Here is a 56,856-nt window from a genome sequence, read left to right as displayed (position 1 = left end):
CCGCGCAAACGGAGGGTTGCCCAGCGTGATCTGGTGGACCAACAGCACAAGACCAATGGCCGCCAGCCCTCCGGCCCCTAACTGCAGGTATCGCATGATCATCCGTGATCTGGACTGAACGTGGTCGCCCAGCAGGTCTGTGAACAGCAATGTCTGGATCTCATCCACCAGACCGATCACAAAAAATGCTGCAACAAAGGATATTGCCGTCAACGTGACGCTGCCCGTCGCCGCCGCTGCCAGAGCCATGACAAGGCACGCCCCGATCACAACCTCGGTCATCGCGATGCTGCGTTTCTTCCGTTCGCGCAGCGCAATCACCTGGGCCAGAAACACATCGGCGATCATGCTGCCGACCATACGGATCGAAACCAGCGCACCGGCGATGAACATCGGAAGTTCCAGCGAAACCGCAAGAAACGGCAAGACAATGGACGGGCTGCCAAGGGTCCAGGCGACCTGGGACAGAATGCTCTGCCCGGTCAGGACGGGCACATTACGTTTGGCCAATTCAGATTGGGGTTCGGTCATCTGCACTTTGACTCGCTGCTCCAGCTATTCGACCCAGCCTATGAGTTCGAACCTGATCGGCCAATAGCCCTATCCTCCAACCAACAAAAAAACCCGGCCTGAGGGCCGGGTTTCCAAATCTCAGGATGCGGGGCAGATCAAAGCTGCGCCATCACCTCATCCGATGCTTCGAAATTCGTTGTGACGCGCTGAACGTCATCATCATCTTCCAGCGCATCGACCAACTTCATCAGCTTTTGCATATCCTCAAGCCCCAGCTCGGTCGTGGTGCTTGGCTTCCAAACCAGTTTGGTGGATTCCGTTTCACCCAGCGCGGCCTCGAGCGCGTTCGAGACGTCGTTCAGATCGGTGTCGGCGCACCAGATGATATGACCCTCGTCCGAGCTTTCAACATCTTCCGCGCCTGCCTCAATGGCCGCTTCGAACACGGTGTCGGCATCACCAACCGTATCCGGATAGACCACTTCACCCTTGCGTTCGAACATAAAGCCGACGGAACCTGTCTCGCCAAGATTGCCGCCATTCTTGGAAAAGGTCGAGCGCACGGTCGATGCGGTCCGATTCCGGTTGTCGGTCATCGTTTCGACGATGACGGCCACGCCGTTGGGGCCATAGCCTTCATACCGGATTTCTTCGTATTCGTCGCCGTCGCCTGCCTGCGATTTCTTGATCGCCCGGTCGATCACGTCTTTGGGGACCGAGTTTGACTTGGCCTCTTTCACCGCCAGACGCAGACGCGGGTTCTTGTCGGGATCGGGGTCGCCCATCTTAGCGGCAACAGTGATCTCTTTTGACAGCTTGGAAAACAGTTTGGACCGCGCGGCGTCCTGACGTCCCTTGCGGTGCTGGATATTGGCCCATTTGGAGTGGCCTGCCATGGTGCGTCCTCGTGATAGTGATTGCGTATTTGGCGCCCATATAGACGTTTGCGGGCCATGGGATCAAGAGACCGGCTTGCGACGGCTTCTTCTGCGAGTATGTTGGCGGTATGACGACAGATCAGATCATACTTTTCGCTCTCTTTGCCACTGTATTCGGAATGCTGCTTTGGGGGCGGTTTCGCTATGATCTTGTTGCGTTTTCCGCGCTTCTGATCGGAGTGGTGTTGGGTGTCGTGCCCGTCGATGACGCTTTTGCCGGTTTTGGTCACTCGGCGACCATCATCGTCGCGCTGGTTCTGGTCGTTTCGGCCGGGCTGGTCCGGTCCGGTGCGGTATTCCTGATCACGCGATCCTTGGTTGACGCGTCACGCGGCCTTGGGGCCCATATCGCCTTGATGGGCGGTATCGGGGCGGTTCTGTCCGCCTTCATGAATAACGTCGCTGCCTTGGCCCTGTTGATGCCGGTCGACATTCAGACCGCACGAAAAGCCGGACGAGCCGTCGGCCTGACGCTAATGCCGCTCAGCTTTGCAACAATTCTGGGTGGGATGGCGACCCTGATTGGCACGCCACCGAACATCATCATCGCCTCAATCCGCGCAGAAACTCTGGGCGAGCCCTTTCGTATGTTCGATTTCGCCCCTGTGGGTGGCATTGCTGCGATTGCCGGGCTTGCCTTTGTCTCGTTGGTGGGCTGGCGATTGATCCCGAACCGGGGACCGCAAACCGAAACCTCTGAGGCGCTGGCCGAATATATCGCAGAACTGACCGTCCCACCGGAATCGCCGTTGATCGGCAAACGGGTCAGCGAGCTTTATGAAGATGCCGAGAAATCCGACGTCGCCATCATCGGCCTGATCCGCGACGGCAAGCGCCGCTATGGCCGGTCGGCCCATGCAACACTGAATCAGGGTGACGCGCTGGTGCTTGAGGCCCGCCCCGAGGCGCTGGATGAATTCCGCGCGGCGCTGAAGCTGGATTTTTCGGACACACGTCGACAGGAGCTTCTGACCGCTGAAGGCGACGGGCTGGAAGTCGTCGAGGTTGTCGTGACCGAAAACGCCCGCATCACCGGGCGTACGGCGCAGGGGTTGGGATTGGCATGGCGGCAGAGCACCGTTTTGATGGGCATTTCGCGCCAGGGCCGCAGCATCACCGAACAGGTCCGCAAAACCGAGGTTGAGGCTGGCGACATCCTGTTGTTGCTGTGCCCGCGTGATCGCAGCGCCGATGTGACCGAATGGCTGGGATGCCTACCGCTGGCCCAACGCGGTCTGAACGTCACCGCCAATGAAAAGGCGTGGCTTGCGATTGGCCTGTTTGCCACCGCGGTGCTGGCGGCCAGTGTTGGGCTGATCTACCTGCCGGTCGCATTGGGGCTTGTTGTGGTTGCCTATGTGCTGACCAAGATCATGCCAATCGCGGATCTCTATACTCACATCGAATGGCCAGTGGTCGTTTTGCTGGGCTCGATGATCCCACTGGGCAGTGCGCTGGAAACCTCGGGCGGCACCGAACTGATCGCCAATGCGCTGATCCAGTTAACTAACGGCCTGCCTGCATGGGCTATTCTGACCGTTCTGATGGTGGTCACCATGACCCTGTCGGACGTGTTGAACAACACCGCCACGGCGATTGTGGCGGCCCCGGTCGGCATTCAGATGGCCCGCACGCTTGAGGTTTCCCCCGACCCGTTTCTGATGACGGTCGCCGTTGCAGCCTCGGCTGCGTTCCTGACGCCTATCGGGCATAAGAACAACACGCTGGTTCTGGGTCCGGGTGGCTATCGGTTCGGAGACTACTGGCGCATGGGCCTGCCGCTGGAAATCCTGATCATTGCGGTTTCGATACCCGCCATCCTTGTGTTCTGGCCGTTGTGACGGGTAAGAGCCGTTTCATGAAACGATTTCTGATCCTGCAGTTACGCCCGGAAACCGATGCGTCCGATGCCGAATATGCCTCGATTCTGGACAAAACCGGCTTGAGCCCCGAACAGACCCACCGCATCCGGCTGGACTGCGAAGACCTGCCCGACGGTCTGGACGTGACCGACTATGCCGGGGTGATCGTCGGCGGTGGCCCCGGCTGTGTCAGCGATGATCCGGCGACAAAATCGCCGACGGATGCCCGCACCGAAGCCGCCATCATGGGCCTGATGCCGCAGATCACCGCGCGCGATCATCCGTTCATGGGGTGCTGCTATGGGCTGGGTATTCTGACCGCACATCTGGAGGGCGATGTCAGCAAGGACCAGTTCGGAGAGCCCGTCGGCCCCTCAACCTGCCACGTGACAGAGGACGGTGCGACCGATCCACTGATCTCGGGGCTGGGTCAGAGTTTTGATGCTTTTGTGGGCCATAAAGAGGCTGTGCAATCCCTGCCAGATGGGTGCGTGCATCTGCTTGCCTCGGACCCTTGCCCGTTCCAGATGATCCGCTGGGGTCAGAATGTCTATGCCACACAGTTCCACCCCGAGGCGGATGCCCGCGACTTTGAAGAGCGCATCACCATCTACAAACACCACGGCTATTTCCCGCCCGAAGATGCGCAGCGTCTGATCGACATTTGCCACGCCGCCAATGTCACTCTGCCCGGTGAAATCCTGCGCAGGTTCGCCCAACGCTACGGCTGACCCTACGGCGCGGTTGCCTGCGGCTTTGACCCTCGCTTACGCTGGTCCGAACGGCTTTGGGAGGAGTTGTAGTTGGATCTGCTTATTAATGTCGGCCTGCCACTATCGTTGGCCATAATCATGCTGTCCTTGGGTGTCGGGCTTGAGATCGCCGATTTCCGCCGGGTTGTCAGCAGACGATACCCTTTTGCGATAGGGGCGTTCTGCCAGGTGATCTTGCTTCCCATTGCGGCATTTACGACGGTCAAACTCTTTGCACTGCCACCGGAAATAGCAGTCGGTGTTATGCTCCTCAGCTTTTGCCCCGGCGGTGTTACCAGCAATATCCTGACTAAACTGGCCAAGGGTGATGTCGCTCTTTCCGTCAGCCTGACAGCCATCATCAGCTTGTTGTCGATGGTGACGGTACCCGTATTGGCCGCATGGTCGATCAATCACTTCATGGGCGAGGACGCACCCGAGGTTTCGATCACCGGGCTGGCCATAGCGATGTTCCTGATCACCACCCTGCCCGTCGCTATCGGCGTCAGTATACGGCATTTCGCAAAAGGATTCGCAGAGCGGGTCGATGCCCCATTGTCCAAACTGGCTTCGATTCTTTTCGTCCTGATCGTTCTCGCCGCGCTGGCCGGGAACTGGGAAATGTTCGTCGAAAATTTGGGGCTGATGGGGTCGGCGTTGATCACCCTGAACATTGCGCTGCTGCTGATCGGGCTGGGACTGGCCCGCGCTGTGAACCTGTCATGGAACGAGAGCAAGACGATCTCAATCGAAACTGGCATCCAAAACTCGACTCTTGGCATCACATTGGCAGCGCTGATTACCAGCACGGAAAACGGGCTAAGCCCTCTTGCTCTGCCATCGGCCGTCTATGGTATCTTGATGTATGTCGTCGCCCTGCCATTTATCGCCTGGCTGCGCCGCAGCTGAGAGGAAAGAACATGACCAATAACACCGCAGATGCCATTGTCGTTGGGGCTGGGCTGGCCGGGCTTGCGGCCGCGGCCGAGCTAGGCGACCGCGGAAAAAAGGTGATCATACTGGATCAGGAACCCGGTCATTTCCTCGGCGGTCAGGCATTCTGGAGCCTCGGTGGACTGTTCATGGTCGACACGCCAGAACAGCGCAGGATGGGCATCAGGGACAGCCACGAACTGGCCTTGCGTGACTGGCAGGGCAGCGCGCAGTTTGACCGCGAAGAAGACGCTTGGCCCCGCAAATGGGCCGAGGCCTATGTCGAATTCGCCGCCGGTGAAATGCGGCCCTGGCTGCACGATATGGGGCTGCGATGGTTTCCTGTGGTTGGATGGGCCGAACGTGGCGGTTCTTATGCCGATGGGCATGGCAATTCGGTACCTCGGTTCCACATCACATGGGGCACCGGCCCTGGTGTTCTGGAACATTTCATCCGTCGCGTGCGCGAACATGTCAGCACAGGCCTGATCCAGCTGAAGTTCCGCCACCAAGTCAGCCATATCATTATGCAAAACGGCTGTGCCAAAGGCGTCTCGGGAGAGGTCTTGGCTGAGGACGCAGCCGCGCATGGCGCCAAGACCAACCGAGAAGAGGTTGGGGAATTCGAGGTCTATGCTCCTTCGGTCATCGTCAGTTCGGGCGGTATTGGTGGCAATTTCGAAATGGTGCGCAAGAACTGGCCGCGCGACCGCCTGGGCGAACCACCCAAAGACATGATCGCGGGCGTGCCGTTCCACGTTGACGGCCGCATGATCCCCATCAGCGAAAAGGCCGGTGGACATGTGATCAACGGCGACCGGATGTGGCATTACACCGAGGGCGTCAAAAACTGGAACCCTATCTGGCCATCGCACGGAATTCGTATCCTGCCCGGCCCAAGCTCTATGTGGTTTGACGCGCGCGGCAATCGTCTGTTGCCCCCTTGTTTGCCGGGGTTCGACACGTTGGGCACGCTGAAAGAGATCCTAAAGACCGGTTATGAATACAGCTGGTTTGTACTGACGCAGAAAGTCATCAAAAAGGAATTTGCGCTCTCCGGGTCGGAACAGAACCCGGATTTCACCTCGGGCAGCTGGAAAGAGGTTATCCGTCAGCGCATTTTGTCAGGATCGCAAGCCACCGCGCCGGTCGAGGCCTTCAAACAACACGGGGAAGACTTCATCGTTGCCAACACTCTGACCGAACTGGTCAGCGGCATGAACCAATTGGGTGGCGATCTGATCAATGAGGCGCATTTGCGCGCCCAGATCGAAGCGCGGGACTCACAGGTCGACAACCCGTTTACCAAGGACGCGCAGATGGCGGCTATTCTGGCGGCCCGCAACTATCGGGGTGACAGGTTGATCCGCACCGCCAAACCACACAAGTTCCTTGATCCTGCCAATGGGCCGCTAATCGCGGTCAAACTTCACATGCTGACGCGCAAAACGCTGGGCGGTTTGCAGACCAACCTCGACAGTCAGATGATCGGTGCAAACGGTCAGGTCGTTCCCGGGCTGTTCGCCGCAGGAGAGGTCGCCGGTTTCGGCGGCGGCGGCTATCACGGATACAACGCGCTGGAAGGCACATTTCTGGGCGGCTGCATCTTTTCCGGGCGCAACGCAGGACGGTCGCGCGCTGTGGCCTGATTACTGCGTGCGTATGAATTTCAGAACCGGGTCGCCTGCGCTGTCCAGCAGCGCAAGGCTATTGCCTGCCACCGCATAAGTGGCCACGTTTTGCAGGGCGACAAAGAACTGATCCTCGACCTGCTCCATCTCGGGCGGGCAGGCCATCAAAGTGGCCGCAATATTGCCTGGAAACGTAAGCGAATTTCCGGAAATTTCGACCTGCCCTGTGAAACGGTTGCAACCGCCTGAGCCGCTAAAGGCACCGCCTTGCGCAAACTCAAGCTGCGGGGCGCGTTCGCTGTTCAGCACGGCCCCATCCACACCAATCGCCGTCCAGCTTGTGTTTTCCAGCCCCGCCGACGTGGGGCCGCCCGTCTTGACCAACAAAAGGTCGGCTGTATCCGGCGCACCATTGGTCAGGACCGGATACACCGTGTCGGTCGTAAACAGCAGTTGTGACCCACGATATATTGCCCCCCGCACCGCATAGGTCATCCCGTCACGGATCAGAGCATCATCATAGGTCAATTCAAACTCGGCAGGCACCCCGCTCAGCACGTAGCGCTGCGCAGCCAGCGTTACCGCTGGCGCATCCGCAAGCGATATATCCTGCAGCTCGATATATAGCGTCGCGTCTTCAGGCACGGCAATCCGTTCGCGGTAGGAGGCGGTACCGGTCACCGAACCAGCCGATACATCGCTGCCAATCAGCGCCACCATAATCGCACCCATTACGATCAACTGACCAAATTTTGGAAAAGGCATAATCCTGTCCTTTCGTCCAAGTTCTAGAGGAAAAGATTGTGTCTGGATCAGCCTTTACAAGACCGTCAGCGCAAAACCGGCGGGTTCGCGCCGGTGTCACAACGGCCAGATGATCGGAATAAGCAACGAAGCAAGCAGCCCGACCGTCAGGTTCAAGGGGATGCCAACCTTCATGAAATCGACAAACCGATATCCCCCCGGACCATAGACCATCATGTTGGTCTGATATCCGATTGGTGTCGCAAAGGATGCAGATGCCGCCAACATCACCGCAACTACCAGCGGCCTTGGGTCTACGCCGACGGCCTGCGCCAACCCGATTGCGATTGGCGTGACCACTACCGCAACGGCGTTGTTGGAGACGAGTTCGGTAAGCACCGAGGTCAAAACATAGATGGCCCAAACGATCAGGAACGGTGGCAGCGCACTAAGCCCAGGTGCGATTGCATCGACGATCAGGGAAACCGCCCCGGACTTATCAAGCGCGGCCCCGATGGCCAGCATCGAGAATATCAATGCCAGAAGTCGCCCTTCGATAAAGGAAAACGCCTCATCCGCGTCTATGCAGCGGGTGACCAGAACCAGAGCGACCGCAAGAATGGACAGCAGCAGAATTGGCGCCACACCTAAAGCAGCCAATACGACGATCCCGATAAGTGCGCCAATCGCCACCGGAGCGTGATTGCGGCGGAACGCCCGCGCCGAGGGCTGTGTCACGTCGACCATATCCATATCAGCGGCAAGCTTCTGGATATCGGCAGGCGATCCCTCCAACAGCAGAGTATCCCCGACTCGCACCACGAGGTCGTCTAGTTGACGACCGATATTCTGGTTCCGCCGATGTACCGCCAGAACGTAGACACCATAGCGGCGGCGCAGGCGCATCACGCCCAGCGTTCGCCCAACCATACGGCACCCCGGTGTGATCAGCACTTCGACCGTTTTGGTCTCGACCGCAGAAACCTGATCAACACGCTTTAACTCTTTGTTGCTTTGCAGGCTCAGCAACTCGGTCATCTCGGTCCGCAGAACCACGCGATCCCCAACTTCAAGCGTCACCCCTTTGAGGTTGCGCCGCAAAGACTCGTCCCCGCGGACCACGTCAATCAGGCGTACGCCGGGACGCTTGAACAGTTGCACTCCTGTCACTTCGCGCCCGATCAGGTTGCTGTCAGGCGGGATGACGGCCTCGGTGAAGAATTTCATCTTGGACCGGTCACTCAGAAGCGAGGCCATGCTATCGCGTTCAGGCAGCAGGCGCGGCGCAACAAAGCGCAAATAGATCATGCCGTAGATCACCACTGCGATGCCCAAGGGCGTGACTTCGAAAATCGTGAATGCAGCCAGACCCTGAGATCGCGCGACACCATCCACAAGCAGGTTGGTCGAGGTGCCGATCAGTGTCAGCGTCCCCCCCATGATGGCAGCATAGCTGAGCGGGATCAGCAGTTTCGAGGCCGGCACGTTCAACGTGCGGGCAATCTGTACAAAAACCGGGATCATCACGACGACCACGGGTGTGTTTGACACCACCGCCGAGGCCAGAACCACAAACCCCATCAGCATGGCAATCGCGATACGCGGGTTAACCTGCGCCTGTTTCTGCGCAGTTGCGGTAAAGGAATCCAATGCCCCGGTTCTGACCAGAGCCCCCATGACGATGAACATCGCCGCAATCGTCCATGGCGCAGGATTGGACAGAACTGCCAACGCACTTTGATAGGGCAGGATACCGGTCACCAGCATCAGGGCAACGCCCGCGATGGCGACAACCTCGGTCGGGTAAGCCTCGCGCAGGAACATGACAAACATGCCTGCGACAACCAATAGCGCCACGATCGCGCTGCCCGTTTCTGTCAGTTGAAGAAATTGCATTCGTGGTATTCAGTCCGAACCCTGGCCCAGCTTGCGCGCCCGTCGGGCAGTTTCCCGTATTGCGGGCAGCAGGGCAAGCCCAACGTCGCGCTATTGCGGCCCGGCTTGTTGCAAGCGACCCCCAACGCGCACCATTTGCACGGATTTTGCCTGACCATTGCGATCATCGGTTTCCACGAACACACCGCTTAGCGTTGCTTCGCCATTTGCAGGCGTAAACCGCGCCTTGGGCATGCCGGTGATGAACCGGCGCATCGGTTCCAGCTTTTCCATACCAATGACAGAATCGTAATCCCCGCACATCCCGGCATCGGTCAGATAGGCTGTTCCCCCGGGAAGGATCTGAGCATCTGCGGTCGGCACATGCGTATGCGTCCCGACCACCAGGCTGGCGCGCTTGTCGCAGTAATGCCCCATCGCCATCTTCTCGGATGTGGCTTCGCAATGCATGTCGACGATGATCGCCTGCGCCTGCCCACCGCGCGGGTGCGACTTCAGAATTGGCTCGATCGCCGAAAACGGATCATCGAAGGGCCGCTTCATAAAGACCTGCCCCAGCACCTGTACGACCAGAACCTTGCGCCCGCCAGGGGCGGTATAGAGACGATGCCCGCGCCCCGGAGCACCCTTGGCAAAGTTAACAGGGCGCACAATGCGCGGTTCGCTCTCGATGAATTGCAACATGTCCTTCTGGTCGAAAGCGTGGTCGCCCAGCGTCAGGCAATCCGCCCCTGCATCTAACAACAGCTTGGCATGATCCCCGGTCAAACCCATTCCGTTCGAGGCGTTCTCACCATTGATCACCACGAAATCCAGCCGCCATTCGTCGCGCAGACGTGGCAGATGTTGCTGAACAGCCGCGCGTCCAGCGCGGCCCATAACGTCACCCAGAAAAAGTATCCTCATAGAAACCGTCTAAGTGTGGCAATTCGCAAGTACAAGCCGTTAAGCTGACCCAATGAACGGCAAAACTCTTTATTTAGGAGATTCTTTATGTTTCGGATCGGTCTGACCTTTGGTGTCTGTGCCACCCTTGCTGCCTGCTCGGAAGAGCAAGCGGTCAACTCAAACCCACAGCTGCCAAACCCCTCGGCCATCTATTGCATCGACAGCGGTGGGCAGTATGAAATTCGGGACGGAGAGAATGGCCAGACCGGCGTGTGCATATTGCCTGATGGCACCGAAAAAAATGCCTGGGAATATTTTCGCGCTAAAAACTAGGGCTGATACCTTCGTTAAAAGGTCAACACACGGCTTTCAGTTACTACCATATCAAGCGGCTGATCCGTCGATTCCAGCGGCAGCCCGTCTGCTTCTTGCGCATCGAAGGCAAAACCGATGGCCAGAGTCGGGCGTTTCGCGCGCAGCCCTTCCAATGTCCGGTCATAGAACCCGCCCCCATAACCCAGACGCCCCCCATTTGCATCGAATGCCACCAGCGGAACGATCAGAATTTCGGGATCGAAATAGTCATCGACCTCGGGCACTTTGGCGCCAAACGGGCCATCCTTCAGCCTGCCTTCGGGCGTCCAACGAGAGAATTTCAGCGGCTGCCCGGCAGCCTGAATAACCGGTACGCCCACCGGGCCATAAGCGGACGCCTCGGCCATGGCGGGCAGCGGGTCACTCTCGGTCCGGATGGGCATATAACCCGACAGGGGTACTCCGCGGTGCCCGGCCAGAATTTCAGATAGTCGCCCGGCGGCACCGGGCGGATTTGCATCAAACGCAGATTTGCGCCGGGCAAAGGCCGCCTTGCGCGCGGCAGCTTTGATTTCGGTCAGATCGGTCACAATAGCACCACGCTGGCAAGCCCAAGAAAGATAAAGAATCCCATGACATCCGTCGTTGTCGTCACAAAGGTTCCTGACGCCAGCGCCGGGTCAATACCCATCCGGTCCAGCACGACCGGTACTACCGTACCTGCAAAGCCTGCGATCACCATGTTCACGACCAGAGCGGAGCCAATCACGACACCCAGCAACGGCGAGCCGAACCAATACATTCCCACCACGCCCAGAACGGTGGCAAAACACAGCCCGTTCAACATGCCCACCAGCAGTTCCCGTCGGATCACCCGCATTACGTTCGCACCTGTCAGGTCGCGCGTTGCCAGGGCTCGCACTGCGACGGTCAGCGATTGTGTCCCCGCATTGCCCCCCATCGAGGCCACAATCGGCATCAGAATGGCCAATGCCACCAACTGATCAATCGCCGCCTCGAACTGGGAAATCACCAGCGAGGCGCAGATCGAAGTACACAGGTTGACCGCCAACCACGGCAGGCGTCGCCTGCTGGTCGCGGCCACACTGTCGGACAGCGAGCTTTCGTTGCTGACGCCGGCAAGACGCAACATGTCCTCTTCGTATTCCTCATCCAGAACCACCATCGCGTCATCAATGGTGATCACCCCGACCAGCCGTCCGTCACCATCCACCACCGGGGCCGAGATCAGGTGATACTGATTGAACGCATAGGCCACGTCCTCTTCATCCTGATCGACGGGAATGGTATAGAACTCTTCTTCGGCAATTTCGTGCAGAGGCACCTCGCGCCGGGTGGCCATGAGTTTGCCCAGTGTTACCTGTGCTGTTGGCTTCAGCCGCGGATCAACAAGAACCAAATGGTAGAATTGTTCTGGCAGTCCGTCATTGGCACGCATAAAGTCAATGGCCTGCCCAACTGTCCAATGCTCGGGCGCCATGACGACTTCGCGTTGCATAAGCCGTCCGGCCGAGTTTTCCGGGTAGGATAACGCCTGTTCGGCCGCGATCCGTTCGGAATCCTCCAGCGCACCCAGGATGGCTTCTTGCTGCGGCTCTTCAAGGTCTTCCAGCAGATCGACGACATCGTCGCTTTCCATGTCGCGTACGGCATCCGCCAGAACATCGGGACGCAGGACTTCAATAACTTCTTCCCTGACACCTTCGTCCAGTTCAGACAGAATATCGCCGTCGAACTCTTTGTCATACAGACGGATCAACCGGGCGCGGTCATAGGGGTTGATCTGTTCCAGAAGGTCGGCGATGTCGGCAGCGTGCAGCGGGTCCATCAATTCGACCAGCTTGTCGCGGTCATCGACATCAACTGCATACAGAATGGAGGCTACCGTTCGACGATCCAGCGCATAGGCGTCATCATCAGAAGTCGGTTCACTTACGGGTTCGTTAATACCTGTTGTCATATCTGCCCCCGCTCTGTTCGCCCATTGGCCCCTAAATAGAAGAAGCAGCTACCGGAAAACAATGACAATGCGCCGATTTACCGACAACTTTCCTGCCCCTATGCTGTTTCGCAGTCCCAGACAGGCGGAGATGAATGAGTATGGCGCAAAAAACGCTGCTGAAAGGGCGTGTCCTGAGTTTCACTGGCACCCCGTTCGAGGGCGAACCGACCGAGGCTGTCAAAATCAGCGAAGCGGTTCTGATCGAAAACGGTCGGATTTCCAGCGTATCGGATGCCGACAGTCTGCACAATGCCCACCCCGAGGCAAAAGTCGTGGATCATGGTCAGCACGTGATCCTTGCAGGATTTGTTGATGCGCATGTGCATTATCCGCAGACCGCCATGATCGCTAGTTGGGGCAAACGCCTGATCGACTGGCTGAACACCTATACCTTTCCTGAAGAGATGAAATTCGGCGATGCAGCCTATGCCGCTGAGATTGCCAACAGGTATCTGGACCTGACAGCGGCACATGGCACCACCACGATGTGCAGCTATTGCACCATCCACTCCGAAAGCGTCGATGCCTTCTTTTCGGCGGCGCTGCAGCGCAACCAACGTGTGGTCGCGGGCAAAACCTGCATGGACCGCAACGCGCCTGATGGTCTGAGGGATACGGCGCAAACCGCCTATGACCAATCCCAAGCCTTGCTTGAGAAATGGCACGGTATTGATCGCCTGTCCTATGCCATAACGCCCCGCTTTTCCCCCACCTCGACGCCCGAACAGCTTGAGGCGATGGGCGCGCTTTGGGCCGAACATCCCCATTGCCTGATGCAAACCCACCTCAGCGAACAGACCGACGAAATCGCCTGGGTGCGCGAGCTGTTCCCCGAGGCACGCGATTATCTGGACACTTATGAGAAATTTGGCCTGCTGGGTCCCAACGGCCTCTATGGCCACGTCATCCACCTTGAGGCACGTGAACGCGACCGACTGCGTGAGGTCGACGCTGCTTTGATCCATTGTCCGACCTCTAACACCTTTATCGGGTCAGGCCTGTTCGACATGGCAGGGTTAATGCGCGACGGACACCGAGTTGGTCTGGCAACGGATACTGGTGGCGGTTCAAGTTTCTCGATGCTGCGCACGATGGCGTCGGCCTATGAGATCGGACAACTGCGCGGAACGCCGCTGCACGCCGCGCAACTGCTGTGGCTGGGCACCGTAGGGTCGGCCCGAACGCTGAGGCTGGATGACAGCATCGGCAATATCGCCCCGGGAATGGAGGCCGACCTGATCGTGCTCGATCTCGCCTCCACCCCGGCCATAGCTCAGCGCGAGGCCTGCGCCGATGACCTGTGGGAGGCCCTCTTTCCCACCATCATGATGGGCGATGACAGGGCGATTGCCGAGGTTTGGATCGCAGGTCAACCTGTCAGGACCTAGGATTGCAAGGCAAGGGCCAATCGGTTCTGCCGTTCAATCACCCGGGGCAGATCCAGCGTTGCGATCTGCCCGTCCCGCACGATCTGACGGCCTTCGACAAACAGGTGCTTTACCCTCGTCGGACCGGCAAGCAACAGGGCTGCCGGATCCCAACTGCCCGCGCTTTCAATACCGCGCGTATCCCAAATGGCTATATCGGCACGCTTACCGATAGCCAGACGGCCGCAATCAGGTCGGTTCAAGACATCCGCCCCGCCGCGCGTGGCAATCTCCAGCGCCTCGCGAGAGGACATGGCATCGGCACCGCTGGCGACGCGCTGCAACAACATGGCCTGCCGCGCCTCGAGGATCAGATTGCCGCTGTCATTACTGGCCGACCCATCGACGCCCAGACCCACAGGCACGCCGCGATCTCGCATCGACCGTACAGGGGCAATCCCCGAGCCCAACCGGCAGTTCGAACAGGGACAGTGCGCCACGCCAGTCCGGGACCGGGCAAATAGATCAATCTCTGCCCCGTCCAGTTTCACGCAATGGGCGTGCCAAACGTCTGACCCGGTCCATCCCAAATCCTCGGCATATTGACCAGGACGGCACCCGAATTGTTCCTGAGAATAGGCGATATCCTCGTCATTTTCGGCCAGATGGGTGTGCAGCATAACGCCTTTGTCACGGGCCAGAATGGCCGTGTCTCGCATCAAGTCACGACTGACAGAGAACGGTGAGCAAGGTGCCAGCCCGACCCGACACATTGCACCCTCTGACGGGTCATGAAAGGCGTCGACCACACGCATCATGTCTTCGAGAATAGCTGCTTCGGCTTCGACCAGTGAATCCGGCGGCAAGCCACCATCACTTTCACCAATACTCATGGCGCCGCGTGTTGGGTGGAACCGCAGGCCAACCTCGGCAGCCGCAGCAATAGTGTCATCCAGACGCGCACCGTTCGGATATAGATACAAGTGGTCGGAACTGAGCGTGCATCCCGTCAACGCCAGCTCGGCTAAACCGATCTGGGCGGATACGAACATCTCTTCGGGGCCAAATCGCGACCAGATCGGATAGAGCGTTTTCAGCCATCCGAACAAAAGCGCATCCTGCCCGCCAGGCACGGCGCGGGTCAGGGTCTGGTACAGATGGTGGTGCGTGTTCACGAGGCCGGGCGTCACCACACATCCGCTTGCATTATGGATCTCTGCGGTTGCCTGCAACCCGTGGCCGATCTGTTCGATCTGCCCATCTCGGATCAGAATATCCGCGCCAGAAAGCTCACGGCGCTGGTCATCCATGGTCAGGATCGTGTCTGCATTTTTGATGAGGATATCAGTCATCTTGCTCTCCTTGCATCGCCCGTTTCATGCATGGAGTGCAAAAGCTGGCGGAAAACGGGCACAAGAACCAGCCGGATTAAGGCTAATCGGCCTGCCAGTCCGCCGCAACAGTTTTTAGAATTTGCGCAGGATTTCCAGCGCCGCCGCGTGGATCTGCGGGTTTGCCGCCGCCAGAGCCCGACCGCCATTATGGGCGGGGCCGCCTTGCCAGTCTGTGACGATACCGCCAGCCGCATGAATCACGGCGATTGGCGCCTGAATGTCATAGGCGTTCAGACCTGCTTCGATCACCAAATCCACCTGACCCGCTGCAAGCAGAGCATAAGCATAGCAATCCATCCCATAGCGGGTCAGGCGTACGTGCTGTGACACAGCCTCAAACCCGGCACGATCTTCCGACGCGCCGACCTCGGGGAAGGTCGTGAACAGAATTGCCTGGTCCAGAGAAGGTGTTGAACGGGTCTTCAGGGACATATCGCCCGTAGGACCATGGCTTCGCGCGATATCCGCCGAGCCGATGAAGCGTTCCCCGATATACGGCTGGTCGATGATCCCCATGATTGGCCCGTCCTGCGTGCTAAGCGCAATCAGAACCCCCCATGTCGGTGTCCCGCTGATAAACCCTCGGGTGCCGTCGATCGGATCCAGAACCCAGGTTCGGCCACTTTGCCCCTCGTGCTGCCCATATTCCTCGCCAAAGATTCCATCTTGGGGCCGATGTCGGGCCAAAACCGCGCGCATAGCTTTTTCAGCTGCGCGGTCGGCGACAGTGACCGGATCAAATCCCTGATCCAGCTTATTCGAAGTCTCAAGATTAGACTGCCTGAAAAAAGGAAGAATGGCCGCACGCGCCGCGTCGGCCATTTCTTCAGCTACTTCAAGATCACTCAGCGACATCTTATCCATACGCTACCCGTGCGTTCCGTCAGGATCAGAGTCAACCCGCGAAATCAGGCAACATCACTCAGAACGCGCGCAAGCTCGAACAAGCGGCGACGCTGGTTTTCCGGTATGGCATAGTAAGAGCGGACGAGATCCAGGGCCTCTTTGTCGCCCATAAGGTCTGCAGGAACCGATTTCTTATCCGAGCTTCCTTTCTCGACTTCTTCCAGGCCTTCAAAGAAGAAACTGACGGGAACATCCAATGCCTCGGCAATGTCCCAAAGACGAGACGCGCTGATTCGATTGGCACCGGTTTCATATTTCTGGATTTGCTGAAACTTGATACCAACTTGCTGTGCCAACTGCTGTTGGGTCATGCCAATCAGCCAGCGGCGATGCCTGACGCGTTTGCCCACATGGACATCGACGTGATGGGTCATTGGTACTATCCTCCCTTACACACACAACTGAAACGGGTGCGCAACATGCTTTGTTACCGCAACATTAGCGAGCCCGACTTAACCACTCCCTAATTTGGAACATGCCCCCCAAATCAGCACCATAGCGCACTATTACGTTTTTTGGCGCTTTTTTCAAGAAGGTTGAATCTGATTCCACAAACAATGGTTTATAGTTGTGTTGTGAATACCGCGCACACGTTGATTCCGATCTGGAAACAATCACCTGATCAACACCGGATTAACAGGGTCTTCAGCAGGGTAACAGATTGACAAGACCACGACAGCACTGACCTATGCCCGAAAAGACGGAGCCAAATCATGCTGGCGTTTCATATCCAGACCAACGGGGCCAAGGCCCAGCTTTGCAATATTGACCCGCCAGAACCCGGCGACAGCCAGGTCTGCATTCAAATCAAAGCCTGCGGTTTGAATTTTGCGGATCTCCTTATGCAGAAGGGGACGTATCAGGACACCCCGGTGGCGCCCTTTTCCTTGGGCATGGAAGTCGCAGGGATTGTTCGCGAAATTGGAAACAATGTACGCCACCTGAACCCGGGTGACCGCGTCGCTGTCTATTCCGGCCAGGGTGGCCTCGCTGAATTCGGAGTGTTCGACGCCGATCGTGCAATCGCAATCCCTGACTCTATGAGCTTTGAAGACGCCGCCGCAATTCAGATCACATATGGCACCAGCCATATTGCTTTGGGTCATCGTGCGCGGCTCAGGCCCGGCGAAACCCTGCTGGTGACCGGTGCGGCAGGTGGCGTCGGCCTGACGGCGGTAGAGATCGGCAAGCTTATGGGCGCCACGGTTATTGCGCAGGCGCGCGGTAGTGAGAAACTCAAGGTGGCACAGAGGGCCGGGGCCGATCATCTGATCGACGCATCCGAAGATCTCCGCGCCCGTGTCCAGGCATTAGGAGGCGCGGATGTCGTATATGACGCGATCGGCGGCGATGTGTTTAAAGCCGCCTTTCGCGCGACCAACCCCGAAGGTCGCATCTTGCCCATTGGCTTTGCGGGCGGTGAGGTGCCGCAAATTCCGGCCAACCACCTACTGGTCAAGAACCTGACAGTCATCGGGCTCTACATCGGAGGCTACTTGAAGTTTCGACCTCAGATTGTGACGGACAGCTTTGAAACGCTGTTTCGCTGGCATAGCGAGGGCCGCATCAAACCCCATATCAGCCATGTTCTGCCCCTGTCCGAAGCCGAACGCGGACTGGCCATGCTGCGCGACAGGACGGCCACCGGGAAAGTCGTCATAACCCCCTGAGGGATGATCAACCGACAACGGCTTTGAGCGGCACCCCCCCAAGCAAACGAAAGTTCTGGCGCACCAGCGTCGCCAACGCCTCAACCACGGCTCCGCGGCCAGTTTCGCCGCCATACAGATTTATCATATGCGCAGGAAGCTCGGGCAGGACGCCACCCGAATCGATCTGGGCAAGATGTGCGGCCTCTGTCCCTTCGAGCATGGCATGAACCGCCAAATCGGCGCTGACGGTTGCCTCGATAGTACGGTCATTTTCGGTTTCCACCGAAAGCTCCCAGGGAATTCCAGCCGCGTCCAGCGCAGCAATGACCTGCGGCCTGAACAGACACCGACGCCCAAGCGCTAGCGGAATGGGGCGTTTTCGCCAGGCAGACCCGCCCGGCGCACCAATCCAGCGCAAAGGAAGCTCGGCAATCGTCTCGGCCCCTTGCCCCACTGTCGCCTCGGTCGTTAGGATCAAATCGCAGTCTCCGCGCTTAAACATATCCTTCAGTTGCAGCGAATAGGAGGAGATAAGCTGCACACGGACGCGTGGGAAATCCGCGTTGAATCGCTGCAGCACCCGGGGGATCGCCGGATAGACGATATCATGCGGCACACCAAGAACGACCTCGCCCTCATAGGCCTGATCCGTCAGCTTGGACATCACCTCGTCATTCAACGAGATCATGCGTCTGGCATAGGCCAAAAGCTGTTCGCCCGACGCTGTCAGCGCGATGGTTCTGCCACTTCGGTCCAGCAGCTCCAGACCTAAAAGCTCCTCCAACCGCTTTAGCTGCATCGATACGGCAGATTGTGTCAGGTGCAGGAAACCGGCTGCCCGCGTCACGCCACCCTGATCGGCAACTGCCACAAAGGAGCGGAGAGTGGTGATGTCCAAATTTCGCATCTTCACGATTCCTTATGGATGTGTTCAATAATATTCATTTTCAAAATGTGTCACAGCCCTCCATATAAATCAAGGAAGTTGATGCAATAGGCACAACACATCAGCAAAACCGAAAGGACAAGGCTATGACGCAAATCACAGCTTCAACATATTGCAAACCACGGCAGCGCTTTAAGCTCACTTCTGTTCTGGATGCACTATCGCTACGGCGCCAACGCTGTCAGCTCGCCAGATTGGACGACCGCGCCCTTCTCGATATCGGTATTTCCCGTGAAGAGGCCGAAGCCGAAGCAAAACGCCGCATATGGGATGCTCCGGAATTCTGGCAAAAATGAACCTAATCCACTACTTTTACCACTGAATGGCGGCTGACACCTCGAAGCCGCCATTTTTGTTGCGTGTTTTAGCCTGTTTCCCGCGTTAAACCCTTGAAACACAGCCCGCACTTGCCGATATTTGCGAGGAGCGCGGCCTGACATCAGGACGCAAAAAGAATATGTGGAGGGAGACCTTTTAATGGCACAATTTGACACGATCCGGACGGCGACCGGTACGCGCGCTGCCCAGATTGACGAGGGCCTGCGCGCCCATATGAACAAAGTCTACGGCACAATGTCCGTGGGCATGCTGATTACATTTGCAGCGGCCTGGGCCATAGCTGGCCTAGCGACCACAACCGACCCTTCGGCGGCTGCGGCACAGCTGAGCTCTGACAAATATCTGACGTCGCTTGGGTATTCGCTGTTCGCCTCGCCGTTGCGCTGGGTCATCATGTTTGCCCCGCTGGCCTTTGTCTTTGGCTTCAGCGCCAGCATCAACCGCCTGTCGGCTGCAACGGCACAAACAGTGTTCTACCTGTTTGCCGCAGTCATGGGCGTTTCGATCAGCTGGATATTCCTGGTCTTCACCGGCGAGTCGATCATTCAGGTCTTCCTGATCACCTCAATCGCTTTCGCGGGGCTTTCCCTGTACGGCTACACGACCAAGAAAGACCTGTCCGCAATGGGCACCTTCCTGATCATGGGTGTGATCGGGCTGATCGTTGCCTCGGTCGTGAACATCTTCCTGGCCTCGTCTGCAATGACGTTCGCGATTTCGGTTCTGGGTGTTCTGATCTTCGCCGGTCTGACCGCCTATGACACCCAGAAGATCAAAACCACCTACTTGCAGATGGCACATACCGGCGATCAGGAATGGCTGGGCAAAGCAGCCATCATGGGCGCGCTGAGCCTGTATCTGGACTTTATCAACATGTTCATGTTCCTGCTGCAGTTGTTTGGAAGCCGTGAATAGTCCGGACCACCAACCATTTTGAAAATGTCAAAGGCGGGCCGATTGGTCCGCCTTTGTTCTTTCTGGTTAGCGCACTGGCTTTAGGCTCAAATGCCGCAACAAAAAAGGCCTCTCATCCTGACGATGAGAGGCCCTTCAATTCCACAGTAATATGAATTTAACTGCAGTTCAACTGAACAGCAAATCCGGAACTGCGCTTTTCTGAACCTTTGCGATAAACGTCGCCGACAGGCAAGCAGCCAGTGAATTGTTCAGCGCCAGTACCAAAGTTTGCACCAATCGTATTTGGAACCCTGGTGCGGCTATTTTCGGTACGCACGACGCCGAAAAGCGTTCCGTTCACTTCAACAGTGCTCAGGAACAGGTTTGTATCTGAGCCGGAAACGACTACTGCGCTGGTATCGCTGCGCGCGCCATTTTCTATTGCAACACGTGCAATTTTACCCGGATCGGTCTCGTCCGTTGAAACTCTGACCGGGGGCAGCTCTGCCAACTCTGCCGGAACATTGGTGGACTCTGGAACAAACGCCGCCGCACCCGGCACTTCGCTGATGCTCCGCGGCTCACCATCAATGCCCGTAAAGCCAACACCCTCGCGGTTATAGGGGTCTTCACAGGCTGCGAGAGCCAGAATAGTTGCTGTGGATAACAAGATTTTTTTCATGACGGCCAACATTTTGGAACGGTTAGCTCAAGCGTAGTTGCAATACATTCCAAAAAGCAACCCAGCGGGCAAACGAATGCCTCGGCTGCTGATGCTTCGCTGCAACGGCCTCCAAGCGCGCTCCGGCTGCCTTGAGCCGATAGATTCAGGTATGAAACATCGTCGCGCAATCGAAAAAGGCCCTGTCGAAACAGGACCCTTGTCATTCTGTCCAAGCTGGACGGCAGATTACTTGATCTTGCCTTCCTTGTACTCGACATGCTTCCGAACGACCGGGTCGTATTTACGAACGGTCATTTTCTCGGTCATGGTGCGCGCGTTCTTTTTGGTCACATAGAAGTGGCCCGTGCCCGCGGTCGAGTTCAGACGGATCTTGATTGTCGTCGGCTTCGCCATGGTTATCTCCTGCGTCCGAAAAGGCAGGGGCCTTTCGGTTGAATTCCTATGAGCGTGCGCTTTTACCCGGTCATGCAGCCGAGTCAACCTGAATTCGGGTAGATCGGCGCAGATTTCATCAAAACACAAGATCGTCCCTGCACCCAGCTTATCGCAGACCTTAACGCGGCCATTTCGGCCACAAGGGATGCCAGCTCAGCAGCCACAGCAAGACCTGTATCAAAGGATGACTCCAGCCGTGACCCAGCTGCGGAACAACGCGATTCGTCTTAGCAATATTAACGCGCGGAGGGCCTGTAAGCCGGATCTTGTTCCAGGGTTGCCCCCTTCGATGACCATTCCTCTAGGCCGTGCATTGCTGCACGGCTCAAGCTGCCAACCCGGTCCCTCTCGGCCAAGACGCACTTAGCGGCGGTATCGGCGGACGCCGACCTGCCCGCGTGGGGACCCTATTTGGCATTGCTCCCGGTGGGGCTTGCCGTGCCACCCCTGTTGCCAGAGGCGCGGTGGGCTCTTACCCCACCGTTTCACCCTTACCATGCACGCATGGCGGTCTGATTTCTGTGGCGCTTTCCGTCGGGTTGCCCCGCCCGGGCGTTACCCGGCACCGTTGTCTTGTGGAGTCCGGACTTTCCTCTCGGGCTTACGCCCCAGCAGCCATCCGGCCCTCCGCGCAAAGACCCGACTAAACTTCCGCTCGGATACCGTCAAGATGTTCCATGAACCCTGCCAATCTTTCGATATCACCCATATCCTCCTTGGAAAGCGGGCCGCGCCGCACCGGAGAAAACCGGCTTCTGAACGCTTTCAGTAAATCCTCGGTGCTGGCCTCTGGATAGCCTACTCTCATCGCAATAAATGCGAAGTGTTTCTCATCTGGAGGCATTTGATCCAGGCAAATACCCTTGAGGACAGTAGGCCCTACGGCCAACCCAAGATGCGCAAGGCGATCCCAATCGAACTTGGAACCAGGATCAAGTTTTCGCTGGGGGGCCAAATCCGAATGGCCGATAACATTCCATGGTTGGATTCCCAGACGGTCTTGAATATCCGATAACAAGTTCTCCAAAGCAGCCATTTGCGGCTCCGAAAACGGAACCAGCCCTGAGTTATCCAGCTCTATCCCAATCGAACGCGAATTGATATCGGTTCGCCCGCGCCACTCCCCTGCTCCGGCGTGCCAGGCCCGGTCCTCTTCGCGCACCATTTGCCAAAGCGTGCCATCGGAACCGATCAGGTAATGCGCAGAGACTTCGAAAGCCGGGTCACACAAGCGATCCAGCGCAGCCTGTGCACTGTTCATTGCGGTGTAGTGGAGAACCACCAAAGACGGCGTCAGCCCATCCCGGCGATCTCCGAAATTGGGGGATGGGTGCCAGATGGGCTGAGGATCAGTTGTTGACGGCACTGCGGAACGGGCTGGGATCCCAGCCGCAAGCATATCCGTCGCCATCAGGGTCAAGCCCCTTGCGGTCCTTCTGGGGACCGCCATTTGACAGGAACTCGATCTGCGCCTGGTCCGCCGATGGGAATTTCGCGCAATTCCGCTGTGCCTTGGCCTGCAGGTTGAACCCCGCACGGCTGTAGAGCTGGGCACCGACCGGATTGGATGTGCTCAGCGCGTATTGGACGATGTTTGGCTGACCATCCGCTCCGCGTTGCGGAACCGCGGTTGGGGAGACAACCTCATAGGTTTGGCTGTTCTGTTCGATTCGAGCAGCATCGGTTTCGATACTACGACGTTCAGAAACCGCAGCAAAATCCTGTTCGTCAGAGATGCCGCTGTTGCTGGCAGTCGGCACCGATGCTGAAGTGGCGGTCGCCTGCGTCGAGGTGCTTGCAAGCGCTGCAGCAGTGGCCGTGGCCAGGTCAGCGCCATCCGCGCCCGATGTGGACGAGCCCAAGGGTTGCTGCGAGACCTCATAGGGTTCCGGCAGAGGGCTTCCAGTGCCGCCCTGCCCTGCCAGCTCAGCTTCTCTTTGCGCCTGATAAGTCGGGGTGTTGAACCCTGTACCCTGAACCGGAGCCACCGTGTTACAGGCGGCCATCAACCCGATTGCGGGGATCAGAATCGAAAAGCGCATCCAGCTGCTCCGTTCTACGTTGTCTTGTTGATCAGAGGATTACCACCATTTCCCCGGCTTGGCCACAAAGCCCGCAGCGCTTTCCAGCGCATAGGCCGTGTTCAGCAAATCGCCTTCGTCCCATGGACGGCCAATCAGCTGCAGACCAAGCGGCAAACCCTGAGAATCAAGACCTGCAGGAACCGAAATACCTGGCAAACCAGCAAGGTTAACCGTCACGGTAAAGACGTCGTTCAGATACATCTGAACCGGATCCGCCTCGGTCATTTCACCCAGACCGAACGACGCCGAAGGCGTGGCCGGGGTCAGGATGGCGTCAACACCGGCGGCGAAAACGTCCTCGAAATCTTTCTTGATCAACGTGCGGACCTTGCGGGCGCGGTTGTAATAGGCGTCATAGAAACCTGCCGACAGAACATATGTCCCGACCATCACACGGCGCTGCACCTCGTGACCAAAGCCCTCGGCGCGGGTTTTCTCGTACATCTCTGTGATGCCGTCGCCCTGCCCCAACTGCGCGCGGCGGCCATAGCGGACACCATCATAGCGCGCCAGGTTCGAAGACGCCTCGGCAGGCGCAATCACGTAATAGGCGGGCAGCGCGTATTTGGTATGCGGCAGCGAGATGTCGACGATCTCGGCCCCTGCGTCTTTCAGCATCGCGGCGCCACCTGCCCAGAGTTTTTCGATCTCGGCGGGCATGCCGTCCATCCGGTATTCCTTGGGGATACCGATCTTCTTGCCCTTGATGTCGCCGGTCAGCATGGCCTCGAAATTCGGGACGGCCAGTTCGGCGCTGGTGGAATCCTTGGGGTCGTGACCGCACATGGTTTCCAGCATGATCGCCGCGTCGCGGACATTCTTGGTCATCGGCCCGGCCTGATCCAGCGAGGATGCAAAGGCCACGATGCCCCAGCGCGAACACCGGCCATAGGTTGGCTTGATGCCGGTAATGCCGACAAAGGCCGCAGGCTGACGGATCGAGCCACCGGTATCGGTCCCGGTTGCGGCCAGACACAGATCAGCCGACACGGCCGAGGCGGACCCGCCGGATGAGCCACCCGGTGTCAGCTGCGCGTCATCATTGCCACGGCGCCACGGGCTGACCGCATTGCCATAGACCGAAGTTTCGTTTGACGAGCCCATGGCGAATTCATCCATGTTCAGCTTGCCCAGCATCACGGCACCGGCGTCGGCCAGTTGCTGCGAAACGGTGGATTCATATTCCGGCTTGAAGCCTTCCAGAATCTTTGAGGCTGCCTGCGAGGGCACGCCCTTGGTGCAGAATAGATCCTTGATGCCGATTGGCAGACCACACATCGACGGCGCATCACCCGCTTTGATGCGCGCGTCCGCTGCCTTGGCACGTTCTATCGCGATCTCGGGGGTTTTATGAACAAAAGCGTTCAGCGCATCGGCTGCATCAATGGCGGTCAAGCAGGCTTCGGTCAGCTCGACCGAGGTGACATCACCGGCACGCAGCGCGTCGCGGGCTTCGGCCAGGCCCAGTTTGTTCAGATCACTCATGTCTTACTCCACCACTTTGGGGACTGCGAAAAAACCTTCGCGTGCGTCGGGGGCATTGGCCAGAACCTTGTCCTGCTGGTTGCCGTCGGTGACCATATCCTCGCGGCGCTTCAGGCGCATCGGTTCGACCGAAACCATCGGCTCGACACCGTCGACATCCACTTCATTCAACTGTTCGATGAACCCAAGAATGGTGTTGAACTCGGATGCCAGCGCAGGCAGCGCGTCATCCTCGACCTTGATCCGGGCCAGTTTGGCCACCTTTGCGGCGGTGCTTTGGTCAATCGACATCGGAAAACCTCATATGCGTCAGGGGGCATTTACCTGTCTGATGCCTCGGTCGCAAGGGTAGCAGGCGGTTGTTCTGCCCCTTCTATGCAAGGAGGTGGCTTAGCCATACAAAATTGCATAGCGCCTATGCACAAAAGTAAACCAATTAGTTCAGAATTCGCCTTGAAAAAGTGAACTGCGCCGTTCACTTCTTACAGCATGGCACAGCCACTAACTGGAGTAAGATGATGAAAACGCTCATGACCGCATTTGTGTTGGCCACTACTGTTCTTGCTACGCAAGCTCAGGCATTCGGACCCACCATGGGTTCGCTAACCCGCGACCTGTCTTTCCCCGATCAGGTTTCCGAACCAGTTACACAGGACAAAACGAAGCTGGGTAACTGACGCCACAACTTCGTCCGGGTCGGATCCCCCTCTCCGACCCGGAATTTCGCATTTGACTGCTGCGTTTGATTTGCCGACTCGCTACGATGCGTCCGAACACACCGCCGGATTTCCGGCAAGGCCACGGAGCATAGAATGAGCGCGCGAAAACAGGCAGTCCTGGACGCAATCGACGCAGCCAACACCCAAGATCCAACCTTAGAGAACGGCCAACCCGCAGCGTTGCTTTACGGACAACGCATGAGCGCTGAACTGGCCAGGCTTTTTCCCGATGCATCGAACTCGCTTGAGATCGCCGCACGCGGGCAACATGTTGAACGCTGGAAGCTGGCCCGAAGTGAATATCCCGAAGGGCGCGCAGGGTATCTGGCTTGGCGCAAGGCGCAGGGCGAACACCATGCGCAAACCGTCATGACCTTGATGAAGCAGTGCGGATTTGAAGAAAACGAAATCCAAGACGCCGGACGCATGGTGCGCAAGCAGGGTATCAAACGTGACATCGAGGTGCAGGCACTGGAAGATGTGGCCTGTTTTGTGTTCCTCAAATGGTATTTCGCTCCCTTCGCCGAAAAGCACTCGCAGGAAAAAATCCTCAGCATAGTCGAGAAAACCGCGCGTAAGATGTCATCCGATGCACGCACCAGGGTTCTGGCCGAATTTGACCTGCCCGCAGAACTGGCTGCTGCGTTTCAGGCCTGAGACGCACGGCTTAGGTGCCTGCGGTAGACTTCGATCATCCAGCCCAACATCGTGGCGTTCAGGATGTGCCACAGAAAATGCGTACCAGTCGGGAACTGCGTGCAAATCGGTGCATCCAAAGCGCGAAAGGTAATCGACACGATCAGGATCACTGCGCCGGTCGCCAGCCCGCGGGCGGTATCAGGCCGGCGTTTCGACAACAGGATTGCGTAAATCAGGATCAATAGCGGCACCGGAGCATAGGCGGCCGATCCGCCCAGACCCGGAATCAGTTGGAACACCGGAATCGTCAAAGCGGCATATGGCACAAACAGGGCCGCGCCGATCCCCGCGTAAAGCGGCCGCAACTGCCAGACGTCGCGATTCATTGCAAAAATATAGGTCAGAATAAAAAGCAGGATGGGTGCAGCATCCGCCAACGCGGACCAGACCTGTGCATGGGTGTGAAACAAATAACTGCCAATTCCGATGCCGACCAGGATAACCACAAGCATTTTTGCCAATGGCATCCCCGGCCCGCGCACCCGCCGCCACATAATGAAAGCCGCAATCAAAAAGGCGGTATTCGTAACCGCATTTATCGGCTCTGCCCAATAGGCAGGCGATAAACGCTCACAATAGCTGTCAATTTCCCGAAACCAATCCATGAAATTTTACATACCCGATGCTAGTCTGCTGCCAACAGTTCATTTGGGAGTGCTTTTCATGAATATCATCTGGCTTGGGCATGGCAGCTTTCGCATTGAAACAGCAGGACAGGTTCTGCTGATCGACCCTTGGCTGACCGGCAACCCCGTTTTGCCTGAAGATCAGCATGACGCTGCTTTGGAAGGCGCGACACATATCCTGCTGACACACACGCATTTCGATCATGTCGTTGACATTGTCTCATTGGCCAAACATCTGAACGTCCCCGTGGTCGGTCAGTATGACCTGATGGGGTACTGGAGCGAAGCTGAAGGTCTGGAAACAGTCGGCTTCAACAAAGGCGGCACGGTCAACCTGAACGGCGTTATGGTCTCGATGGTACCCGCCTCGCACAGCTCGACATTTTCGACCCCAGACGGGCTGCGCACCGGCGGCAGCGAGGTCGGTTTCATGATCTCATCCGAGGGGCACATGCTCTATGTTTCGGGCGACACCGATATCATGGCCGATATGGGCTGGATGGGGGATTACTATAATCCCGATATTGGTATCCTGTCCGCAGGGGGCCACTTTACCATGGACATGAGAGGCGCCGCCTATGCTGCAAAGCGCTATTTCAATTTCAAAACCGTGATTCCCTGCCATTACAAGACCTTCCCGATTCTGGAACAATCCGCGCAGGTGCTGGCGGACGGTTTGCCGGGTGTCGAGGTGATCGAACCGCAGCTGATGCAAGCCATCAAGCTGTAGCCGCTTGATGAGTAACGCGGTAACACCCTCTCCAGAACTGGTCGCCGTCATACGGCGCTGGAATGATGCGGTTCGCCTCAAGGATCGCGCCGCGCTGATGAACCTGCTCTCGTCATCTGAACATCTGCGGTATCAGGGGTCGGCAGATGGCGAAAGCTGGTCCGGACAGGTGTTCCGCCAGGGCTTTGCCGACCACACCCGCGAAATTCCGGATTTCAGCTGGGACGAACATTCGCTCGAGGCGTTTGAATGCGGTGACATAGGATGGGCCCATTGCGAAGCAACACTTGCATTCACATCAAACGACAAAGCCGCGCTCCATAGGTTCACCTTTGTATTGCATCTGGAAAACGGTGTCTGGAAGATGATCCAGATGCATGTCTCCAACCCGACTTCGAACATGGAGAAAATCGGGATCGAGCATGAAGCGCTGAACGCATTGATCGCGGCAGCTCGGCAGGAATTCACTCAGGATCAACAAGAGGGCGCGGCATCGGTCATGTTTACTGATATCGCAGGTTCTTCTGAAATCACGCGTCAGGTCGGAGATCACAAATGGACCGCGCTCATATCCAGCCATTTCGATCTGGCTGAAAATCTGATTCACACCCATGGCGGCCGACTGGTCAAATCACTTGGGGATGGCACGATGTCGATCTTCTCCTCTGTCCACGACGCGATCCAAGCGGCGACCGAATTCCAGAGGGAAAATGCGGCCCTACAGTCGGATATACCCTTGGGTCTTCGGGTTGGCATTCATACCGGCGATGTCATTCAGCGGGACGAGGATTTCTTTGGATCGGTGGTCAATAAGGCCGCACGGGTGACTGGCCTTTGTGGCGCGAATGAAATTCTTGTCACCGACGTTACCCGATTGCTGCTGGGCGCGACCGCCGGGCTGCAGTTCAGCGCTCCGATTTCGGCTCAACTAAAGGGGTTCGGTGGGCCACAGACGGTCTATCGCGTGGACTGGGCCGAACCCTAGCACCGCAGGCCGGTCCCAACCCAGATTATTTACTGGCCCTCTTTTTGGTGAAGAATTCGCGCAGCAGGGCTTCGCAATCCTTGGCGGCAATACCGTCAAACACTTCGGGTTTATGGTGCGACTGTGGATGGGAAAACACACGCGCCCCGTGAGCTACCCCACCCGATTTGGGATCAGAGGCCCCGTAATAGATCCGCCGAACACGAGCGGCGGCCAAAGCCGCGGCGCACATCGCGCAGGGTTCCAGTGTGACATAGATGTCGTGGTCAATCAGGCGTTCCGATCCGGTCGCAGCACAGGCGGCGCGCAGGGCCAGTATCTCGGCATGTGCGGTTGGGTCGTTCAACTCGCGTGTCTGATTGCCTGCCACGGCGACAACCCGGTCGCCCAGCACGATAGCAGCCCCTACCGGAACTTCGCCGCGTTCACCGGCTTCGCGCGCCTGCTCAAGCGCGATATCCATGTACGATCTGAACTCCATGCCTCTGACTGCATCAGAAACCTGCCTTTCGCAAGGCGGCGGGATGCGCTATGGGCTGCAAATGACTAATACCCCTCCTCCAGGCGACCGGATCGCCAAAGTCCTTGCCCGCGCTGGCGTCGCCTCGCGCCGGGAAGCGGAACGCATGATCGAAGCAGGTCGTGTGGTTGTGAACGGCAAGACCATCGACAGCCCCGCGCTGAACGTTACCGCCAAAGACAAGATCACCGTCGACGGCAAGCCGGTGTCCGAGCCGGAACCGTCACGTCTTTGGCTGTACCACAAGCCACCCGGTCTGGTTACGACGACGAAGGACGAAAAAGGCCGCGCGACGATCTTCGACAAGTTGCCCGAGGACATGCCCCGCGTCATGAGCGTCGGGCGGCTTGACCTGAACTCGGAAGGGTTGCTGTTGCTGACAAATGATGGCGGCATCAAGCGCAAGCTGGAACTGCCAGCCACCGGATGGCTGCGCAGATACCGCGTCCGTGTAAACGGGCGTCCAAAAGACGAGGATTTCGCGCCGCTCCGAAAGGGGCTGGTGATCGAGGGTGAACGGTTCCAACCGATGGAAGTAACACTCGATCGGCAACAGGGTGCAAACGCCTGGCTGACCATTGGCCTGCGCGAAGGTAAAAATCGCGAAATCCGCCGCGCGATCGAGGATATCGGCTTTGCCGTGAACCGGTTGCTGCGCGTCTCGTACGGCCCGTTTCAGTTGGGCAAACTGAAACCCGGAGAGGTCGAGGAAATTCGCCGCCGGGTCATGCGTGATCAGCTTGGTCTTGAGGCTGAGCCCGAGGCTCCGGCCAAACGCCCTGCACGACCACAGCGCAAACGGCCTCCGATCGGCAAGAAATCTCGCAAATGATAAGGGTTAGGTAACCTTCCCCCTAGCGCCGGGGCCGCGCATCCCCTAAGTTTTCCGCAAAGAGAAACTCAGGGAGCATCATGTCCGGGTCCGGAGTACAAAAACTGGCTTACGTGGCCTTATTGGTTCTGTTGTTCGGCGTCTGCACCGGGTTACTGGGAGGGCTGTAAGCACATGGCCAAACGCTTTGGCGGCAAATACAGCCCACACGACTCAGATTCGTCGACAGATCAACCGGCGCGCGGTCAGTTTGATGGCGCGCGCGTAGAACCAGCTGGAGCACGGGCTAATATCCTGTTTATCCCGGCTGTTCCATTGGTGTTTCTGTCGCTGAACGACGGTGCGATCGGGATGACCATTGGACTTGTTGCCGCTGGTTTGCTGACCGGGGCGGCCTTTCTGCTGCGCGAAGGGTTGCGGGCCGAAGCGGCCTATAACGCGCGGCGCACCGCACGGCGCCCGGCAATTCCCCGCAAGATATTTTCCAGCGTTCTGACCGGCCTTGGCGCCGGGTTGGCCTCATACCGATCCGAGTTTCTCGATGCGGCAACCGTGTCTGACGCCAGCCTCATCGCCCCAGTTTTATTCGGCACCGCCGCTGCTGTGTTGCATTCCGTTTCCTTCGGCCTGGACCCTATGTCAGACAAAGGCATGGAAGGCATCGATACCTTTCAGCAGGACCGTGTCGCACGGGTAGTCGAAGACGCTGAGGTGCATCTGACCGAAATGACCGACGCCATCAAACGTGCTGGGGACCGCCGGATCGAAGCGCGGGTCGAGCGATTTCAGGAAACTGCCCGCGATTTGTTTCGCACCGTCGAAGAAGACCCGCGCGATCTGGCCGGAGCAAGAAAATACCTGACCGTCTATCTGCAGGGTGCCCGTGACGCGACGGTAAAGTTCTCGGATGTTTATGCCAGAACACGTGATGCACAGTCGCTGCAGAATTACTCGTCTCTTCTGGATGACCTGGAACAGAATTTCTCTGCCAGGACCCGTAAGATGCTATTGGATGACCGCAGCGATCTGACGGTTGAAATTGACGTGCTGCGCGAACGGTTGCAGCGCGAAGGCGTTCGGTTGGACTGACCGGCCCGAAGTATACAGAGAGGATTACCCCATGTCCGAGGAAGTAAAGAACAAGGCAGTCGAAGCCGAAACGCTGGTACAGGAAGTGACCGCCGTCGCCCTGCCTGACCCCACGGCGGAAATTGTCCTTCTTAAAGAGGCCGACGAGCCTGTAGGTGCTGAAATTCGTAAACGCATGGGCGAGATCGACATGGGGAACACGAATTCCATCGTGTCCTTCGGCTCGGGTGCGCAGGCCGAGTTGCAGGAAATCAGCCAGGCGATGCTGGCGGATGTCCGCAACAAGGATGTCGGTCCGGCAGGTGACAGCCTGCGTAATATCGTGACCACGATCCGTGGATTCTCGGTCAGCGAACTCGACGTGCGGCGCGAGCGTAGCTGGTGGGAAAAACTGCTGGGCAAGGCCGCCCCGTTCGCCAAGTTCACCGCCCAATACGAACAGGTTCAAGGCCAGATCGACCGGATCACGGATGACTTGCTTTCGCATGAACATACGCTGTTGAAGGACATCAAGTCCCTGGACATCCTGTATGAAAAAACCTTGGGCTTTTATGATGAGCTGGCGCTTTACATCGCGGCCGGCGAAGAGAAATTGAACGAACTGGACAGCCGGGACATTCCTCAGAAAGAGGCAGAGGTTCAGGCCGCGCCCGAAGAGGATCAGGTGATGAAAGCGCAGGAGCTGCGCGATTTGCGTGCTGCGCGCGATGATCTGGAACGCCGGGTGCATGATCTGAAGCTGACGCGACAGGTCACCATGCAGTCGCTGCCCTCGATCCGTCTGGTTCAGGAAAATGACAAATCCCTGGTGACCAAGATCAACTCGACCCTAGTGAACACCGTACCGCTCTGGGAAACCCAGCTGGCACAAGCCGTCACCATTCAGCGCAGCGCCGAGGCCGCCGCCGCCGTGCGCGATGCGAATGACCTAACCAACGACCTTCTGACCGCGAATGCCGCCAACCTGCGCGAGTCGAACAAGGTGATCCGTCAGGAAATGGAGCGCGGTGTCTTTGATATCGAGGCCGTAAAACAGGCCAATGCCGATCTGATCGGAACCATCAATGAAAGCCTGGAGATTGCGGATGAAGGCAAGGCCAAACGCGCCGCTGCCGAGCAAGAGCTGCAGAAGATGGAAACCGAACTGCGCGACACTTTGGCCGCAGCCAAAGCGCGCAAGGACGGTATCGGTGACAACGCCGGAACAGCTGTTCCGGGCTAATGGTGGATTGAAGGTGCGGTCACTGGGATATCTGAAGCCCGTATTGGGTCTGGTCGCATTGCTGGCGTTGGCCAACTGCGACGAGGCCCTGACGTCTTCGGTTGCCACTCAACCGCGCCCCGTAGTCCCCCCAGCGCCTGCCCCTAATGCCTATGTACCTCCATCTGCGGCCAGTCAGGATCTGGCGCGGTTCTATCAGCGGGTAGAACGTGACCTGCTAACGCGTGGTATGCTGCGCAGCGATGGCGGCGGGCCGGACACACCCTATGATGCCAGCGATCTGGAGCGCAATTTCGAGACGATTGCCTTTTTCAACGAGTATCCAGATCACGCCGTCACCGCGACCACATACTCGACCGAGGGCCAGCTTAGCCGATGGTCCGCCCCCATCCGTGTTCAAACAGAATTCGCCCCGTCTGTGTCCCCCGAAATGCGGGCAAAGGATGCCGAACAGGTCGAGATCTTTACCGCGCGGCTGTCCAAAGTGACCGGCCATCCGATGTCTGTCGTTACCCGCAAGGCAAATTTCCATGTCTTTTTCGCGGGAAAGGATGACAGTGCATACGTGGTCTCCCGCCTGAAACAGCTTGTGCCCGGTATCGATCAGCCTTTGCTTGACCTGGTTGCAAACCCGCGTTCAAATATTGACTGTTTTGTCATCGCGTCTCCGACCAACCGGTCCCTGCACCGGTTTGTTCGAGCGGTGGTGCTGATCCGTGCTGAATTGCCTGATATGCTGCGGCGCAGTTGCATCCACGAAGAAATGGCGCAGGGGCTGGGACTCTCCAATGACAGCAACGCTGCGCGACCATCCATCTTTAATGATGACGATGAATTTGCGCTGCTGACCAGCCATGACGAGAAATTACTGACAATGCTCTATGACCCGCGTCTTGAGCCTGGCGTGGCTGTCGAAGACGCGCGTCCCGTGGTGCGGATCATTGCGCGCGAACTGATGGGCCAGCAGCTGTGAGCCCAAGATAAGGAGACCCCAAATGGGTATTTTCGATTTTCTGACCGGCGAGTTCATCGACGTCATCCACTGGGTCGACGACACCCGCGATACGATGGTCTGGCGGTTCGAACGCGAGGGCCATGCGATCAAATACGGTGCCAAACTGACCGTGCGCGAAGGCCAGGCGGCCGTTTTCGTGCATGAGGGGCAGCTGGCGGATGTTTTCACTCCCGGTCTCTATATGCTTGAGACCAACAATATGCCGATCCTGACGACACTGCAGCATTGGGACCATGGCTTTCAGTCTCCGTTCAAATCCGAGATTTATTTCGTCAACACGACTCGCTTCAATGACCTGAAATGGGGCACCAAGAATCCGATCATGCTGCGCGATCCGGAATTCGGACCGACCCGCATTCGCGCTTTCGGTACTTATACAACCCGGGTCAAAGACCCAGCAAAATTCATGATCGAAATCGTCGGCACCGATGGTGAGTTCACGATGGATGAGATCAGCTTTCAGGTGCGCAACATCATCGTTCAGGAATTCAGCCGGGTCATCGCAGGATCAGGCATTCCAGTTCTGGACATGGCCGCCAATACCGCCGATCTGGGCAAGTTGATCGCGGCAGAAGTGACCCCGGTCTTGGACGGGTACGGGCTGGAGATGCCTGAATTTTATATCGAGAACATCTCACTGCCACCCGCAGTTGAAGCGGCGCTGGACAAGCGGACATCGATGGGGCTGGCTGGTGATCTGGGTAAATTCACCCAGTATTCAGCCGCTGAGGCGATGACAGCCGCGGCCAACAATCCCGGTCAGGGCGGTGGCATGGGCGCTGGCCTTGGCATGGGAATGGGCATGGCCATGGCACAGCAGATGTCGAACATGGCAGCGGGTCAGCCGAGCGGTCCGTGGGGCGGTTCCGCCCCCGCTGCCCAGCAACCTGCGGCGCATGCGGCGCCTCCGCCGCCACCGCCAGTGGAACACGTCTGGCATATCGCCGTTGACGGGCAAACCAGCGGGCCATTTTCCAAGGCCAAGATGGGCCGCATGGCGACAGAGGGAGAGATCACCCGTGACACCCATGTCTGGACCGCGGGTCAGGACGGCTGGAAAAAGGCGGGTGAGGTACAGGAACTGGCGCAGTTGTTCACGATCTTGCCGCCGCCCCCGCCCGGAGCCTGAAGTGACGGAAAGCTTAGGCAGCAACGTTTAACGCGTATCCGCAACCTTTCTGGAAGAGCAAACGAATGTCTACTTTGGACCGCTACTCAAAGCCCCAAATCGTATTGCACTGGCTGATCGCTGTGATCATCATCGGCGAATGGATCAGCAGCGATGGCATGGGACGGGCCCTGCACGCCCGGCTCGAGGGCAACACGGTCGGGACAGAAGGGGCCACCCCTCATGTCTGGCTTGGCTGCATCGTCTTTGCACTGATCCTGGTCCGCATTCTTCTTCGGTGGCGACAGGGCGCGCCTGCCCCTGTCGAGGAAAGCTCGGCCCTGTTGGCGACCGCTGCGAAACTGGGACATCTGTTGCTGTATGCGCTGATGGTCGCGGTGCCAATCTTCGGCATGTTGGCCTGGTTCGGGGGAATCCATGTTGCTGGTGAGGTCCACGAAACCGTGGGCAATGCCCTGTTGTTCGTCGCATTAGGTCACGCTGCCTTTGCCATCTGGCATCATTTCATCAAACGGGACGGGGTGCTGAACCGGATGCGCCTGTCCTCTGGCCGATAACGCAAATTCGAGGCTTCAATGGCCCCTACCGACCCTAACATTGTAGACGGACACCGCTTTCCCTGCGATCAATGCGGGGCGGATTATCGGTTCAATCCCGGTGATGGTACGCTCACCTGTGACCATTGCGGTCACTCAGAGGCAATTGGCGCCGGACCGTGGGGCGGTGCCAGCCTGAAAGAGCTGGATTTCAACAGTGCGCTTTCGGATCAGCTGCCTGATGATGAGATCGAGGAAACGCGTGTTCTGATCTGCCCCAACTGCGCGGCTCAGGTTGAATTCGACCCGGCCACGCATGCAGCCGAATGCCCCTTTTGCGCAACCCCGGTGGTCACCGATACCGGCATCAGCCGTCATATCAAACCCCGCGGTGTGCTGCCTTTTGCGCTGGATGAGCGCACGGCGCATAAAGCGATGGGAGACTGGCTGGGACGGTTATGGTTCGCCCCAAACGGGTTGAAGGATTATGCCCGCAAAGGGCGCAAGATGCAGGGTATCTATGTTCCATACTGGACCTTCGATGCGGATACGAAATCCACATATCGGGGCGAGCGCGGCATAGTTTACTATGAAACACGCAGTGTCATGCGCGATGGCAAGCGTGTACAGCAAAGGGTCGCCAAGGTGAGATGGTCCCCGAAATCGGGCCGGGTCGCACGGTTCTTTGATGACGTTCTGGTTTTGGCATCCCAGTCTTTGCCCAAGAAGTATACCGACGCGCTGGAACCCTGGGATTTACCCGCGTTGGAACCGTATCAGCCTGAGTACCTCGCCGGTTTTCGGGCCGAGGCCTATACAGTCGAATTGAATGACGGCTACACCGAAGCCCGCACACATATGTCCCGCGTGATAGAACGGGATGTACGCTTTGATATTGGTGGCGATCGGCAGCGCGTTCATGCGGTTGAGACCGATGTGCGGGATGTGACCTTCAAGCATGTCCTCCTGCCGATCTGGATGGCCGCCTACAAATATCGGGGGCAGACGTACAGGTTTGTAGTAAACGGCCGCACCGGGCGCGTTCAGGGGGAACGTCCCTGGTCAGCGCTCAAGATCTCTGTCGCCGTGTGCCTTGGCCTTTTGGTAGCTGCCGGTGTTGGTTACATGGTGGCAACCGGTCAGCAGTGACCCGCGGACCGCATCAGCCCTTGAACATCCGCCAGTCTGACCTCATCCTGCGCCCTGTCAACGCCGATGGGGAGGCCTGTGTGACACTATCCGCTCTGAACAATCTACTGGATCAACGGCATTCCTGCCGCGCCTTCCTTTCTGACCCGGTGCCAAAGGATCAGATCAATCAGATCCTGACCAGCGCAGCCCGCGTTCCAAGCTGGTGCAATGCGCAGCCCTGGAGCGTGACCATCACCATCGGGCCAGAGACCGATAAGTTTCGGAAGGCACTGCAGGATGAGGTAATCGCGGACACGCCATCCCCGGACCTGCCCTTTCCTGCCTCCTATTCGGGCATCTACCAGGAACGACGCCGTGAATGCGGCTGGGCCCTTTACGAAGCCGTTGGCGTTGAACGCGGAGATCGCGCCGGGTCCACCCGGCAGATGATGGAGAATTTCGCCCTTTTCGGAGCGCCCCATTGTGCAATCATATCCAGCCCAACGGAACTCGGCGCTTATGGCGCCATGGATTGTGGTGGCTTTGTTACGGCCTTCACCCTGGCGGCGCAGGCTCTGGGCATAGCGACAATTCCGCAGGCCGCAGTGGCCAGCTATGGCCCTTTTCTGCATCGATATTTCAACATCCCGGATGACCGTCTGATCCTATGTGCGATCTCTTTCGGCTTTGCAGACAAAGACCACCCGGCCAACGGGTTTAGAACCAGTCGCGCCGCGCCCGACGCGTTTGTCGAGTGGGTCGACTGACCATCAAATGGAGGAACCAAATGCGTGCGCTGTTGCAGAGGGTCTCGCTGGCAAAAGTCTCGGTAGGAGGTGCAATGATCGGACAAACCGGTCCGGGCCTGCTGATACTGGTTTGCGCGATGCAGGGGGATGACGACCAAAAGGCCGAACAGCTTGCTGCCAAGGTCTCAAAGCTGCGGATATTCAAGGATGAGGCCGGCAAGATGAACAGGTCGGTTCTGGATATGGGCGGCTCGGCCCTAGTAATCAGCCAGTTCACACTTGCCGCTGATACCTCGCGCGGGAACCGCCCGGGGTTTTCTGAAGCGGCACCGCCAGAGGTTGGAAAACGCTTGTATGAGGTTTTCGCGCATCGGCTAAGTGTTCTTGGCGTCCCTGTCGAAACCGGTCAATTCGGGGCGGATATGGCCGTCGAACTGGTCAATGACGGCCCGGTCACGATCTGGGTCGAAAGCTGATGGAGCAAAGGCAAAAGGCAACCCGAATATGGCAGGCCGGAGTTGACGCGGTTAGTGGATATGCGGCGACGTTAACGGCGCTGAATGATATCGAGGCGCCCGACCAAATTTTAGCTGTCGGCAAAGCTGCGGCGGCGATGACCCGCGCAGCGCTGGACCATTTCGGCCCCCTCCCCGCTTTGGTTGTCACCAAGGATGGCCACGGGGACGCCCTGCCTGACCATGTCAGGGTGATCGAGGCCTCTCATCCCGTTCCTGATATCCGCAGTCTGCAAGCGGGCCGCGCACTGCGTGAGATGGTCCAGTCGATGGGATCATCTTCGCATTTGCTGCTGCTGGCTTCGGGCGGGGCCTCGTCTTTGGCCGAGGACCTTGTAGCTGGCAAAACGCAGGCGAATCTGGAGCAGTTGAACCGAAAACTGCTGTCGGAAGGGTTGAATATCTCTGAAATGAACGCCGAACGGCGCAAACTGTCCCAAATCAAAGGGTCTGGCCTGTTGGCCCAGTTCAAAGGAGCGAAGGCGACTGTACTGGCGATTTCCGATGTGCCCGGCGATGACCTGAACGTTATCGGATCGGGCATTGGCGCACTTCCTGAGCCGCGCGATTTTCAGGGAGTTGCTCGCATCGTTGCATCGAACAAGCATGCCCGTGCTGCCGCCGTCCGACAGGCCATGGCCGAGGGCGCACCCGTTTTAGCGAATGAGGAATGCCTGCACGATGACCTGAAAAGCATAGCAGCCCGTTTGGGGCCACAGCTGCGCAATATGCCCGAAGGCGTCATGGTTTTCGGTGGAGAGCCAACTGTCGTGCTGCCCAGAAATCCAGGCAAGGGTGGGCGCAATCAGGCCCTCGCTTTAGCGTTGGCCAGAGAAATCGCGGGTATTGCTGGGCTGACGCTGCTTGTCGGGGGCACCGACGGCACCGACGGGCCGACCCAGGCCGCGGGGGCGATTGTTGACGGGACCACCTGGGGCGATGGTGCGGAAAAGGCGCTGCGGGATGCTGACAGCGGCAGCTATCTGGAACGCGTAAATGCTCTTTTCGTCACCGGACCGACCGGTACCAACGTAATGGACCTTATTGTCGCAATCCGAAGCTGATTTGACGATTTTCACCTGCACCAAAACCTTTTTGGCCCCGAGACTGACCGAATGAATCCAGCCGACAATTCGCTACTCGACATCGAAGACCTGCCAGATATCGGCATTCGCATGCCGGATGGGTGCCGGCTTTCAGCCCGGATATGGAAGCCGTCGAATGCAGAAAGCCACCCTGTACCTGCCATTCTGGAGTTCCTGCCCTATCGCAAACGCGACGGCACTGCGACACGAGACGCCCTGACCCATCCATGGTTTGCCAAGCGCGGCTACGCCTGCATCCGCGTGGACATGCGCGGCAATGGTGACAGCGAAGGGCTGATGGAGGATGAGTATACCCAGCAGGAACTGGACGATGCAGTTGCAACTATCGAGTGGCTGGCGCAGCAACCGTGGTGCTCTGGTTCTGTAGGAATGATGGGGATCAGTTGGGGCGGTTTCAATTCATTGCAGGTGGCGGCACTACAGCCAGAGGCGCTGAAGGCGATTATCACGCTGTGCTCGACCGCCGACCGGTATGCGGACGACATCCACTACAAGGGTGGCTGCCTGCTGAACGAAAATCTCGGCTGGGGCGCGACCATGTGGTCTTATTCATCGCGCGCTCCCGATCCGGCCCTGCGTCCGAACTGGCGCGAGCTGTGGCTGGACCGCCTTGAGAACGAGCCCTTTCTGCCCTCTGTCTGGTTGCGCCATCAGACTCGGGATGCCTATTGGCGTCACGGGTCAGTCTGCGAGGATTTCAGCGCTATCCGGGCGGCGACTTTGGCTGTTGGCGGCTGGGGTGATGCCTATAAGAATACGGTGCCTTTATTGGTTGAACAGCTTGATTCTCCGGTCAAGGGGATCGTCGGACCTTGGGTTCACAAGTATCCGCATTTTGCTGTTCCGGAGCCCCGAATCGGATTTCTGCAAGAAGCCCTGCGTTGGTGGGACCATTGGTTGAAAGGCCAGGATACTGGCGTCGACCAGGAACCCGACTATCGCGCCTATCTTATGGATGGGGTACGCCCCCAGCGCTGGTACAAGGAACGGCCCGGTTGCTGGGTAACCGAGGATAAAGGCGCGACCTCGCATCTTCCTATTCAAACTCTGAATATTTCTAATGCTGGGCTGGACCAACCCGGACCCCTGGACACGTGCATCCGATCCCCCCAGACCTGCGGGATGGAAGGCGGAGAATACTGCGCCATCTGGTTGGGGCCGGATATGCCGGGCGATCAGCGTGTGGATGATGCATTTTCGGCCTGTTTCGACAGCGCCCCACTGGCCAATGATTTGAACATCGTGGGCGCGCCGCAAATATGCCTGCACATCAGTGCCGACCGTCCCTATGCCCAGATGGCCGTGCGCTTGAATCACGTCCATCCCGATGGGGCAACAACACGCATAACATACGGTGTCCTTAACCTGTGCCATCGCGATACCCATTCGCAACCGACCGAATTGGTCCCTAGCAAGGTTTACGAGGTCACGCTGGATCTGGACCATATCGCTTATCGGGTGCCAAGGGGACACCGCTTGCGGATTGCGGTATCCAGCGCCTATTGGCCGCTGATCTGGCCTTCGCCCGAGTCTGCAGAACTGCATCTGACCGAGGGCCAAATCAAGCTGCCCATCCGTCACGCGGCTAGCGAGGCATATGTATTCCCTCCCCCGGATGCCGAGGCCGCACACGACATCACGACTGTCCGAGACAGCCGGAACTCTCGACAGGTCGAAACTGACATGAACTCGGGGGAAACTCATCTGATTATAGAAGATGACTTTGGCCTTGTTACAGAAAACCACCACGGCCTGACACATGGCGGAACAGCCTTTGAACGTTGGTCGATTCGCCCTGATGATCCGTTATCTGCACGCGGATATTGCCATTGGACACAAGAGATAATCCGTGACGGCACAGAGCTGCGTACAGAAACATCTTGCGAAATGTGGTCAGACGCCGGAAACTTCTACCTCTGTGCTGAACTCAAGGCATTTGAAAACGGCAGTTTGGTATTTTCAAAGACTAAGGAGGATACCGTACCGCGTAATCATATGTGAAATTCAAGCAGGTCTGAGCCGGACTTTTTTCTTGCTCGACCAACCGAATTGCGCCTAACTTGACTGGCGCGTCAATAAAAAAACCCGTCAGGGGCTGACGAGATAAATCACTGGGAGATATCTGAATGAACGAACAAATCACTCACATGGCCAAGCAGGTTACAGCTGGCAAGCTGACCCGCCGCGAATTTATGGGGAAAGCTGCAGCACTTGGTGTGTCTGCTGCGATGGCCAGCACAATGTTTGCCGATGCTGCACGCGCGGCTGGCCCGAAAAAGGGCGGTGATCTGAAATTTGGCCTGCAGGGCGGGGAATCCACCAACTCGCTTGACCCGGCCACCTATGCCAGCTCGGTTCCGTTCCAGAACGGCAAGCAGTTCGGCGACCAACTGGTCGAGGTTGCGCCCGATGGATCGATCGAACCGCGCCTTGCAGAAAGCGTCGAAGGCAGCGCGGATGCCAGGGTCTGGACCTTCAAACTGCGTCAGGGCGTGGAATTCCACAACGGCAAGACCATGACCAGCGAAGACGTGCTGAAAACCATGGAGCGTCACTCGAACGAGGATTCCCAATCCGGTGCTCTGGGAATCATGCGCGGCATCGAATCGATGAAGGCTGATGGCGACAATTTCCAGGTTACGCTGAATGAACCAAATGCCGACCTGCCCTATCTGATGGCCGACTATCATCTGATCATCCAGCCGGATGGCGGCATGGAAGATCCTGGCGCAGGGGTTGGCACCGGCCCTTACCAAGTGGAAGTCAACGAACCCGGCGTCCGCCACGTGTTCAAAAAGTTCGCCAACCACTGGAGCGATTACGGCAATTTCGACAGCGTCGAAGTGGTTGTTATCAATGACGCTACCGCCCGGACCGCCGCGCTGCAATCCGGTCAGGTCCACGCGATCAACCGGGTTGAGCCCAAGATTGCTGATCTGCTAGGTCGCGCACCGAACCTGACTGTGCATTCAACCGCAGGCCGTGGCCACTATGTGTTTATCATGCATTGCGACACGGCACCGTTTGATAACAATGAACTGCGTTTGGCCCTGAAACACGCGATTAACCGTCAGGATCTGGTCGACAAGGTTCTGCGTGGCTATGGCTCGATTGGGAATGACATGCCGATCAACGCGGCCTACCCGCTGTTTGACGGTTCGATCCCGCAGCGTGAATTCAGCATCGAAAAAGCAGCTGAGCATTACAAGAAGTCGGGTCATGACGGCTCGCCAATCATTCTGCAGGTCGCTGATGGCGCCTTCCCTGGTGCAGTGGACGCGGCCGCCCTGTTCCAGCAGACCGCGGCTCAGGCTGGTATCCCGCTGGAAATCAAGCGTGAACCCAACGATGGTTACTGGTCCGAGGTTTGGAACGTACAGCCGTTCTGCGCCTCGTACTGGGGTGGCCGTCCGGTGCAGGACCAGATGTATTCGACCGCGTATCTGTCGACCGCAGACTGGAACGACACGCGGTTCAAGGTTCCGGCCTTTGACGAGATGCTGTTTGCAGCCCGCGCCGAGCTGGACAATGACAAGCGCAAAGACATCTACAAACAGATGGGCATGATGGTCCGCGACGAAGGCGGCGTAATCTGCCCGATGTTCAATGATTTCGTCGAAGGTGTCAGCAATCAGCTGGAAGGTTGGGAAAGCGACCCGACCCAAGAGATGATGAACGGCAACATGTCCCGCAAGATGTGGTTCTCCTGATAAGGACCACGGATCATGCATCCTATCATCAAATTGGTTTCCCAGCGCCTTGCGCTGGGACTCCTATTGCTGTTTGGCGCTTCGGCCCTGATTTTTGGCCTGACCGAAGCCCTGCCCGGAGACGCCGCGCAAGCCGTCCTGGGACAGTCCGCAACTCCTGAGGCTCTTGCTAACTTACGTGAGGAAATGGGGCTGAACCGCCCTGCCCTGACCCGATACGCCGAATGGCTGGGCGGGATCGTTCAAGGCGATCTGGGCCAATCGATGACCAACAAACTGGATATCGCTGAAAGCATCGGCAAGCGCCTGGGCAACACGCTGTTCCTGGCTTGTGCCGCCGCCGTCGTCTCCGTACCACTCGCTATCTTCCTTGGCTTGTTGGCCGTCCGCTATCGCAACCGCATGCCGGACAAATTGATCTCGGCTGTGACCTTGACCACGGTTTCGATCCCCGAATTCCTGATCGGCTACGTGATTATCTATTTCGTTTCCGTAAAACTGGGCTGGTTTTCCTCGCTTGCGATGATCAACGATTCGATGTCCTTCGGTGAAAAGCTCTATGCAATCGCCTTGCCGGCCTTTGTGCTGACGCTGGTGGTATTGGCACAGATGATGCGGATGACCCGCGCCGCAATCCTAAACCTGATGCAGTCGGCCTATATCGAAACGGCTGAGCTGAAAGGTTTGTCCAGTTTTCAGGTCATCGCGCGACATGCCTTCCCCAACGCGATTTCGCCCATTGTCAACGTTGTTATGCTGAACCTGGCCTATCTGGTCGTGGGCGTCGTCGTGGTCGAAGTGGTGTTCGTTTACCCTGGCATGGGGCAATATCTTGTGGACTCGGTGACCAAGCGTGACGTGCCTGTGGTTCTGGCCTGCGGCGTTGTCTTCGCTGCGGTCTATATCGGGCTGAACATGGTTGCCGATATCGTGTCCATCCTTGCCAATCCAAGACTGAGGCACCCGAAATGATGAAGAATCTTCCTATTTCGGCCATGATCGGTCTGTTTTTCACCGGGCTGTACTTTTTCGTGGCGCTCGCCGCACCTCTGATCGCTCCTTACGGCATGGCCGAGGTGGTCGGTGATGTCTGGGAACCGTCCAGTGCCAAACACCTGTTGGGTACGGACAATATCGGGCGCGATCTGCTAACTCGCATGATCTATGGCGGGCGCACGACCATCTTTATCGCTGCTGCTGCCACGATCCTCAGCTTTGCCACCGGCACCACGCTGGGCTTGCTGGCCGCTGTTCTTGGTGGCTGGGCCGATCAGGTCCTCAGCCGAGCGGTTGACCTGGTCATGTCGATCCCGACACTGATTCTGGCGCTGGTCATTCTGGCGATTGTCCCGGTGACTGTCCCGATCCTTATCCTGGTGATGGGCCTGCTGGATGCCACACGCCCCTATCGCCTGTCGCGATCTGTCGCTGTGGATATCAATGTGATGGACTATGTTGAGGCTGCCAAGCTGCGCGGTGAGGGTCGTATCTGGATCATCTTCCGGGAAATCCTGCCCAATGCTTTGTCGCCTCTGGTGGCCGAGTTCGGATTGCGGTTCATCTTTATGGTTCTGTTTATCTCGACCCTCTCGTTCCTGGGTTTGGGCGTCCAACCGCCGCTGGCAGATTGGGGTGGAATCGTGAAGGAAAACAAAGACGGTATCGTCTATGGCATTGGTGCGGCGCTATATCCGGCTGTTGCCATCGCGACCCTCGCCATCTCGGTCAACCTTGTTGCTGACTGGGTCCTGAACCGTACCACATCGCTGAAAGGAGGCCGGGGATGAGTGATACCCTTCTCAAGGTCCGCGACCTCAAAATCGGCGCGACCGTCTATCCACCGGGTGAAAAACCCCATGATATCGAAATCGTGCACGGGGTCAGCTTTGACCTTGAACGCGGCAAGGTGTTGGGGCTGATCGGTGAATCCGGGGCCGGTAAATCCACCATTGGTCTGGCCTCAATGGCCTATGGCCGTGGTGGTGTTGAACTCACCGGCGGAGAGGTTTGGGTTAACGGGCGCGATATCCTGAAAACCCCGCATAGCGATATCCGCAATCTGCGCGGAGGCGAAGTAGCATATGTTTCGCAATCCGCCGCAGCATCGTTCAACCCAGCCAAGAAGATCATGGATCAGGTGATCGAAGCCGCGGTGGAGCACAAGAAGTTTTCGCGTAAAGAGGCCGAAGCCCGCGCGCGGGAACTGTTCGCCAAGCTGGGGCTTCCCGATCCGGACAATATTGGTGATCGCTATCCGCACCAAGTTTCGGGTGGTCAGCTACAGCGGTGTATGACAGCGCTGGCGCTTTGTCCTGAGCCTGATCTGGTCGTGTTCGACGAACCGACAACTGCGCTGGATGTGACCACCCAGATCGATGTTCTGATGGCCATTAAGGAAGCCATTCGTGATACCGGCGTTGCCGCGCTCTATATCACCCACGATCTGGCAGTCGTTGCGCAAGTCAGCGACGACATCATGGTTCTGCGCATGGGTAACACGGTCGAGTACGGCAACACCGATCAGATCATCAACAACCCGCAGGAAGAGTATACCAAGGCGCTGGTCTCGGTCCGCTCCATCGAACATGAAGAAAAGAAGCCAACATCCGAACCAGTGCTGACAGTTGACGGGATCACTGCGCGCTATAAGGGGCTGAATTTCGACGTGCTGCACAACGTCAATGTCGAGCTTCATCCGGGGCAGACGCTGGCAGTTGTGGGCGAATCCGGTTCTGGCAAGTCCACGCTGGCACGGGTGATCACCGGTCTGCTTCCGCCGCGCGATGGCGAGATCAATTTCGCCGGACGCAAGCTCAGTGGCGATCTGAAGGGCCGCAGCCGTGAAGACCTGCGTGAGTTGCAGATGATCTATCAGATGGCAGACGTGGCGATGAACCCGCGTCAGACCGTCGGCACGATCATCGGGCGCCCGCTGGAGTTCTACTTCGGTATGCGCGGCGCGGAAAAACGCAAGCGGATCGTGGAACTGCTGGATGAGATCGAGCTGGGCGAAAAATACATGGACCGCTATCCGGCGGAACTGTCTGGCGGCCAGAAACAGCGTGTTTGCATTGCGCGTTCATTGGCGGCCAAGCCCAAGATGATCATCTGTGACGAGGTCACCTCGGCGCTGGATCCGCTGGTGGCGGATGGTATCCTCAAACTGCTGCTGGACCTGCAGAAGATCGAGGATGTGGCCTATCTGTTCATCACCCACGATCTGGCAACAGTGCGCGCGATCAGCGACAGTATTGCGGTGATGTATCAGGGCCGAGTCGTCCGCTACGGCCCCAAGTCGCAGGTGCTGAGCCCACCGTTTGATGACTATACCGACCTACTGCTCAGCTCTGTCCCTGAAATGCATCTGGGCTGGCTGGAAGAGGTCGTCGCCCACCGCAAAATGGAAAGCGCCGGGAACTGATCCCGGCCCTTCCCGTAAGTTTATGAAATCCCGGCGCCATTCGATCAAGGTGTCGGGATTTTGCCATTCGGGGCGGGATCAGGCAGCCAGACCGCACCGAATCTTTTAGGGTCGGCTGAAGCAATCTGAAAAAGGGTCAGAGCATGGACCGCAAACTTCTCCTCATCATTCTGGACGGTGTTCCATGGCGCAATTTCCGTCGTTTGTTCGGCAATCTGGAAGGCTGGGTCGACACCGGCGAGGCGCGCGTTTGGAAGAAGCGCGCTGTGCTGCCGTCAATCTCGGCAAGCTGCTATGCCTCGATCCATACCGGTGTTACACCGCAGGAGCATGGCTGTACCGGCAATGGCAACGTGTTCCGCCTGAGTCAGAAGGACATCTTCAGCCAAGTGCGCGAAGCCGGCGGCGTGACTGGGGCTGTGGCCCACAGCTTCTGGTCGCAATTTTTTAATCGCCATCCATTCGACTATGTCCGCGATGTTGAATATGACGAGCCCAACAGCAAAACGATCAATCATGGTCGCTTCCACACGATGACAGGCTATGGCAAAGCCAACCAGATGACGCCCTGTGACGTCGATCTGTTCGCGACGCTGACAAATCTCTGCCTACGCCATGGCTTGGACTATGGATTGCTGCATACCAGCACTTTGGACAGCATGGGTCACAGATTCTTTCATGAATGTGAAGAGATGGACCATGCCTGTTTCGTGATGGACGAAATGCTGGCCCCGTTTATCCCGCGCTGGCGGCAGTTGGGTTACGACGTCATCGTCACCGCAGATCACGGCCAGGACGATCGTGGCCATCACGGTGGGCGTGGCGCATTGCAGCAGGAAACCGCGCTGTATTACTTCGGTGACGCCGAAGGCCCCGATGCGGACGCTGTGATCGACCAGCTACAACTGGCGCCCACGATTCTGGGCCGTTTGGGTGCCCCGGTTGCCGAAACCATGAAGGGTCAGCCCTTCTTGAAGTAGGGAATCAGTCGTAGGGCCAGATCTGCTGGCCCAACGCCTCTATCGCCACCGAGATCCTCTCGAAGCTGTCCGCCGCACGTTTGACCATGGTGCGCGCCCGCAGATAGCCGTGCACAAGGCCGGGTTCATTGATGCAATGAGCCTGCCCACCTGCAGCCCTGATCTGCTCGCAATAGATCGCACCATCATCACGTAAGGGATCACAATCTGCAGTTACCACCACGGTTGGGGGCAGCCCCGAGAAATCCGTGTCATGCAATGGAGCGAATGTCGGGTCGTTTTCCGGCACATCTCCACCACAGCGCATCTTCTCGTAAAAACTTACATCCTCCAGCGTCAGCAAAGGCGCATGGGCATGTTCCTTATAGGAACCACGGGATGAATCTCCGCCCAAGCCTGGATAGATGAGGACCTGACCAAGAAGATTGTCGAACTGCGTCCGTCCGTGCTGTGAAACTGCGGCGGCCAGATTTCCACCCGCGCTGTCGCCCGCCAGAACGAAAGGGTCCTGGAACTCTTGCACCGCCCAGTTGGTTGCAGCCCAGCTATCGTGAAACTGGGCAGGATGAATATGTTCGGGGCTCAGGCGGTAATCCACGGCAATCACCCGATACCCAGTTTGTGCACAAAGTTCGGCACAGACATCGTCGTGACTGTCCAGTCCGCCGACGACAAACCCGCCTCCGTGGAAATAGATCACCGTCCGGCTTGGATTGCCTGCGGTGTAAATGCGAACAGGCACGCCATCGGCGCGCCTGTCTTCTGTTTCAACACCCATTGGGCGAGGTTGGCGAAAATCCTTGCACATTACGTCATAGACGCCGCGCTGATCTTCGATCGACAATTCGACCGCGTCATCAGGATAGCTTTCAGCCGTTCGTCTTATGAACGCCCAGGTTTCTTCATCGATCAGACGTTCATAGTCCATAGCCCCTCCGCGATCAGGCAGCCCACTCCCATGGCCGGGTGAACGATCCCAGCACTTTGCTGACATCGTCGTCCGAGGAACCGTTGGCGTCAAGCTGCGCGACAAGTCCGCGCTTTTTATCATCCAGAACCGAAACCACACGCGCAGCAACGCCTGCGTCTTCAAGCGCACCATTGTAGATGCGTGTGATTGCCTGCTTGCGCAGTTCGGGCTTAAAGACTTTGCCCACTGCCGTCTTGGGCAGTTCGTCCAGAATGGTCATGTGCTTAGGTTGCGCGGCGCGCTCGTGAACGTGGACTCTGCAGTATTCCATCAGCTCCTGCTCTGTCACACTGGCCCCAGAGACCAGTTCGACAAAGGCACAGGGCACTTCGCCCGCATGGGCGTCTGGTTGACCGATCGCACCGGCAAATGCCACGGCTTCATGCCCCAACAGCGCCTCTTCGATCTCGGCCGGGTCGATATTGTGCCCGCCGCGAATGATCAAATCCTTGGCACGACCGGTGATCCACAAATATCCATCATCGTCAAACCGGCCCAAATCACCGGTGCGCAGATATTTGTCATAGTGGAACAGGCCCACGTTCTTTTCGACCTCTGTATACGTGTTGCCCGCAAATACGCCGGGGTTCGAGATACAGATCTCACCAATCTGATCAGTGCCACATTCGGTCGGACCGTCGGGCCCATCCTGCAGGATTTTCACATCCGTATAAGGGAACGGAACGCCAATCGAACCGATCTTCTTTTCGCCATCCACCGGGTTGCACGACACAAGGCAGGTGGCTTCGGTCAGGCCATAGCCTTCGACTATTGTGACGCCGGTGGCCTCTTCAAAGCGACGGAACAGTTCAACCGGCAAAGGAGCCGAGCCTGAGAAGGCCGTTTTCACTGACGAGATATCAGCGTCGACAGGGCGCTGCATTTTGGCAGAGATCGCTGTCGGAACCGTGATGATAAAGCTGACTTTCCAACGCTCGATCAATTTCCAGAAATTGTCGAAAACGCCATCCCCGCGATATCCTTGAGGCGTCGGGAAGACCACATGCGCACCCGAACTCACCGCAGCCATGACGATCACATGCACAGCAAAGACGTGGAACATGGGCAGTGGGCACATGACCACATCGTTTTCGTCGAACAACAAGGTGCCACCACACCAGCCATTATAGATCAGGCCGGAATATTTGTGTTGTGCAACCTTGGGCATGCCGGTTGTACCACCAGTATGGAAATAGCACGCAACACGGTCTGATTTACTGTCTTCGAATGTCAGTGTCTTGGACTGTTTCGCCAGCTCTTTACTGAAATTCAAATAGTCCGCATGAGCCAATTTAGCCTTGTCGCCCATTTTGGGACGCACAAGGGGGACGATCCACGATTTCGGAGGCGTCAGATAGCGATTCAGGTCGATTTCCAGAATTGTGTTCACACCGGGCGCGTGGCGTACGGCCTCTTCCACCTTCTGTGCAACATCGGCTTTGGGAAATGACTTTAGCGTCACAACAACCTTGGCTTTCGTCTCGCGCAAAATTGCTGCGATTTGCTCGGGCTCCAACAACGGGTTGATCGGGTTCACGATCCCTGCGACGGCCCCTCCCATAAGGGTCACCAGAGTTTCGTTGCAGTTGGGCAGAACATAGGCCACCACATCGTTTTCACCGATACCCAGAGATCTGAAAAGATTGGCGGCCTGATTGACCTTACCCAGCAGATCAGACCACGTCAGTGTCTCGGCCTTATCGGTTGGGCCGGAAAACAGCTGAAAGCTAATGGCCTTGTGGTCGGGGAACTTGGCCGCCGTTCGAGAAAGTAACTGATGAAAGGTTACCGGTACGTCTCGATCCTCCCACGGCATTTCATTTTCTATTCTTGCCTTATCGTCTAATCCCGCGAATGCCATTAGTTCCTCCCTGTACTTTTACTGCGTCACGCGCAGGCTCTCATCTAGGATGAAAGTAAAACCCGCTCATGTGCAAGTAAGGGCTTAACGGCAGAACAACCCAGAATGTAGAATGACGCTGGGGCGCAAAACAAAATATCTCGCCATCAGGTTACTCTGCTGCAACACCATCGGTAAATTGCAACCGTGCCAAACGCGCGTACAGCCCATCCTGCGATACCAGATCGTCATGCGTTCCCTGCCCAACGATCTGCCCGTTCTCCAGGACGATGATGCGGTCGGCTTTTTTCACGGTTGCCAATCTGTGCGCAACAATCAGCGTCGTCCGCCCTGCACGCAACCTGTCGACAGCCCCTTGCACAGCGCGCTCGCTTTCAGCGTCCAATGCCGATGTCGCCTCATCCAACAACAGGATCGGAGCATCGCGCAAAATGGCGCGGGCGATGGCGATCCGCTGTTTTTGTCCCCCGGACAGCATGACGCCTCGCTCTCCTACAAAGCTGTCATAGCCTTCGGGCAGCGTCGAGATGAATTCGTGGGCCGCAGCTGCGCGGGCTGCGTCTTCAACCTCGGCATCCGTCGCATCGAGCCGCCCAAATCGGATATTTTCGCGCGCCGATGCTGCGAATATCGTGGGATCCTGAGGCACAAGTGCCATATGACGGCGGAAATTGGAACGATCCAAATCTCGCAGGTCAATGCCATCCAAACAAACGCGTCCCGAGTCAGGATCATAGAATCGCTGAATCATCTGGATCACGGTTGTTTTTCCAGCCCCCGAGGGGCCGACAAATGCGACGGTTTCCCCGGGGTTGACTGTCAGCGACAGTTCATTCAATGCCACGACATCCGGACGCGCCGGGTAGCGGAAAGTCACATCGTCGAACTGAATCTCGCCGCGCACGGGCGCGGGGAAAGCTTGCGCCTGGCCGGGATCGTTCACGGTGTCCTGAGCATTCAACAACTCGACCAACCGCTCGGTCGCACCGGCCGCACGCTGCAATTCGCTCCAGATTTCGGACAGGGCCGCGACCGAACCGGCCATGATGATCGAATAGATCACGAACTGGATCAGAACGCCCTCGGTCATGACACCGTTGCGGACATCATTCGCCCCCATCCACAACACGCCGACGATTCCGGAAAACACCAGGAATATAACGATAACGGTCAGCACGGCCCGGGTCTGAATTCGGCGCAGCGAGACAGTATAGGACGTTTCGGTCATCTCACCGAACTGATTTCGGCTGGCCTGCTCATGGGTAAAGGCCTGAACGGTTTGAACTGCGCTCAGCGCTTCACCGGCGTTGCCCGATGAGGCTGCGATCCAGTCTTGGTTTTCCCGGCTAATAACCCGCAGGCGCCGCCCCAATACCAGTATCGGAACCACAACCAGCGGAATCAGCAGCAAGACCATCCCGGTCAGCTTGGCCGAGGTCAGCAGCATCAGCACAAGCCCGCCCAGAAACATCAACATATTGCGTAGAGCGATCGAGACTGACGAGCCCAGCACGGATTGAATCAGCGTGGTGTCGGTCGTGATCCGGCTCAGCACCTCACCCGTCATGATACGTTCATAGAATTCGGGGCTCATCCCGATGACGCGATCAAAAACGGCTTTGCGGATATCGGCGACAACGCGTTCACCCAGGCGCGTAACAAGCGCGTAGCGGATACCTGTTCCGACGGCCAGAATCGCGGCGATGCCCAGCGCCGCCAGAAAGTACCAATCCAGTAGCTCTCCGTCTTCGATCCGAAAGTTGTCGACCACACGGCGGACGGCCAAAGGCAATGTCAGCGTCATGCTGGCGGTCAGAACCAAGGCCAGAGAGGCCCCAATCATTTGCAACCAATAAGGCTTCATGAATGGCCAGAGCGAAGCCAGAACACCGATCTTCCTGGACCTGGCCCGTTCCTCAGCCGCACCGGGTGCGGGTTTTGCTGCTGGACTGGCTGAGACGGGTTTTGCCATGTCAGGCCCTTACTTCGTGTTCGAATTCCGGTATCCCGCTTCTTGGCGTCTACAACCCGCCGGGTCAAGCGGTGCAGCCGAATGGCCCAAACGAAAGGCTATTTGACGCAGATTTTTGGGGCTGATTTGGAGCGGGCGGCGGGAATCGAACCCGCTTCATCAGCTTGGAAGGCTGAGGTAATAGCCAGTATACGACGCCCGCTCAGCGGTGGCTGGTTTATGCCATGCCCAAGGTGTCGTCAAGCACAGTTCGCACGTGAAATACAAAATCATATGACACCCGGGGACGGACCCCGGTGCATCGGTATTCCCGGGGTCGTTTCGGCAGCGCGCGGCTTATTCAGCGCGCGGTATTCGCCCAATCGCAAGATTCAAGATCCGCCGAAATACGGATCATGGATGCCAGATTCATACTGGAAGATTCGGCCAAGCCAATCAGCTTCGCAGGATAGGTCGTTGCGGCGCTCAGCGCATCCTTCAGCGGGACACCGACAATTTTGACAAGGATGCGAACAGCCGTCGTCAAATCCAGATCAGCCCCTGCCAGCGTTCCATTTTCAAGCGTCAGGCGGCCATCCGTTCTGGTAATACGGCGCCCTTCAAGGTTGAATTCGGCATCCTCTGTTCCGGCAACAGCCATGGCATCGCTGACCAGAAATATCCGGGCCGGCCCGGTCTTTGCCGCCCATGCCGCCCTCATGACCTCAGGGTGTACGTGTATACTGTCGGCAATCAGACCCGCAGACAAACCCGCATTGGCCAGCGCCGCCCCTACAAGTCCAGGCTCGCGGTTTCCAAGCTGGCTCATGGCGTTGAACAGATGTGTGACACAGCGCGCGCCCGCCGCAGCATAACGTTGACAGGTCGCAAAATCCGCATTGCTATGACCCAGAGACACCAGAATTCCGGCCTCAGCCAAAGAGGTAACCTGTCGCTCAGACACAGCTTCTGGCGCCAGGGTTACTTTGAGGCAAGGCAATCGGCTGGCCGCGGCTATCAGGGTGGTCAGATCATCTTCATCCATCGGGCGGATCAGCGCCGCGTCATGCGCCCCTTTTCGCGCCAACGAAAGATGCGGTCCCTCCAGATGCAGTCCAGCGACACCGGGAACACCGACATCCACAGCCTTGATCGCGGCCTCTATTGCCTGCTGGGTCTTGGCCGCAGTGTCGGTAATCAGGGTGGGCAAAAAGGATGCGACGCCAAGCTTTCTATGCGCTTGAGAAACGCGCTGGATAGTCTCGACAGAAGGGTCATCGTTGAACATGACACTTCCGCCGCCATTGACCTGTAGGTCCACAAATCCGGGGCAGAGAATATCACCGTTCAGATCGACCTGCTGCCCGGCGATTTTGGTTCCGTCTGCCGGGGTGACCTCGGACAATTTACCTTGGCAAAACACAACCGCCTGCCCCTCCAGCAGGTGTGTGCCGTCGAAATAGGCGCCGTTTCTGAATACAACCGTCTCAGAGGTCATACAGTTTCCGTAACTTTCTTAAGGTGACGCGGGGCATCAGGGTCAATTCCGCGATTGCAGGCGACCGATTCAACCATGCTGTAGAACGATGTGATGGTGCTGATGGGATCGGTCAGCCAATGGTCCGTTCTGACGACCGGCAGAGGCTGCGCCTGTTTCACCGCCGAGGTTGCGGCAAAAACGGTAGCCCCTTTTGCCGCCAACGCATCAGCCGCTTCTGCCGTTGTTTGTTCAGCGGCATCACCGGCGGCGAACACAATGGTTGGAAACCCTTCTTCAACGATTGAGACCGGCCCGTGCAGAACTTCGGCAGTCGAATAGCTCTCGGCGTGAATCTGGCAGGTCTCTTTGATCTTCAGCGCCGCTTCATTCGAGATCGCCAGCGACGGACCGCGACCCAAGGTAAACAGGGACCGGCCGGAAATCGCATTGGCGGCCGGGGTCCAGTCGCATTGGGCAGCCTTCCCAAGATACCCGGGCAGTGACCATATGGCCTGCTTCAGCTCTGCCTCATCCGCGATTTCCGCCAGCAACCACAGCCCCGCCACCAGAGACGTCACAAAGGTCTTGGTTGCTGCCACACTCAATTCCGGTCCGGCATGAAGATGCAGGACGGCATCCGTGGCATCTGCCAGGTGGGATTCCGTATTGTTCGTAATGGCGACCGTCACGGCACCAGATCGTTTCAGCGCGCGCGTCATGCCAACGATGTCCGGGCTTTGACCAGATTGCGACACCGATATACTCAACGTACCCTGCGCCCGAAGCTCGGCACCATAGATCGAGTTGACCGAGGGCCCGACCGAGGCAACAGGAAGGTTCAGCAACAGTTCGCATGCATATTTCAGATAGGTGCAGGCGTGATCCGAAGATCCCCGCGCCACCGTGACCAGAAAACGCGGGTCTGCGTCGCGCGCCAACTGGGCAGCGTGGCGGATATTGTCAGCCCCATTGCTTAGCAATCGGTCTACGGCATCAGGAATTTCCAGAATTTCCTGACGCATCTTCGAGAGTTCTACGGACATCTAGTTCCGTCCTTTCAGGTTACAACCGCAATTCAGCGACAAAATCATACGCATCGCCGCGATAAAGCGAGCGTGTCAGTTCGGCGACGCGTCCGTTTCTGAGAAAAGAAACACGTTCAATATTCAGCCCAGCGGCTCCCTCGGGAACATCAAGCAGTTCAGCCTCACGCGCGGCCAAATTCAGGGCCGAGATCTTCTGAACCGCCCGAACAGGACGGCGGCCCAGCCGATCCAAGACCTCGTACAGAGAGGTGGTCACTTCGATCGGGTTGGGCAAGATATCCAAAGGCAACGCCGCTTTTTCCAGCGCCAGCGGGCGGCCATCGGCTTCGCGCAATCGGTAGATACGAGAGATTTGCTCACCCTCGGACAAGCTCAAGGCGGCAATCTCTTCTTGGGTCGGCGCAAAGACCCCCCGCTCCAGCCATTTCGAGGCGGTCTTCATTCCGCGGCTGGTCATGTCTTCGGTGAAGGATGTCAGATGCGTCAGCGATTGTTCGACCCGCGCCATACGCTCGCGGATGAACGAGCCCGAGCCCTGACGCTGTTCGATCACGCCCTCTTGGACAAGCTCTTGAATCGCCTTGCGCACAGTGACGCGCGACAGGTCGGTGATCTCGACAAGTTCCCTCTCGGACGGCAGCGACGAATTGGGGGGCAGAACGCCGGTATCAATGCCCTCCTGCAGCCTGCGCCGCAGCTGCACATATCGCGGGCCGTTGTCAGCGGTCAGCCAGGATTCCGAGCGCAGAAAATCAGCGATGCTCATGTTCTACCTCCTTCGCCAGGGCAAGCGCCCCGTCGAGCGGTTCGCCCAATGGTGCGCGCAGGTCGGATTGCATGTTTTCGGGCAGGTAGGCGGCATAATGGCCGCCAATCCCACCGGTCAGGCACAGCGCGGTGCCCGGGCTCCTCCCCAGACGCGCGGCTGTATCAGCCAGGTAAGCAGCACCTGCCTGCATGATGTGTTGCGCGGCCTCGTCTTCATTCTGAGCCGCCAAGGTCACTTTTGGCGCAATCGCACCAAACTGCGCAGGATCAGCAGCGCCTGCAAAGCGGACGATCCCGGCGGTGCCGTCGTGGTCGGACAGCAGAGCCGCCAAAAGGTCCGAACTGGGCTGCGTTCCATCAAAGGCGCGCAATGCCAAAGACAGCGCCATCCTTCCAACCCACTGGGCCGAGGCTTCATCCCCCAAGGCCGAGCCCCAGCCACCGGCAAAGCGCATGTCTCTACCAGTTTGTCTGGCCAGAAATGAGCCTGTACCACAATGGGCGATCAGCCCGTCCTGCGCACCCAGGGCCCCGCGCAAAGCTGCGGGGCGGTCATCTTCAATCCGGGCGCGCGTCAGGCCAAGCGCATCCCTCAGGCGGGTTGCGATTGTCTGATCCGTGATCCCGGCCAAGCCAACAAAAGCAGGGCAGGCCAACAAGGTCTCAACCCCGAGGCCAAGCTTGCCGGACAGCTGATCCAACCCAAGTTTTATCTGTGAAACACCGGCCTCAAAATCAGTCGAGACATTCGCAGCGCCGACCTCAACACCGTGAATAACTCCGGCAACCTCGCAGGCAACGCGACACCGCGTTCCACCGCCATCAATGGCCAGCACAGCATTATTCAGGGACTCAGTCATGACAATACCAATACAATACCTATTTCGATTAGAAAAGCCTCGTTTTATGCTATTTTCGCCAATATCTCGATTTTTCCTTTAAAATCAGCACCCAAATAATACCGAAAAGAAAATGTTGGACAGGTGGTATTAAATAGGTATTGTAATCGGGAAACCTGGGAGGGGATTCTCTTGACGCTGCCGTCAACCGAACAACTGCACCGCGACGCCGCCAGCCTGAGCCGCGAAGACCTGACAGGGTCGGCGCTGTTGCTGGCCGAGGGGCAGATCGCTGCGGCAGCGGCGGTGCGCTCGGCCACACAGGCTATTGCATTGGGCGCCGCTGCGATGGCCAGGACGCTCCGGTCGGGCGGCATGTTGCACTATGTTGCGGCAGGCTCGTCCGGTTTGATGGCGGCGGCTGACGCGCAAGAGCTGGGCGGAACATTCTCGATCACGCCAGACCAGTTGCGAATCCATATGGCTGGTGGTCTTCCGGCGGGTGTCGAGATGCCGGGTGATTCCGAAGACGCCGACGGTGACCTGCGTGAAGCGCTGAACAGTTTGTCAGCCCGGGACACGGTGATCGCCGTATCCGCAAGCGGGTCGACCCCCTACACGATGACAGCGGCAGGCATCGCCCGTGCAAAAGGCGCGACCTTGATCGGCATCGCCAATAACGCCAACAGCCCCCTGCTGATACAGGCCAACATCCCGATCCTGCTTGCCACACCGCCCGAATTGATCTCTGGATCAACTCGGATGGGCGCGGGAACGGCACAAAAGATCGCCTTGAATATGCTGTCGTCGCTGATGGCGCTGGACCTTGGCCACGTACATGGCGGCATGATGGTCAACCTGCGCGCCGACAATGACAAACTGCGCGCCCGCGCGGCCGGAATCGTCACCCGCATTGCCGAGGTGGACACAGGCGCTGCAAAGCGCGCACTGGAAGCAACGCGCGGTGATGTGAAGCCCGCCGTGCTTGTCGCCGCAAAAGGTGTTTCGGCATCCGAAGCCACCGAACGCCTAAGAACATCAGACGGAATCCTAACGGCCGCACTGGCCATAGAATAATAACCATCAATCGGGAGAATATGGATGACCAAGAATAGCTTGAAACTTGCTCTGCTGGGCACGACGCTGATGGCGTCGGCTGCCTATGCGGAAGATGTGACCCTGACCATCGAAAGCTGGCGAAATGACGACCTGACGCTATGGCAGGACCAGATCATCCCTGCGTTTGAGGCCAAACACCCCGGCATCAAAGTGCAATTCACACCCTCGGCCCCGGCGGAATACAACGCCGTACTGAATTCGAAACTGGATGCGGGATCGGCGGGTGACCTGATCACCTGTCGACCGTTCGACGCATCGCTGGCCCTGTATGAGGCCGGTCATCTGAGCGACCTGTCCGGTGTCGAAGCGATGAACAACTTCTCGGATGTCGCCAAGTCGGCCTGGCAAACGGATGACGGCTCGGCCAGTTTCTGCGTTCCGATGGCGTCGGTGATCCACGGGTTCATCTATAACAAGGACGCG

Annotated in this window: 56 protein-coding genes, 1 tRNA gene, 1 other RNA gene and 1 pseudogene (2 of these 59 only partly in view); 31 read left to right on the top strand and 28 right to left on the bottom strand. The window is 57.8% G+C overall.

Annotation, left to right across the window (positions count from 1 at the left end; all coding sequences use genetic code 11):
• Together AC2FIC_RS00870 and AC2FIC_RS00865 are read right to left on the bottom strand one after the other, a co-directional pair.
• Window positions 1–531, bottom strand: the 5' portion of a protein-coding gene (locus AC2FIC_RS00870) for an MFS transporter (RefSeq protein WP_496690943.1). Its footprint begins 741 nt before the window's first position; only the first 531 of its 1,272 coding nucleotides appear in the window; it begins with the start codon at window positions 529–531; its stop codon lies off the left edge, out of view.
• A gap of 137 nt (window positions 532–668) precedes the next feature.
• Window positions 669–1,409 (bottom strand): YebC/PmpR family DNA-binding transcriptional regulator, encoded by a 741-nt coding sequence (locus AC2FIC_RS00865; protein WP_142636775.1) that lies wholly within the window; start codon window positions 1,407–1,409, stop codon window positions 669–671.
• Between the two features lie 110 nt (window positions 1,410–1,519).
• Here AC2FIC_RS00865 and AC2FIC_RS00860 point away from each other — a divergent pair, with 110 nt between their 5' ends.
• The 4 genes from AC2FIC_RS00860 to AC2FIC_RS00845 all read left to right on the top strand — a co-directional run bounded on the left by AC2FIC_RS00860 (window position 1,520) and on the right by AC2FIC_RS00845 (window position 6,647).
• Entirely contained in the window at window positions 1,520–3,292 is a 1,773-nt protein-coding gene (locus AC2FIC_RS00860) for an SLC13 family permease (protein WP_142636773.1), read from the top strand.
• Between the two features lie 17 nt (window positions 3,293–3,309).
• Window positions 3,310–4,044, top strand: coding sequence for a glutamine amidotransferase (locus tag AC2FIC_RS00855; protein ID WP_496690944.1), 735 nt, complete (start codon window positions 3,310–3,312; stop codon window positions 4,042–4,044).
• 72 nt (window positions 4,045–4,116) lie between these two features.
• Window positions 4,117–4,974 carry a bile acid:sodium symporter family protein gene (locus AC2FIC_RS00850; RefSeq protein ID WP_496690945.1) on the top strand — a complete coding sequence of 286 codons (858 nt, stop codon included), beginning with the start codon at window positions 4,117–4,119 and terminating at the stop codon, window positions 4,972–4,974.
• Window positions 4,975–4,985: 11 nt separating this feature from the next.
• Window positions 4,986–6,647 carry an FAD-binding dehydrogenase gene (locus tag AC2FIC_RS00845; RefSeq protein ID WP_496690946.1) on the top strand — a complete coding sequence of 554 codons (1,662 nt, stop codon included), beginning with the start codon at window positions 4,986–4,988 and terminating at the stop codon, window positions 6,645–6,647.
• Here the strand turns inward: AC2FIC_RS00845 and AC2FIC_RS00840 are convergent, their stop codons facing one another.
• From AC2FIC_RS00840 to AC2FIC_RS00830, 3 genes are all read right to left on the bottom strand, one after another.
• Window positions 6,648–7,394, bottom strand: a complete 747-nt coding sequence (locus tag AC2FIC_RS00840) for a YbaY family lipoprotein (RefSeq protein WP_496690947.1) — start codon at window positions 7,392–7,394, stop codon at window positions 6,648–6,650.
• Between the two features lie 96 nt (window positions 7,395–7,490).
• A complete protein-coding gene (locus tag AC2FIC_RS00835) occupies window positions 7,491–9,269 on the bottom strand; it encodes an SLC13 family permease (protein ID WP_496689672.1) in 1,779 nt (592 codons plus the stop codon).
• 90 nt (window positions 9,270–9,359) lie between these two features.
• A complete protein-coding gene (locus AC2FIC_RS00830) occupies window positions 9,360–10,175 on the bottom strand; it encodes a TIGR00282 family metallophosphoesterase (RefSeq protein ID WP_142636761.1) in 816 nt (271 codons plus the stop codon).
• An 87-nt stretch (window positions 10,176–10,262) separates the two neighbouring features.
• Here AC2FIC_RS00830 and AC2FIC_RS00825 point away from each other — a divergent pair, with 87 nt between their 5' ends.
• Window positions 10,263–10,490, top strand: coding sequence for a putative hemolysin (locus tag AC2FIC_RS00825; RefSeq protein WP_496690948.1), 228 nt, complete (start codon window positions 10,263–10,265; stop codon window positions 10,488–10,490).
• 14 nt (window positions 10,491–10,504) lie between these two features.
• Here AC2FIC_RS00825 and AC2FIC_RS00820 read toward each other — a convergent pair whose 3' ends face one another.
• Window positions 10,505–11,062: a 5-formyltetrahydrofolate cyclo-ligase gene (locus AC2FIC_RS00820; RefSeq protein WP_142636757.1), complete on the bottom strand. Its 558-nt coding sequence runs from the start codon at window positions 11,060–11,062 to the stop codon at window positions 10,505–10,507.
• Window positions 11,059–12,453: a magnesium transporter gene (gene mgtE, locus AC2FIC_RS00815; RefSeq protein ID WP_142636755.1), complete on the bottom strand. Its 1,395-nt coding sequence runs from the start codon at window positions 12,451–12,453 to the stop codon at window positions 11,059–11,061. Before mgtE ends, AC2FIC_RS00820 begins: the two co-directional genes overlap by 4 nt.
• Before the next feature lie 140 nt (window positions 12,454–12,593).
• On the opposite strand from mgtE, the gene guaD reads away from it, so the two are divergent.
• On the top strand, window positions 12,594–13,883 hold the full coding sequence (gene guaD / locus AC2FIC_RS00810) for a guanine deaminase (RefSeq protein ID WP_496691042.1): 1,290 nt from the start codon (window positions 12,594–12,596) through the stop codon (window positions 13,881–13,883).
• Here the strand turns inward: guaD and AC2FIC_RS00805 are convergent.
• The 3 genes from AC2FIC_RS00805 to AC2FIC_RS00795 all read right to left on the bottom strand — a co-directional run bounded on the left by AC2FIC_RS00805 (window position 13,880) and on the right by AC2FIC_RS00795 (window position 16,536).
• The gene (locus AC2FIC_RS00805) at window positions 13,880–15,214 is read right to left on the bottom strand and encodes an 8-oxoguanine deaminase (protein ID WP_496690949.1); all 1,335 of its coding nucleotides are present in this window, start codon (window positions 15,212–15,214) and stop codon (window positions 13,880–13,882) included. The two genes, guaD and AC2FIC_RS00805, sit on opposite strands and share 4 nt — an antisense overlap.
• Before the next feature lie 114 nt (window positions 15,215–15,328).
• Complete coding sequence (gene hisN / locus AC2FIC_RS00800) at window positions 15,329–16,120, bottom strand: histidinol-phosphatase (RefSeq protein WP_496690950.1); 792 nt, start codon at window positions 16,118–16,120, stop codon at window positions 15,329–15,331.
• 44 nt (window positions 16,121–16,164) lie between these two features.
• Entirely contained in the window at window positions 16,165–16,536 is a 372-nt protein-coding gene (locus AC2FIC_RS00795) for a helix-turn-helix domain-containing protein (protein ID WP_142636749.1), read from the bottom strand.
• A 339-nt stretch (window positions 16,537–16,875) separates the two neighbouring features.
• Here AC2FIC_RS00795 and AC2FIC_RS00790 point away from each other — a divergent pair, with 339 nt between their 5' ends.
• The gene (locus tag AC2FIC_RS00790) at window positions 16,876–17,832 is read left to right on the top strand and encodes an NADPH:quinone oxidoreductase family protein (protein WP_496690951.1); all 957 of its coding nucleotides are present in this window, start codon (window positions 16,876–16,878) and stop codon (window positions 17,830–17,832) included.
• Window positions 17,833–17,839: 7 nt separating this feature from the next.
• On the opposite strand, the gene AC2FIC_RS00785 is transcribed toward AC2FIC_RS00790, so the two are convergent.
• Window positions 17,840–18,721 (bottom strand): LysR family transcriptional regulator, encoded by an 882-nt coding sequence (locus tag AC2FIC_RS00785; protein ID WP_142636745.1) that lies wholly within the window; start codon window positions 18,719–18,721, stop codon window positions 17,840–17,842.
• A 125-nt stretch (window positions 18,722–18,846) separates the two neighbouring features.
• On the opposite strand from AC2FIC_RS00785, the gene AC2FIC_RS00780 reads away from it, so the two are divergent.
• A complete protein-coding gene (locus tag AC2FIC_RS00780) occupies window positions 18,847–19,056 on the top strand; it encodes a DUF1127 domain-containing protein (protein WP_496690952.1) in 210 nt (69 codons plus the stop codon).
• 181 nt (window positions 19,057–19,237) lie between these two features.
• Window positions 19,238–20,014, top strand: coding sequence for a Bax inhibitor-1/YccA family protein (locus AC2FIC_RS00775; RefSeq protein ID WP_496690953.1), 777 nt, complete (start codon window positions 19,238–19,240; stop codon window positions 20,012–20,014).
• A 157-nt stretch (window positions 20,015–20,171) separates the two neighbouring features.
• On the opposite strand, the gene AC2FIC_RS00770 is transcribed toward AC2FIC_RS00775, so the two are convergent.
• The 7 genes from AC2FIC_RS00770 to gatC form a co-directional block, all read right to left on the bottom strand.
• Complete coding sequence (locus AC2FIC_RS00770; protein WP_142636739.1) at window positions 20,172–20,690, bottom strand: hypothetical protein; 519 nt, start codon at window positions 20,688–20,690, stop codon at window positions 20,172–20,174.
• A gap of 216 nt (window positions 20,691–20,906) precedes the next feature.
• Window positions 20,907–21,074 (bottom strand): 50S ribosomal protein L33, encoded by a 168-nt coding sequence (gene rpmG / locus AC2FIC_RS00765; RefSeq protein WP_007799108.1) that lies wholly within the window; start codon window positions 21,072–21,074, stop codon window positions 20,907–20,909.
• 281 nt (window positions 21,075–21,355) lie between these two features.
• Window positions 21,356–21,747: RNase P RNA component class A (gene rnpB / locus AC2FIC_RS00760), an RNA gene on the bottom strand.
• Between the two features lie 12 nt (window positions 21,748–21,759).
• On the bottom strand, window positions 21,760–22,515 hold the full coding sequence (locus AC2FIC_RS00755) for an N-acetylmuramoyl-L-alanine amidase (protein WP_496691043.1): 756 nt from the start codon (window positions 22,513–22,515) through the stop codon (window positions 21,760–21,762).
• Complete coding sequence (locus AC2FIC_RS00750) at window positions 22,466–23,158, bottom strand: hypothetical protein (RefSeq protein WP_496690954.1); 693 nt, start codon at window positions 23,156–23,158, stop codon at window positions 22,466–22,468. The genes AC2FIC_RS00755 and AC2FIC_RS00750 overlap by 50 nt, the downstream gene beginning before the upstream one ends.
• Before the next feature lie 39 nt (window positions 23,159–23,197).
• Window positions 23,198–24,685, bottom strand: coding sequence for an Asp-tRNA(Asn)/Glu-tRNA(Gln) amidotransferase subunit GatA (gene gatA / locus AC2FIC_RS00745; RefSeq protein WP_496690955.1), 1,488 nt, complete (start codon window positions 24,683–24,685; stop codon window positions 23,198–23,200).
• Window positions 24,686–24,688: 3 nt separating this feature from the next.
• The gene (gene gatC, locus AC2FIC_RS00740) at window positions 24,689–24,976 is read right to left on the bottom strand and encodes an Asp-tRNA(Asn)/Glu-tRNA(Gln) amidotransferase subunit GatC (protein WP_496690956.1); all 288 of its coding nucleotides are present in this window, start codon (window positions 24,974–24,976) and stop codon (window positions 24,689–24,691) included.
• A 227-nt stretch (window positions 24,977–25,203) separates the two neighbouring features.
• Here gatC and AC2FIC_RS00735 point away from each other — a divergent pair, with 227 nt between their 5' ends.
• Complete coding sequence (locus tag AC2FIC_RS00735) at window positions 25,204–25,362, top strand: hypothetical protein (RefSeq protein ID WP_185956681.1); 159 nt, start codon at window positions 25,204–25,206, stop codon at window positions 25,360–25,362.
• A gap of 135 nt (window positions 25,363–25,497) precedes the next feature.
• Window positions 25,498–26,061, top strand: coding sequence for a DUF4202 domain-containing protein (locus AC2FIC_RS00730; RefSeq protein ID WP_496677713.1), 564 nt, complete (start codon window positions 25,498–25,500; stop codon window positions 26,059–26,061).
• Here AC2FIC_RS00730 and AC2FIC_RS00725 read toward each other — a convergent pair.
• Window positions 26,052–26,708 carry a ceramidase domain-containing protein gene (locus AC2FIC_RS00725; protein WP_496690957.1) on the bottom strand — a complete coding sequence of 219 codons (657 nt, stop codon included), beginning with the start codon at window positions 26,706–26,708 and terminating at the stop codon, window positions 26,052–26,054. The genes AC2FIC_RS00730 and AC2FIC_RS00725 overlap by 10 nt on opposite strands.
• Before the next feature lie 58 nt (window positions 26,709–26,766).
• Here AC2FIC_RS00725 and AC2FIC_RS00720 point away from each other — a divergent pair, with 58 nt between their 5' ends.
• Window positions 26,767–27,459: a metal-dependent hydrolase gene (locus AC2FIC_RS00720; protein ID WP_496690958.1), complete on the top strand. Its 693-nt coding sequence runs from the start codon at window positions 26,767–26,769 to the stop codon at window positions 27,457–27,459.
• Window positions 27,460–27,466: 7 nt separating this feature from the next.
• The gene (locus AC2FIC_RS00715; protein WP_496690959.1) at window positions 27,467–28,444 is read left to right on the top strand and encodes a nuclear transport factor 2 family protein; all 978 of its coding nucleotides are present in this window, start codon (window positions 27,467–27,469) and stop codon (window positions 28,442–28,444) included.
• A 25-nt stretch (window positions 28,445–28,469) separates the two neighbouring features.
• On the opposite strand, the gene AC2FIC_RS00710 is transcribed toward AC2FIC_RS00715, so the two are convergent.
• Window positions 28,470–28,925 (bottom strand): nucleoside deaminase, encoded by a 456-nt coding sequence (locus tag AC2FIC_RS00710; RefSeq protein ID WP_271949381.1) that lies wholly within the window; start codon window positions 28,923–28,925, stop codon window positions 28,470–28,472.
• Window positions 28,926–28,986: 61 nt separating this feature from the next.
• On the opposite strand from AC2FIC_RS00710, the pseudogene AC2FIC_RS00705 reads away from it, so the two are divergent.
• The 16 genes and pseudogenes from AC2FIC_RS00705 to AC2FIC_RS00630 form a co-directional block, all read left to right on the top strand.
• Window positions 28,987–29,793 (top strand): annotated as a pseudogene (locus AC2FIC_RS00705) (pseudouridine synthase); the annotation flags it as partial.
• A gap of 177 nt (window positions 29,794–29,970) precedes the next feature.
• On the top strand, window positions 29,971–30,885 hold the full coding sequence (locus AC2FIC_RS00700) for a 5-bromo-4-chloroindolyl phosphate hydrolysis family protein (RefSeq protein WP_496690960.1): 915 nt from the start codon (window positions 29,971–29,973) through the stop codon (window positions 30,883–30,885).
• 31 nt (window positions 30,886–30,916) lie between these two features.
• On the top strand, window positions 30,917–32,107 hold the full coding sequence (locus tag AC2FIC_RS00695; protein WP_496690961.1) for a toxic anion resistance protein: 1,191 nt from the start codon (window positions 30,917–30,919) through the stop codon (window positions 32,105–32,107).
• Complete coding sequence (locus tag AC2FIC_RS00690) at window positions 32,076–33,080, top strand: DUF2927 domain-containing protein (protein ID WP_496690962.1); 1,005 nt, start codon at window positions 32,076–32,078, stop codon at window positions 33,078–33,080. The genes AC2FIC_RS00695 and AC2FIC_RS00690 overlap by 32 nt, the downstream gene beginning before the upstream one ends.
• A 22-nt stretch (window positions 33,081–33,102) precedes the next feature.
• Complete coding sequence (locus tag AC2FIC_RS00685; protein ID WP_496789620.1) at window positions 33,103–34,251, top strand: SPFH domain-containing protein; 1,149 nt, start codon at window positions 33,103–33,105, stop codon at window positions 34,249–34,251.
• Window positions 34,252–34,316: 65 nt separating this feature from the next.
• Entirely contained in the window at window positions 34,317–34,808 is a 492-nt protein-coding gene (locus AC2FIC_RS00680) for a cytochrome b (protein WP_496690964.1), read from the top strand.
• Window positions 34,809–34,826: 18 nt separating this feature from the next.
• Window positions 34,827–35,936 (top strand): TFIIB-type zinc finger domain-containing protein, encoded by a 1,110-nt coding sequence (locus AC2FIC_RS00675; RefSeq protein ID WP_496690965.1) that lies wholly within the window; start codon window positions 34,827–34,829, stop codon window positions 35,934–35,936.
• 80 nt (window positions 35,937–36,016) lie between these two features.
• Entirely contained in the window at window positions 36,017–36,685 is a 669-nt protein-coding gene (locus AC2FIC_RS00670; protein WP_496690966.1) for a nitroreductase, read from the top strand.
• 20 nt (window positions 36,686–36,705) lie between these two features.
• On the top strand, window positions 36,706–37,143 hold the full coding sequence (gene dtd, locus AC2FIC_RS00665) for a D-aminoacyl-tRNA deacylase (protein ID WP_142636709.1): 438 nt from the start codon (window positions 36,706–36,708) through the stop codon (window positions 37,141–37,143).
• The gene (locus AC2FIC_RS00660) at window positions 37,143–38,246 is read left to right on the top strand and encodes a DUF4147 domain-containing protein (RefSeq protein ID WP_496690967.1); all 1,104 of its coding nucleotides are present in this window, start codon (window positions 37,143–37,145) and stop codon (window positions 38,244–38,246) included. The genes dtd and AC2FIC_RS00660 overlap by 1 nt, the downstream gene beginning before the upstream one ends.
• A gap of 51 nt (window positions 38,247–38,297) precedes the next feature.
• Window positions 38,298–40,289: a CocE/NonD family hydrolase gene (locus AC2FIC_RS00655; protein ID WP_496690968.1), complete on the top strand. Its 1,992-nt coding sequence runs from the start codon at window positions 38,298–38,300 to the stop codon at window positions 40,287–40,289.
• Between the two features lie 125 nt (window positions 40,290–40,414).
• Window positions 40,415–41,998, top strand: a complete 1,584-nt coding sequence (locus AC2FIC_RS00650) for an ABC transporter substrate-binding protein (protein WP_142636703.1) — start codon at window positions 40,415–40,417, stop codon at window positions 41,996–41,998.
• A 15-nt stretch (window positions 41,999–42,013) separates the two neighbouring features.
• Window positions 42,014–42,970 carry an ABC transporter permease gene (locus AC2FIC_RS00645; RefSeq protein WP_142636701.1) on the top strand — a complete coding sequence of 319 codons (957 nt, stop codon included), beginning with the start codon at window positions 42,014–42,016 and terminating at the stop codon, window positions 42,968–42,970.
• The gene (locus tag AC2FIC_RS00640) at window positions 42,970–43,785 is read left to right on the top strand and encodes an ABC transporter permease (RefSeq protein WP_142636698.1); all 816 of its coding nucleotides are present in this window, start codon (window positions 42,970–42,972) and stop codon (window positions 43,783–43,785) included. The genes AC2FIC_RS00645 and AC2FIC_RS00640 overlap by 1 nt, the downstream gene beginning before the upstream one ends.
• Complete coding sequence (locus tag AC2FIC_RS00635) at window positions 43,782–45,419, top strand: ABC transporter ATP-binding protein (protein ID WP_496677699.1); 1,638 nt, start codon at window positions 43,782–43,784, stop codon at window positions 45,417–45,419. Before AC2FIC_RS00640 ends, AC2FIC_RS00635 begins: the two co-directional genes overlap by 4 nt.
• A 143-nt stretch (window positions 45,420–45,562) precedes the next feature.
• On the top strand, window positions 45,563–46,399 hold the full coding sequence (locus AC2FIC_RS00630; protein WP_496690969.1) for an alkaline phosphatase family protein: 837 nt from the start codon (window positions 45,563–45,565) through the stop codon (window positions 46,397–46,399).
• A gap of 4 nt (window positions 46,400–46,403) precedes the next feature.
• Here the strand turns inward: AC2FIC_RS00630 and AC2FIC_RS00625 are convergent, their stop codons facing one another.
• The 8 genes from AC2FIC_RS00625 to AC2FIC_RS00590 all read right to left on the bottom strand — a co-directional run bounded on the left by AC2FIC_RS00625 (window position 46,404) and on the right by AC2FIC_RS00590 (window position 55,335).
• The gene (locus AC2FIC_RS00625) at window positions 46,404–47,327 is read right to left on the bottom strand and encodes an alpha/beta hydrolase (protein ID WP_496694752.1); all 924 of its coding nucleotides are present in this window, start codon (window positions 47,325–47,327) and stop codon (window positions 46,404–46,406) included.
• Window positions 47,328–47,340: 13 nt separating this feature from the next.
• Window positions 47,341–49,230: an acyl-CoA synthetase gene (locus AC2FIC_RS00620; protein WP_496701557.1), complete on the bottom strand. Its 1,890-nt coding sequence runs from the start codon at window positions 49,228–49,230 to the stop codon at window positions 47,341–47,343.
• 151 nt (window positions 49,231–49,381) lie between these two features.
• The gene (locus AC2FIC_RS00615; RefSeq protein ID WP_496870000.1) at window positions 49,382–51,202 is read right to left on the bottom strand and encodes an ABC transporter transmembrane domain-containing protein; all 1,821 of its coding nucleotides are present in this window, start codon (window positions 51,200–51,202) and stop codon (window positions 49,382–49,384) included.
• Window positions 51,203–51,329: 127 nt separating this feature from the next.
• A tRNA-Gly gene (locus AC2FIC_RS00610) sits at window positions 51,330–51,404 on the bottom strand.
• A 138-nt stretch (window positions 51,405–51,542) separates the two neighbouring features.
• A complete protein-coding gene (gene nagA, locus AC2FIC_RS00605; protein ID WP_496690972.1) occupies window positions 51,543–52,679 on the bottom strand; it encodes an N-acetylglucosamine-6-phosphate deacetylase in 1,137 nt (378 codons plus the stop codon).
• Window positions 52,676–53,704, bottom strand: coding sequence for an SIS domain-containing protein (locus tag AC2FIC_RS00600; RefSeq protein ID WP_496690973.1), 1,029 nt, complete (start codon window positions 53,702–53,704; stop codon window positions 52,676–52,678). The genes nagA and AC2FIC_RS00600 overlap by 4 nt, the downstream gene beginning before the upstream one ends.
• Window positions 53,705–53,723: 19 nt before the next feature.
• Window positions 53,724–54,473, bottom strand: coding sequence for a GntR family transcriptional regulator (locus tag AC2FIC_RS00595; RefSeq protein WP_496690974.1), 750 nt, complete (start codon window positions 54,471–54,473; stop codon window positions 53,724–53,726).
• Entirely contained in the window at window positions 54,460–55,335 is an 876-nt protein-coding gene (locus AC2FIC_RS00590) for a glucosamine kinase nucleotide-binding domain-containing protein (RefSeq protein WP_496690975.1), read from the bottom strand. Before AC2FIC_RS00590 ends, AC2FIC_RS00595 begins: the two co-directional genes overlap by 14 nt.
• Before the next feature lie 171 nt (window positions 55,336–55,506).
• Between AC2FIC_RS00590 and AC2FIC_RS00585 the strand changes: the two genes are divergently transcribed.
• Window positions 55,507–56,391 (top strand): N-acetylmuramic acid 6-phosphate etherase, encoded by an 885-nt coding sequence (locus AC2FIC_RS00585; RefSeq protein ID WP_496690976.1) that lies wholly within the window; start codon window positions 55,507–55,509, stop codon window positions 56,389–56,391.
• Between the two features lie 24 nt (window positions 56,392–56,415).
• Window positions 56,416–56,856, top strand: the beginning of a protein-coding gene (locus tag AC2FIC_RS00580; protein ID WP_496690977.1) for an ABC transporter substrate-binding protein. It continues 813 nt past the right edge of the window; the window shows 441 of its 1,254 coding nt (coding positions 1–441); its start codon is at window positions 56,416–56,418; its stop codon lies off the right edge, out of view.

It is taken from the genome of Ruegeria sp. CDSC079, assembly GCF_059610505.1.
Note: the sequence above shows the minus strand (reverse complement) of the source record. Positions and strands in the feature narration are given on the sequence as shown.

Coding starts and splice junctions, on each gene's coding strand:
- nagA (WP_496690972.1), bottom strand. CDS start 52,679: ATGACCTCTGAGACGGTTGTATTCAGAAACGGCGCCTATTTCGACGGC.
- AC2FIC_RS00775 (WP_496690953.1), top strand. CDS start 19,238: ATGGCACAATTTGACACGATCCGGACGGCGACCGGTACGCGCGCTGCC.
- AC2FIC_RS00680 (WP_496690964.1), top strand. CDS start 34,317: ATGTCTACTTTGGACCGCTACTCAAAGCCCCAAATCGTATTGCACTGG.
- AC2FIC_RS00805 (WP_496690949.1), bottom strand. CDS start 15,214: ATGACTGATATCCTCATCAAAAATGCAGACACGATCCTGACCATGGAT.
- AC2FIC_RS00755 (WP_496691043.1), bottom strand. CDS start 22,515: ATGCTTGCGGCTGGGATCCCAGCCCGTTCCGCAGTGCCGTCAACAACT.
- AC2FIC_RS00855 (WP_496690944.1), top strand. CDS start 3,310: ATGAAACGATTTCTGATCCTGCAGTTACGCCCGGAAACCGATGCGTCC.
- AC2FIC_RS00730 (WP_496677713.1), top strand. CDS start 25,498: ATGAGCGCGCGAAAACAGGCAGTCCTGGACGCAATCGACGCAGCCAAC.
- AC2FIC_RS00635 (WP_496677699.1), top strand. CDS start 43,782: ATGAGTGATACCCTTCTCAAGGTCCGCGACCTCAAAATCGGCGCGACC.
- dtd (WP_142636709.1), top strand. CDS start 36,706: ATGCGTGCGCTGTTGCAGAGGGTCTCGCTGGCAAAAGTCTCGGTAGGA.
- AC2FIC_RS00600 (WP_496690973.1), bottom strand. CDS start 53,704: ATGTCCGTAGAACTCTCGAAGATGCGTCAGGAAATTCTGGAAATTCCT.
- AC2FIC_RS00685 (WP_496789620.1), top strand. CDS start 33,103: ATGGGTATTTTCGATTTTCTGACCGGCGAGTTCATCGACGTCATCCAC.
- AC2FIC_RS00770 (WP_142636739.1), bottom strand. CDS start 20,690: ATGTTGGCCGTCATGAAAAAAATCTTGTTATCCACAGCAACTATTCTG.
- gatC (WP_496690956.1), bottom strand. CDS start 24,976: ATGTCGATTGACCAAAGCACCGCCGCAAAGGTGGCCAAACTGGCCCGG.
- AC2FIC_RS00825 (WP_496690948.1), top strand. CDS start 10,263: ATGTTTCGGATCGGTCTGACCTTTGGTGTCTGTGCCACCCTTGCTGCC.
- AC2FIC_RS00785 (WP_142636745.1), bottom strand. CDS start 18,721: ATGCGAAATTTGGACATCACCACTCTCCGCTCCTTTGTGGCAGTTGCC.
- AC2FIC_RS00615 (WP_496870000.1), bottom strand. CDS start 51,202: ATGGCAAAACCCGTCTCAGCCAGTCCAGCAGCAAAACCCGCACCCGGT.
- AC2FIC_RS00645 (WP_142636701.1), top strand. CDS start 42,014: ATGCATCCTATCATCAAATTGGTTTCCCAGCGCCTTGCGCTGGGACTC.
- AC2FIC_RS00695 (WP_496690961.1), top strand. CDS start 30,917: ATGTCCGAGGAAGTAAAGAACAAGGCAGTCGAAGCCGAAACGCTGGTA.
- AC2FIC_RS00860 (WP_142636773.1), top strand. CDS start 1,520: ATGACGACAGATCAGATCATACTTTTCGCTCTCTTTGCCACTGTATTC.
- AC2FIC_RS00840 (WP_496690947.1), bottom strand. CDS start 7,394: ATGCCTTTTCCAAAATTTGGTCAGTTGATCGTAATGGGTGCGATTATG.
- AC2FIC_RS00795 (WP_142636749.1), bottom strand. CDS start 16,536: ATGACCCATCACGTCGATGTCCATGTGGGCAAACGCGTCAGGCATCGC.
- gatA (WP_496690955.1), bottom strand. CDS start 24,685: ATGAGTGATCTGAACAAACTGGGCCTGGCCGAAGCCCGCGACGCGCTG.
- AC2FIC_RS00620 (WP_496701557.1), bottom strand. CDS start 49,230: ATGGCATTCGCGGGATTAGACGATAAGGCAAGAATAGAAAATGAAATG.
- AC2FIC_RS00640 (WP_142636698.1), top strand. CDS start 42,970: ATGAAGAATCTTCCTATTTCGGCCATGATCGGTCTGTTTTTCACCGGG.
- AC2FIC_RS00700 (WP_496690960.1), top strand. CDS start 29,971: ATGGCCAAACGCTTTGGCGGCAAATACAGCCCACACGACTCAGATTCG.
- AC2FIC_RS00725 (WP_496690957.1), bottom strand. CDS start 26,708: ATGGATTGGTTTCGGGAAATTGACAGCTATTGTGAGCGTTTATCGCCT.
- AC2FIC_RS00590 (WP_496690975.1), bottom strand. CDS start 55,335: ATGACTGAGTCCCTGAATAATGCTGTGCTGGCCATTGATGGCGGTGGA.
- AC2FIC_RS00715 (WP_496690959.1), top strand. CDS start 27,467: ATGAGTAACGCGGTAACACCCTCTCCAGAACTGGTCGCCGTCATACGG.
- guaD (WP_496691042.1), top strand. CDS start 12,594: ATGGCGCAAAAAACGCTGCTGAAAGGGCGTGTCCTGAGTTTCACTGGC.
- AC2FIC_RS00650 (WP_142636703.1), top strand. CDS start 40,415: ATGAACGAACAAATCACTCACATGGCCAAGCAGGTTACAGCTGGCAAG.
- AC2FIC_RS00780 (WP_496690952.1), top strand. CDS start 18,847: ATGACGCAAATCACAGCTTCAACATATTGCAAACCACGGCAGCGCTTT.
- AC2FIC_RS00835 (WP_496689672.1), bottom strand. CDS start 9,269: ATGCAATTTCTTCAACTGACAGAAACGGGCAGCGCGATCGTGGCGCTA.
- AC2FIC_RS00660 (WP_496690967.1), top strand. CDS start 37,143: ATGGAGCAAAGGCAAAAGGCAACCCGAATATGGCAGGCCGGAGTTGAC.
- AC2FIC_RS00790 (WP_496690951.1), top strand. CDS start 16,876: ATGCTGGCGTTTCATATCCAGACCAACGGGGCCAAGGCCCAGCTTTGC.
- AC2FIC_RS00750 (WP_496690954.1), bottom strand. CDS start 23,158: ATGCGCTTTTCGATTCTGATCCCCGCAATCGGGTTGATGGCCGCCTGT.
- AC2FIC_RS00675 (WP_496690965.1), top strand. CDS start 34,827: ATGGCCCCTACCGACCCTAACATTGTAGACGGACACCGCTTTCCCTGC.
- AC2FIC_RS00845 (WP_496690946.1), top strand. CDS start 4,986: ATGACCAATAACACCGCAGATGCCATTGTCGTTGGGGCTGGGCTGGCC.
- AC2FIC_RS00720 (WP_496690958.1), top strand. CDS start 26,767: ATGAATATCATCTGGCTTGGGCATGGCAGCTTTCGCATTGAAACAGCA.
- AC2FIC_RS00655 (WP_496690968.1), top strand. CDS start 38,298: ATGAATCCAGCCGACAATTCGCTACTCGACATCGAAGACCTGCCAGAT.
- AC2FIC_RS00630 (WP_496690969.1), top strand. CDS start 45,563: ATGGACCGCAAACTTCTCCTCATCATTCTGGACGGTGTTCCATGGCGC.
- rpmG (WP_007799108.1), bottom strand. CDS start 21,074: ATGGCGAAGCCGACGACAATCAAGATCCGTCTGAACTCGACCGCGGGC.
- AC2FIC_RS00595 (WP_496690974.1), bottom strand. CDS start 54,473: ATGAGCATCGCTGATTTTCTGCGCTCGGAATCCTGGCTGACCGCTGAC.
- AC2FIC_RS00710 (WP_271949381.1), bottom strand. CDS start 28,925: ATGGAGTTCAGATCGTACATGGATATCGCGCTTGAGCAGGCGCGCGAA.
- hisN (WP_496690950.1), bottom strand. CDS start 16,120: ATGGATAAGATGTCGCTGAGTGATCTTGAAGTAGCTGAAGAAATGGCC.
- AC2FIC_RS00830 (WP_142636761.1), bottom strand. CDS start 10,175: ATGAGGATACTTTTTCTGGGTGACGTTATGGGCCGCGCTGGACGCGCG.
- AC2FIC_RS00625 (WP_496694752.1), bottom strand. CDS start 47,327: ATGGACTATGAACGTCTGATCGATGAAGAAACCTGGGCGTTCATAAGA.
- AC2FIC_RS00735 (WP_185956681.1), top strand. CDS start 25,204: ATGAAAACGCTCATGACCGCATTTGTGTTGGCCACTACTGTTCTTGCT.
- mgtE (WP_142636755.1), bottom strand. CDS start 12,453: ATGACAACAGGTATTAACGAACCCGTAAGTGAACCGACTTCTGATGAT.
- AC2FIC_RS00865 (WP_142636775.1), bottom strand. CDS start 1,409: ATGGCAGGCCACTCCAAATGGGCCAATATCCAGCACCGCAAGGGACGT.